A 47,648-nucleotide genomic window follows, 5' to 3' on the forward strand; every position below is an offset into this window, starting at 1 on the left:
CACTTGAATTTTGAATCCAGCCACACTCACGCCGTAACAGCATATAGCCTGAGAATATGAAAAATGGCGGCCCGTTTCCGGTGCCGCCATTCTTGTATCAAGAGGTTATCATTTCAAATTCTGCTCAGGCCCTGGCAGCAATTTCCGACAACCGGCGCATTAGGCGTTTGACGCCATCCAGCCGGTCCATCGGGCCATCCCAGCCCGCGATATAAACAATTTTATGATCCGGCCGCAAACGCGCTACGCCAACCTGTTGCTGAATAAAACCGATTAAACCGGCAGGGTTCGGGAATTCGTTATTGTGAAGCGTGATAACCGCACCCTTGGGCCCGGCATCCAGTTTTTCGACATTGGCACTGCGGCACCATAGTTTGATGGTTACAACGTCCAACAGGTTTTCAACTTCCTTGGGCAGTTTGCCAAACCGGTCAATCATTTCCGCACCGAACTGGTCCACTTCCTCGCGCGTGCGCAATTCAGACAATCGGCGGTACAGGCCCAGTCGCACGCCAAGATCAGGAACAAAACGGTCCGGAATCAAAACAGGCATCCCGATATTGATTTGCGGAACAAACCCGGCATCAGCGGCATCATCGATTTCGCCTTTGGCCTCGGCCACGGCTTCCTCGATCATTTGCTGATAAAGTTCAATCCCGACTTCCTTGATATGGCCGGATTGCTCTTCACCCAGAAGGTTACCGGCCCCGCGAATATCAAGGTCATGTGATGCCAGGTTAAACCCGGCCCCCAGACTATCCAGCGTTTGCATCACTTCAAGGCGTTTCATCGCCGTCGCCGTCAGCTTTTTACCGTTGGGCAGGGTTAAATAGGCATAGGCGCGCTGTTTTGAACGGCCAATACGCCCGCGTAACTGATAAAGCTGCGCCAGCCCAAACATGTCTGCACGGTGCAAAATCATGGTATTGGCATTGGGAACATCAATACCCGATTCAATGATGTTGGTTGCCAGCAACAAATCAAATTTGCGTTCCACAAAATCCGTCATGACCTGTTCAAGGTCGCGTGCGCCCATTTGCCCATGCGCCACATCAAACTTGATTTCAGGAACCAGTGTTTCAAGCTCCTTTGCCACCCGGCCAATGTCAGACACACGCGGGCAAACATAAAAAATTTGTCCGCCACGGTGACGTTCGCGCAAAATCGCTTCGCGCACCACAACCGGGTCATAAGGGGTGATGTATGTTCGCACCGCCAAACGGTCGACCGGTGGTGTTGCAATGATCGACAGTTCCTTCACCCCGGTCAGGGCCAGTTGCAAAGTACGCGGGATAGGCGTAGCGGTTAAAGTCAGCACATGCACATCGGTTTTAAGTTCTTTAAGGCGTTCCTTGTGCTTGACGCCAAAATGCTGTTCTTCATCAACAATCAGTAAGCCAAGGTCATTAAATTTAACGCCCTGCCCTAATAATGCATGAGTGCCACAAACAATATCAACATGGCCGCTTTCAAGATTGTCTTTCACCAGCTTGGCATTTTTACCGGTTACCAGGCGTGAAAGCTGTTCAACCCGGACAGGTAAATCGTTAAATCGTTCCTTGAAATTCAGGTAGTGCTGGCGGCACAACAAAGTGGTTGGAGCAACAATGGCAACCTGTTTTCCCGACATGACAGCGGCAAATGCAGCGCGCAAGGCAACCTCGGTTTTCCCAAAACCCACATCACCGCATACCAAACGGTCCATTGGCTTGCCTGCCGCCAGATCACCAAGCGTATCGTGAATGGCACGGGCCTGGTCTTCGGTCTCGGTAAAAGGAAACCGCGCGCAGAATTCGTCGTAAGTGCCTTCGGGCACGGTCAAGGCTTCGCCCTTGCGCAAATGGCGGGCAGCAGCAACCTTGATCAGCTTGTCGGCCATATCGCGAATACGTTCGCGCAGCTTGGCCTTGCGGGCCTGCCATGCGGCACCACCAAGACGATCCAGGATCGATAATCCTTCGTCGGATCCATAACGCGATAAAACTTCGATATTTTCTACCGGAACAAACAGCTTGTCACCGCCATCATATTCCAGTTGCAGGCAATCATGCGGGGCGCCACCGGCGGTTACCGTCATTAAGCCCAGATAGCGGCCAATACCGTGTTCGATGTGAACTACAAGGTCGCCTTCGGCTATTTCCGATGCTTCACGCAAAAAGTTTTCAGCCTTGCGGCGGCGACCGCCAGGGCGGCTCATGCGGTCGCCCAGAATATCCTGCTCGGTTAAAAACCACAGGCCTTCGCGACGAAAACCATGCTCAATATCAAGGATGACGACGGCGCAATGCTCCGAAGTCAGATCATCGGTGATATCTTCCCAGCATTCGGCAGTAACAACCTTGCCAACCCCGTGTTCACGCAAAAGCGACACCATGCGGTCGCGCGATCCATCGGAATAGGATGCAATAACAACCTTGTTCTGTTTGCCCCGCTGGGCCGAAATAAAATCACGCAATTCGTCATACAGGTTAACGTCGGCACGGGCGCGAATATCGCCAAAATCGCGGCCCTTGCGTGCGCCCATATCAAAAACGCCCCGTTCGGCATTTTCTTCTTCAACGTAGGGCGATAGATCCAGCACCAGCCGCCCGGCAAGGTTACGTTCAAATTCGGCGTGGTCGAGATAAAGCCGTTCTGGCGGAACAGGTTTATAAACACTATCGCCCGAAAGACCGCCGCCTTTAATATTTTGACGGGCCTGAAAATAATCATCGATCATTTCCAGGCGATTATCAATCGCCTCGCCCACCTGATGATCCAGGCTGATAATTGCATCGGGCAAGTAGGTGAAAATGGTATCCAGACCGTCATGAAACAAAGGTAACCAATGCTCCATGCCGCCATATTTCAGGCCGGCACTAATTGATTCATATAATGGATCAGTTTGTGAAACATTGCCAAATAATTCGCGATATTTGCTGCGAAAAAGCGAAATTGTGTCAGCGTCGAGAAATATCTCGCCGACAGGTAACAGCGATATTTCACCGATGCGACCTACTGTGCGTTGGCTTTCGACATCAAATCGGCGAATGCTTTCAATTTCATCACCGAAAAAATCCAGCCGGACCGGCTCCTTCATGCCTGGCGCAAAAATATCAACGATATCGCCACGGACAGCATAATCGCCCGGTTCCATTACCTGTTCGGCACGGCCATAGCCCATGCGTTCAAAATAGGCGGTTAGATCAGCGCGGGAATAATCCTGCCCGGTTTTCAAGGTTAGCTTGCCACGCTGCATTACCTCGACCATCGGCACACGCTGCATCACGGCAGCGGCCGTTGTCAGTACAATGCGCCCGAACTCTCCGACCCGTTGGCTGGGGTCGGCCAGGACAGACAGGGTTTCAACCCGGCGTGCGGTAACATCGGCCACGGGCGAAACACGGTCATATGGCAGGCAATCCCACGCAGGAAATGACAGGACTTCAACTTCGCCAGCAAAAAAATGCAAGGCTTCGGCCATTTGCGCCATGCGTTTATCATCGCGCGCAATATGCAATATGGTGCCTTTGTCCTTTGCTGCATCCATAACTTCGCGCAGCAAAAGCGCATCGTAACCTTCCGGCACCCCACCCAGCCGGGTATGATTGGTGCGTGTGACGATATCTGTAATATTATTCAATGTCTTATTTGGCGTTGCTAAGTTCGTTAATCATGGCCAGAACATCGGTGTCATAGGCTGCTGGCGCTTTTTCCTTGCCGGTGGCCCATTTGAAAAAATCAGCTTCCGGCACATCAACGATCAGGGATTCGAAGTCATCAAGTTGACGTTCTGTCAGGGTTGCCAAATGGGCATCCATAAAACGGCCAACCAGAATGTCGTTTTCCTTGGTCCCGCGATGGGCACCGCGAAATTGCAATTTTTTACGCCGCAATTCCAGTGCATTGTCATGGTCAGTCATGGGCCGTATTCTCCTGTCACTGTTTGCGCGCATGTCCAGATATGGCACAATGTCGCTTTCCGGCAATGGCCTAGGGTCAAGGCCTAGCGTTGTAAGGCAATTTGCCAAATTGGTCCATGCTGTGAAGGGCCGGATTTGCGACTGTGGCCCAACTCGATGGTTGCGGACGTGAAAATATGCTGTATACCGAACAGAAACAAGTATTTGTTCTTCTAATGTTCCATTTTTTGAGTTTTAAGTATAAAGCCTATGCGCCCGGAAATCCTGTTCCCGCTTTTTGCTGAAATAGACAGCTTGCCAGGTATTGGCCCGCGGTTAAAGCCGCTCGTCGAACGGTTGATTGGCGGCGTGCATCTGGTGGATTTATTGTGGCACCTGCCCTCCGGCCTGATCGATCGGCGATTTTCGCCGCCCCTGACGGAAACTGTTGATGGCGCGATTGTTACGCTGGACGTTTTTGTTGAACGCCATGAACCATCGCCTGACCGCAGGCGTCCCTATCGCATCATTTGTCGCACCGACGACGGTTTTGTCACGCTGGTGTTTTTTAATGCGCGGGGAAAATACCTTAACGAGGTTTTGCCCGAAGGCGAAAAACGGATCATTTCCGGCAAGATCGACCACTACCGCGGGGAATACCAGATCACCCACCCCGACCGGATCGGCACCGAAGCCGAGCGTGACGCTATCCAGACGGTCGAGCCGGTTTATCCAATGTCTGCCGGGGTCACCGGAAAAACCCTGACCAAAGCTATTCAAAGCGCGCTGGGCCACGTTCCCGATTTGCCGGAATGGCACGACCCCGCCTTGCAAAAGCGCCATGGCTGGCCCGATTTTAAAACGGCGCTGTTTCAGGTTCATAAACCTGAAGAAGACCGCGACCTGTTACCCGACCATGCAGCCCGCAGCCGCTTGGCCTATGATGAATTACTGGCTAATCAACTGGCACTGACCCTGATCCGGGCGAAAATGAAAAAGCTGGGCGGTCGGTCTATTGCGGGTGATGGCAGGTTGCGCCAATTGCTTGGTAAAATGTTGCCTTTTGCGCTAACCGGCGCACAGCAACGTTCCCTTAAAGAAATTAACGACGATATGGCCAGCACAGGCCGTATGTTGCGGCTTTTGCAAGGCGATGTTGGCTCGGGTAAAACGGTCGTGGCCTTGATGGCGATGTTAAATGCCGTTGAAACCGGGCGGCAAGCTGCCCTGATGGCACCAACCGAAATTCTGGCCCGGCAGCATTTTGAAACCATTGCCCCCATGCTCGAACAGATCGGGGTGACCTGCACCTTGCTGACCGGGCGGGATAAAGGTAAGGCCCGGCAGAAAATTCTTGATGGTTTGGCAAGCGGTGAATTTGCCGTTGCGGTTGGCACGCACGCCCTGTTCCAGGAAAGTGTTGCCTTTCACGACCTGGCCTTTGCCGTAGTGGATGAACAGCACCGGTTTGGCGTGCATCAACGCCTGATGCTGGCAGCAAAAGGCACAGCCGTGGATGTGCTGGTGATGACGGCAACCCCCATACCACGCACCCTGACCCTGACGGCATTTGGGGACATGGAAGTCTCCCGGCTAGATGAAAAGCCGCCCGGGCGCCTGCCGGTTGATACCCGTGTGCTACCAATTGACAAGGTAGAAGAAGTAACCGCAGGCATTGGACGTGCCATGCGCCAGGGCGCAAAGATTTACTGGGTTTGCCCGCTGGTAGAAGATTCCGAAATCGTTGATTTGCAAGCCGCCGAGGAGCGACATCGCATTCTGGTCGACCAGTATGGTGAAGGCCGCGTTGGCCTGATACATGGCAAAATGAAAGGCAAGGACAAGGATATCGTCATGGACAGATTTGCTCATGGCGATTTGTCGATCCTTGTTGCCACAACCGTGATTGAGGTGGGCGTAAATGTGCCCGAAGCCACGATTATGGTAATTGAGCATGCCGAACGTTTTGGTCTTGCGCAGTTACACCAGCTCCGCGGTCGCATTGGTCGTGGTGCCGGGGCGTCGACCTGTTTGTTGCTCTATGGTGCGCCGCTGGGCGAAATATCCAGGGCACGACTTAAAATCATGCGGGAAACTGAAGACGGCTTTATCATTGCCGAGGAAGATTTACGCTTGCGGGGTGCCGGAGAAGTATTGGGAACCCGGCAAAGCGGCCTTCAGGCCTATCGCCTCGCCAGCCTGGATTTACATGGCGATTTATTGGCTATTGCGCGCGATGATGCCCGGCTGATTGTTGATCGTGACCCCGATTTGCAAAGCCCACGCGGCCAATCATTACGCTTTTTGTTATACCTGTTTGAGCGCGACGAAGCTGTGCGGTATTTCCGCTCCGGCTAATGCCAACTTTCGGTAAACCCGACGCCCAACCCCTTGCCTTATGGGGTGATTGCGGTCAATGAGGTTTGAATTAAGTATATTTGCGTTCCTAATTGAAATGCCCATTGGCTAAAAGAAAGCAGGACAGGAACATAATGTCCTGCCCTGTTTTGTTTGATCACAGCAACGCCGAATAACCTTAGGCGTTTTCTGTTTTGTCTGCGCTTGCCCCGTTCGTGCTTTGCGTACTATCCGGACTATCGTTCGCGACTTCATGACGTGTCACAAGTATCGGCGCATTTTCCTTTTCGCGCAAAACATCCAGATCTTCATAGGTTCGTGCCGAAACCACCGGCTTTTCCTGCAAATCTTTGGGACGGCGGTCAACCGGCGTTACGATACCACCCGACATGACCATTTTAATGGCCTCTTCCACAGTCATATCAAGGACAACAACGTCCCGCTTGGGAACAAAAAGCAGAAATCCCGATGTCGGGTTTGGTGTGGTCGGCAAAAACACATTGATAACCTGATCTTCGGTCAGATTTTGAACTTCGCCTTTGGTTTCACCGGTAATAAAGCCAATTGCCCACATGCCGCGCCGCGGATATTCGATCAACACAGCCTGACGAAAAGCATTGGACTGATTTGCCAGCACGGTTTCCAGAATTTGCTTGATTGCACCGTAAATGCTACGCACTGCAGGAATACGACCGAGAATACGTTCGTAGACCTTGATCAGGGCGCGTCCGGCGAAATTGGTGGTAAGCCAGCCAACCAGTGTAATGGCAATGACAATTACCAGCAGACCAAAACCGGGAATCCCGTAACTTTGATAAGCCTCGGGCAAGTATATTTCCGGGTTATATTTTGCCGGAATTAACGGCATTACCGAGCCGTCGACAAATTCGATAAACCACCACGCCAGGCCAAAGGTAATTGCCAGTGGCGCGCTAACCAGAACCCCGGTTAAAAAATAGGTCCGCAACCGGCCAATAACACCCAAAGACGGAAGTGGCGGGGTTGGCGAAGTATTATTGGCATCGGGAGCATCATCACGCTTGGCGTTCATTTATCACCTTTGATAGGTTGTAGTGCGATAACACACTGCAAATATGTCTTTAAAGTTTGCCCGAAAAAATATGGCATTGCTGCGACAGCACTTCCCCGATAACACGCAGGTCGCAGCCTGCCTGTTTGGAATAGTGATAACAGCAAGCGCTTTTGCAGTGCAACCAAACAAACAGAAACCAACGAAAAGGAGCCGTTTTGCAGGTCTGGATTGTTGAATATATTTATGACGACGCGGGTGCTGTGCGCATCAACACAACCAATGTGCGGGCGGAAAATTATGAAACCGCCCGAAAATATGCGGCAGAGAATGCGCCAGCGGCAGATTTTGTTATGTCTCTGCACCCGCAATCAGACGAACAGTTTTTGGGGCGCACAGTTATTCAGGCGCATGAAATGACTGGAAAAATCGTAAGCGATTTGCCTGACCCCGACCTTGAAGATGAAGATGATGGCTCCGAATAAATGACAAACCCCGGGGACCGGCATAACCCCACCCGGCCTTTAATCGGCGTTGGGGGTGTAGTTTGGCATCAAAACAAGGTTTTATTGATACGGCGGGGTAAACCGCCAAAAGCCGGAGAATGGAGCCTGCCAGGTGGCGCGCAGGAACTGGGGGAAACCGTAGTCGAAACCCTGATTCGCGAAGTGTTTGAAGAAACGTCAATTCGCATCAACAATATTGAATTTCTTGAAATTGTGGATTTGATTGTTCAGGGCGAAGAGCATGGCAAGCCCCGTTATCATTATACACTGATTGATTTTAGTGCCGATGCGGCACAGCAATCAACCCGCCCCACGCCCGGTGATGATGCGATTGACTCCATATGGGCAGACCCCGATGCCCTTGAAACATATGGATTATGGGAAAAAACCATTGAAGTGATCAGAAAATCACAACAGCAACGCATGGCCCGCCTTTCCGATTGAGCCAAACTTCAGGTACAAAAAAGGGCGGCATCGTAATGCCACCCTTGATATACGCCTGATCCATCAGATTAGATAATTGCTATCAAGCAGCCTGATGTTGGGTCAGAACAGATTCCTGTAACTTCTTGAATGCACGGGCTTCAAGCTGGCGGACGCGTTCACGGCTGACGCCAAAACGTTCACCAAGTTTTTCAAGTGTGATCGGATCATCGCTTAAAAAACGTGCCAGAATAATTTCGCGTTCCCGGTCCGGCAGCTCACCCAGGGCATTTTTCAGCATGCCATTGTGCAAATTGCGTTCTTCTGAATCCGCAACCAGTGCTTCAGGCGATGGTGAATCCGAGGCCAGCGTATCAAGATATTCCATGCCTTCATCTTTGGGCATGGGCGTGTTTAACGAAAAATCACGTGCCGCCAGACGACGGTTCATGTCCAGCGCTTCCTTGTCGGTCACGCCAAGGCGTTCTGCAACCTGACCCGCCTGTTCCGGGGTCAATTCGCCATTGTCATAGATATTAAGCTGTTTCTTGGCCTTGCGCAGGCTGAAGAAAAGTTTCTTTTGCGCTGCCATCGTGCCAAGTTTGACCATTGACCAGCTGTGAAGGATATATTCCGTCACGGCGGCACGGATCCACCACATCGCATAAGTTGACAGGCGAAAGCCTTTTTCAGGGTCAAATTTTTGTACCGCGCGCATCAGGCCGGTGTTCCCTTCGGCAACCAGATCGGTTATCGGCAAGCCGTAACCGCGATAGCCAAAGGCAATTTTGGCAACAAGGCGCAAATGGCTGGTCACCATTTTGTGGGCGGCGTCGGTGTCTTCATGTTCGACATAACGCCGTGCCAGCATGTATTCCTCGTCAGCAGTCAGCATCGGGAATTTCCATACCTGGCGAAGATATCCAGAAAAGCCGTCATCCTGGGGAACGGCAGGTAATTTAAGGGTACTCATGGTTTTGTCCTCCTGAGAGGTCAACGCAAACCGGTTTCGTCACATTGGGACGGGTCAGTACCGGCAATTATTACGCAAACCTCAATCATGTGTAATTGAAACACTTCACAGGCAGAAATGGCTAAACATGCAACAACAGCATAACGGGGCCATTTCGAAAAAGCCTATGGAAGAGGACGCCTGATGCAAAACTGGGTATTCATGATGTGTCTCATCCTTACTTTGAAGCAAATCGACATTACGTCCGCCAAAACCTGGCCGGACTTAAATCCGGCGGTGCCTAATGGGCCCCCACCCGCTTTCTGAAAGTTAATATATCTAATCCCGAGTAAATTCGTCAAGATAAAAACGCACATCCCGACTTATGGATTAGGACCAAATATCAACCTTCTATCGATTATACCCCACTAAAAAAGTCAGGTATAATCATTTCCCGCAAAGTCACGGTAGAAACGATATAAGGCGAAAAAAAGGCAATTTGCTTTCTGACGCAATCACTCTATGTTCACAACGCTGTGAAGCCCTTTCTGTTCCATGATTTTTGTCCTTCTTCGGCCCCCAGATACGGACGCTGTTTGCCATGTCAAATTCGACCAGCATCGCTGTAACATCGACCACTGCCTGCCCGTGTGGCACCGGGCAAACCTATGGCAAATGTTGCCAGCCATTTCATGCGGGAAGCAAGCTTCCTGCGACAGCGGTTCAACTGATGCGGTCGCGCTATTGTGCTTTTGCCCTGGGTCTGGGCCAATACCTGGCAGAAACCGTGCCCGAAGAAAAAGCCCATGAATTTGCGGTCAGGACAGTTTCGCGGCAAAAATGCCGCTGGACCAACCTTGAAATCGTCAAGACAGAAGCCGGCGGATTATTTGAAAACACCGGTTACGTTGAATTCATTGCCAGCTTTACCGAAAATGGCCGCCGCGAAACATTGCACGAGAATTCCCGTTTCTTGCGCCACAACGGAAAATGGCTTTATGTCGATGGGGAAATGCTTCCGTAAGGTGATCAGCCTGTTCTGGCTGGGGTATGCATGGGGCAGTCATAAAAATTTCATGGCATCCCTTGCCGATATGTGCAATACGGCGCCACACCTAGCGAACTGTTGAAGATATTGGCACAATTGATCTTGTGCACCATTTTAACCTGACAATTTGATCCCATATTATTCATGCAAATAAAAGCCGGTTGCCCTCATATATGGCGGGCTGGCATTTTAATTCTTTTTCAAGGGCACCTGAATGAAACGTTTAATCACCCTTTTGCGGCACGGTGAAACTGTCACCTACGACGCCAGGGGCGATTTTTGCCGTCCGTTAACCGAAGAGGGCAAATTAAACGTTCAGCGTATCGGTGCTTTTCTGGATAAAAAGAACCTGCACCCCGATAAAATAATTGCGTCGCCCGCAGAACGCACAGTTCATTCGGCTGAAAAACTGCACAAAACCCTGTATCCTGGCATCAAGCCCGATATTACGACGAATGCAGATTTTTATAATGCCACGGCATCAACCCTGCTTGCCGCGTTAACAGCCCTTGATCCTGAAACAAGGCATGTTCTGATTGTGGGGCACAATCCTGGTATCAGCGCCCTGCCCGCCCTTGTTGCCGGGGCTGACTTGCGTAAAAAACGTCTGTTTCCATCAATGAAACCTGCATCGATGATCATGATTGAAGTTTCGGGAAAATGGTCCGGCCTGTCGCCAGAATCGGGACGAATTGTCGAAATGATTGATGCGGCCGACGTTGCACAGGAATTTGCCTGGCCCGACCGTAACGGGACCGAAACACGAAAACGGCCAGCCTATTTTTATCATCAGTCGTCCGTTATTCCTTTTCGGGTCATGCCTGATCACAGCCCCGATGCCGATATCGATATTCTGATGACGTTATCGAGCAGTGGCAAACATCTGGTTATCCCGAAGGGAGCAATTGACCCTGGTTTAACTGCAATTGAAAGCGCGGTTAAAGAAGCACGTGAAGAAGCAGGATGCATTGGCACGGTGCACGAACCTGCGGTCGGATCCTATCATTACCAAAAATGGGGCGCGCGTTGTAATGTTGAGGTCTTTGCAATGCAGGTGACGGATTTATTACCTGATACGGAATGGGAGGAATCCCATCGTGGTCGCAAATGGATTGCCCTGAACGACGCCATTGAAACCGTAAAGGAAGAAGGCCTGCGAAAGATCTTACAGGTGTTCAGAGATCAAAAAAGCCGGTTTGTAAACATTCCTGATTAATTCGGAATTTCCCAACCATTGTTATGCTTTGTCCCGGCTCGATAGAGAACGAAAAACCACCATCAAGCCCCTGTTCGATAAAGATCCTGCAACAGTACGAAGATGCAATTCGGGCTATCGGATTGCTGACAGTTCCAAAGAACATTGAACGGCCCAACGATGAAAAGGTCGCACCAGCTGTTGTTCAACATCAAGTGATGGCATCCACAGAAACTCGTGGTCCAGATCAATCTGGGCGACGGTTTTTTGCAAAATTTCAGCGATGTAAAATACCCCGCGTTTAAGGCGGTATTTGCCCTTGGCGCGGTTATTGACATACTGGGTCGCGATACCGATTTGCGAAATAATCCGAATGCCACACCCTGTTTCTTCAATTGCCTCGCGGTTAAGGGCAACCTTGCCTGTTTCACCCCGTTCCACACCACCCCCGATCAGCATAATACCCTTGGGTGTTTTAACCACACCGAGGCGCCCCTTGCCGTCAGGAATAACCGCATAGGCACAATCCTGAATATCATAGAATTTGCCCGGCTCGGGGCTGCCAAAAATTGGGCCGATCAAATATGTTTCTCCGTAGCAAGGATATAGGCAGGTTTGTGGGTAGACGTCACAAAATGAACTGTCTGAATTTTCATATCAACAAGTTCCCAGTTTGTAACGATAAAAAAAGGCAGCACCATAACGGTACTGCCTGTGTCTTGTTTATTTGCAATCGCAAGGGGTATTGGTTAACCCAGCATTTGCCTCAGAAAGGAATATCATCGTCCAGATCAGGGGCGCCACCTGGGGCAGAGCCGCCACCACTGCTGCGCGAGGATGAATTACCCCAGCCGGCATCGCCGCCACCGTCATTGCCGTAACCGCCGCTATCGCCGCCGCCATAGCCGCCACCTGATGATGAACCGCCGCCACTGCCACCACCGTCACCGCGACCATCAAGCATTGTTAGCGCGCTGTTAAAGCCTTCCAGGACGATTTCTGTGGTGTAGTTATCCTTGCCGTCCTGGCCCTGCCATTTGCGGGTACGCAGAACGCCTTCGATGTACAATTTGCTGCCTTTTTTAACAAAGCGCTCAACAACATCGGCCAGGCCTTCGTTAAAAACAACAATCCGGTGCCATTCGGTTCGCTCGCGGCGTTCACCGGACTGGCGATCCCGCCACTGTTCGGAGGTCGCGATGCTGAAATTGGCAATTTTTTTGCCTGCCTGGGTAAAACGGATTTCCGGGTCGCGGCCCAGATTACCAACGAGAATGACTTTATTGACACTGCCTGCCATCGGTTATCTTCCAAAGTTCGTTGTTAGTTTGCGATTCCGTTCCAGAACCGGCGAATAAATCTTGGCGATCAGCGCGCAAAAACCTGCGCCATTATAGCTTCAAGTGCGGTTTGATCAATCTCGTCGAAGGACCCGGTTTCTACACTGTCTACATCGAAAACCGCGATCAGTTTTCCGGACGGGTCAAGCACAGGTACCACGACTTCCGAATTGGAACGACTGTCACAGGCAATATGCCCTGGAAAGGCATGTACGTCGTCAACCACACAGCTTTTCAAGGTTGAGGCAACAGTGCCACAAACCCCTCGGCCAAACGGAATGCGCAGGCATCCAAGTGTTCCTTGATACGGACCAACCACCAATTCATTTTGTTTGATTGGATCAACGATATAGAACCCGGTCCAGAAATAATAGTCGAACTTTTCGGCCAGAACACAGCTTACTGTCGCCATCAATGCCGTCACATTGGCTTCGCCTTCGGTAATGCTGGCCAGTTCTTTCATGGCATCCGCATAAAGCGCGCTTTTCTGATCAGAGTTCAAGGTCGTTCTCCTGTCTTGCTCAGGCATGGAACTACCGTTTCAGCATGGCAGAAACAAGGACAAAATCGTATTTTCCCTAAAGCAGCACATGCGCAGCCCTATGGCTTAAAAGAAAACCACCCGTGATCTGCACGGGTGGTTTACATGGCAATACAACAAACAGTGCTGGTTAAATGCGCCGCCCACTGGCCTGATCAAACAAGTGAATTTGTGAAGGGTTTGAATATAGGGTCAGTTCATCACCGGCAGCATATGTATGGGTACCTTGCATTCGCAGGGTAATAGCTTCGTTTTTGCTGCCAAATGTCAGATATACAAGCGTTTCAGCCCCAAGACTTTCGGTAATGCGAACCTTTGCAGCAATGCTGCTTTCGGTTGGCGTGGTAATGGAAAGATGTTCCGGACGCACACCGACAACAACATCGCGATTTTCCGCAACATTATGGTCAAGCGCGAGGCGGGTACCGTCTGTCAGGACGACGTGGCTACGATCATTTGACACGCGACCATCAAGGAAATTCATTGATGGTGATCCAATGAAACCTGCGACAAAACGGGTGGCCGGTGTGTTGTAAATATCAATCGGCGAACCGATTTGTTCGGCCACCCCGCCATTCATCACAATTAGCCGATCGGCCAATGTCATGGCTTCGACCTGATCATGGGTAACATAAACCGATGTAGTACCAAGGCGTTGTTGCAGGTTTTTAATTTCCAGTCGCATGTCGACACGTAATTTGGCATCAAGGTTTGATAAAGGTTCATCAAACAAAAATGCCTTTGGTTCGCGCACAATTGCCCGTCCCATCGCAACACGCTGGCGCTGCCCACCCGATAATTGCCGGGGTTTGCGATCCAGTAATTCTGTTAGCTGCAAAATGGTGCCTGCTTCGCGTACGCGGCGATCAATTTCGTCCTTGTTATAACCCCGGTTTTTAAGGCCATAGGCCATATTGGCATAGTTCGACATATGCGGATAAAGCGCATAGTTCTGAAACACCATGGCAATATCGCGATCAGCCGGGGCCACGGTGTTTACAACCCGGTCGCCGATTGAAATTTCACCATCCGAAATGGTTTCAAGCCCGGCAATCATGCGCAGCAAGGTTGACTTGCCACACCCCGACGGCCCGACCAGAACAGCAAACTCACCGTCGGAAATTTCAAGATTAATACCGTGAATTGCCTTGTAGCCATTGGCGTAGGTTTTTTCGACCTGCTTTAGATTTAACGTTGCCATCTTGTTATCCTGTCGTCACCGGGACTGATATGTTTTGTTTAAAAGTTTGGTTTAGTCTTTTGAAATAAATATCATTTTTCAGTTTCAACCAGCCCCCGGACAAACATGCGCTGGAATATCACCACCACCAGAACCGGCGGAATGGAAGCCATGATCGTTAAGGCAAAAGCCTTGGGAAATTGCGGAATTTGCCCGCCTTCATAAAGCGAATTGTAAACCTGCTTAATGCCGATCACGATGGTATAAAGCTGATCATCGGTGGTCATCAAAAGCGGCCATAGATACTGGTTCCAGCCAACCACAAACATGATGATAAAGATCGCCGCGATCATGGTGACGGACAGCGGCACCAGAATGTCGATGAAAAACCGCCACGGCCCTGCCCCGTCCAGACGGGCCGCTTCAAGCAATTCGTCAGGCACTGAACGATAGAACTGACGAAAGAAAAATGTGCCGGTGGCCGATGCAATAAGCGGCAAAATCAAACCGGTATAGCTGTTAAGCAGGCCGAGTTTTGCAACCACTTCGTAAGACGGTACAATGCGAACCTCAAGCGGCAGCAACAAGGTGGCGAAAATTACCCAAAATAACGGCATCGCCAGGCGAAAGCGGAAATAGACGATAGCATAGGCCGCCATCATGGAAATAATGACCTTGCCAATGGCAAAACCCAGCCCCAGAACCATGCTGTTAAACAGCATTTGCAGCGCAGTGACCCGGCCTTTGGTCGCACTTTGGTCAAACAGGATTTTGCCGTAATTTTCGAAAAAATGCCCACCGGGCAAAAATTGCAACCCGTTTTGAAATAGAAATTCCCGTGTATGGGTCGAGGACGCAAAGGCAATCCAGACCGGCATGATCATGAAAAGCGAGCCTAAAATCAGGATCACATGGTTGGTCAGGGACCGCCATTTTGACTGATACATAACGATACCCCCTGTTAATAGTGAACTTTGCGTTCAATGAAGCGGAACTGGAACACGGTCAAAACGCTGACCATGATCATCAACAGTACAGATTGCGCTGAGCTGCCCCCCATATCCGCCCCCAGGAAACCATCCACGTAAACCTTGTAAACAAGCGTTGCCGTTGCCCCGCCCGGTGCACCCTTTGTTGACACATCGATAATCCCGAAAGTTTCAAAGAAGGCGTAGGTCAGATTAATGACCATCAGGAAAAATGTGGTAGGTGCCAAAAGCGGAAACGTAATGGTCCAGAAACGGCGTTCGGGACTTTTGCAGTCCAGCGTTGCCGCCTCGGTGACTGACTTTGGAATGCCTTGGAGACCCGACAAAAAGAATATGAAATTGACGCTAACCTGTTTCCACACCGCAATCAGCACCACGACAAAGGTGGCGTCATTGCCGTTCTGAATATGGTTAAAATCCAGACCCATCTTGTTAAACAGGATGTAAAGGTCGCCCATCAACGGGTTAAACAGCATGATGCCCAAAAGACCGGCGACCGGTGGCGCAACCGCATAGCCCCACATCAACAAGGTTTTGTAAACCTTGGCCCCCCGAATAACTTCGTCGGCGCGTACTGCTAAAAATAACGAAATCGCAATTGATAAAACAGCAACCAGCGTCGAGAAAACAACGGTAAAACCGGCCGATTTCAACCAGCTGGGGCTGGATAAAACATCTTCAAAATTTCGAAACCAGACAAATTGCGAAGACATGCCAAAGGCGTCTTCCAGCAAAAAGGACTGGTGGACCGCCTGGGCGGCCGGCCAAAGAAAAAATATGGCAATAATTATGATTTGAGGTGCCACAAAAAGATAGGGTACCGGGCTATGCCCGAATTGAACGCGTTTCATAACGGATCCCGGCCTGACGCAAACAGGAAAACAAAAAAACAGGGCGGCTATAAAATGCCGCCCTGCCCCGCAGGATAAATTAGTTGCTATAGGTATCGTGAAAACGACCCAGCAGCTTGTTACCTTCGGTTTCGATCACGTCAAAAGCCTGATCAATGGTTTCTTCGCCATTCATCATTTTGTCGACTTCGTTATAGATCACTTCGCGGATCTGAACGTAGAAGCCAAGACGATAACCTTTGGTCCATTCGCCGCCTTCTTCGGAAAGCTGCTGAATGCCAACTTCGGCATCCGGGCTTTCTTTATAATACCCGTCCTTTTTGGCCAGTTCATAAGCAGCCGTGGTGATCGGAACGTAACCGGTTTCCTTGTGCCAGTAATACTGGGTTTCCGGTTTGGTCAGGAATTCAAAGAATTCAGCAACGCCTTTATTTTCTTTATCGGAATGACCCGAGAACGCAAACAGGGATGCACCACCGATAAAGGTGCTTTTCGGGGCATCGCCAACACCTTTCCAGTAAGGAAGGGTGGATGTACCAAAATCAAAGGTCGCACTTTTTCGCAAACCACCGAACGAGCCCGACGAGCCCAGCCACATCGCCGCTTTCTGCTGAAGGAAGGCATCCTGGTTTGCACCCCAGGCGCGACCGTAATAACCAAAATAACCCTCGTCTTTCCATTCCTTCATTTTTTTCCAATGATTTTTCAGGTCATCATTGTTGTAAAGGATTTTGACGTCGGTGCTGTCGTAACCGTTATTGGCGGTTGCCATCTGAAGGTTATGACGGGACATGAAGTTTTCAAAAAAGATCCAGGGGCTATGCGATTCAGCAAAGCCTTCGTAACCGGCAGCCTTGAGCTTCGGGGCTATTTCTTCAAATTCCTGCCAGGTTTTCGGCGGGTTTTGGATGCCTGCTTTGGCAAGCGCGTCTTTATTGAAATACAGAAGCGGGGTCGAGCTGTTGAACGGCATGCCGATCATTTTACCCTTGGAATCCGCATAGAAATATCGAACACCGGGGATGTAATCATTGATGTCAAATTTCGAGCCATATTTTTCCAGCAAGTCCTGCACCGGATAAACAGCACCCTTGGCATTGATAATGGTGGCAGCACCGGCATCAAAGATCTGAATGATGTTGGGCTGGTTTTTCGCGCGAAATGCTGCGATGCCAGCTGTCATTGTATCTTCGTAGCCACCCTTGTTGATCGGAACGACCTTAAATTCGGACTGGCTCTTGTTAAAATCGTCGGCAATATGGTTAACAACATCACCAAGGGCGCCGTCCATTGCGTGCCACCAGGTAATTTCGGTTGCTGCACTGGCAGTATTTGCCATTGCAAGCAACGCCGCAGCCGCCATCAGCGTTTTGCGAAACATGATTCCGTAATCTCCCAAATAAAAAAATCGCTCGCTTTGGCTGCCCTGTTCGCAGCCCAAACAACACGCATGTTTATCCAATGCGATGGCAATTCACTCAAATGACAGTTTTCGGAAACTTCTATTTAGGACAAAAATAAGGTTCATTTCTACAGCAAAAGTCACAATTTATTTTCATATGAACAATAAAAAAGGTCGAATCAATTTTAAAATTGAACGTCAACTGCTTAAATTTAATGATTGAAAAATGTCATCAATCTGAAATATCAGTAAATATGCCGTGTTTAGAAAATAAAGGGCAATATTCATACTCAAAGGTTGAATTAAATTTTTTAATTATAAATAAAAGCGGTTTTCAATCGAATCGACAAATGAAAACCACTGAACCTTTTTGCTTGTTCAACCACTCGTACGTCGTAAAGATTTTGGCTGAAATTGCACCATTTAAAGTGCAAGAGAAAACGCCTTGATGGTATGATAAAGACAAGGTTGCGCCAGACCAAAAAGACGAAGGGTGTTAACCGGTTCTGGTTAACACCCTTTGACATTTGCATTTGATTAATTGGCTTGAAACAACGCATCGGAAAGCCAATTACCACAATGCCTATTTGGAACTACGGTCTCGCTGGGCAAAAACCGATATCAAGGCAAGGCCACCTGAAACCACCATTAACAAAAGTGACAGGGCGTTTAGCGCCGGGGTCGATCCCTGTTTTAAACGGTCAAACATCGCAATTGTCAAAGGGGCATCCGACCCCACCAACATCAGGGTGGTGTTGAAATTTTCAAATGACATCAGAAACGAAACAATCGCAGCCCCGATCAGGGCCGGTTTCAAATAGGGAATGGTGATGGTGCGAATGGCGTCCGCCCGGCTTGCGCCAAGGTTAAGGGCCGCTTCCTCCAGCGTAATGTCAAATTTGCGCAGGCGAGCGGATATCACCAGAGTCGTGATTGTGGTGATGAAAGCAAACTGGCCAATTATAACCAGAAACAGACCGGGTCGTAAAAAGTCCAGATCCCAACCAATCGCTTCTTCAACACCATTGGCAATGGCGTTGGAAAACACCAGAATCGAAATCCCTAAAATCACACCGGGAATAACCAGCGGTGAAATAGCCAGCATATACAGCAGGTTTTTGCCCGGAAAGCGGGCGCGCTCGAACAAAAATGCATTACAGGTGCCAACGGTGACCGATAACAGCGTCACCCATACCGCAACAAAGGCCGATGTGCCGATACTCCGCAACAACGCGCTATCGTGGAAAATACCAATATAGGGCGCCGTATCACCAAAAAACCACGCCAGCGTCGCACCTTCCCACGGCATTGAGGGAAACAGGCTATCGTTAAAGGCAAACACACCCACAACCACCAACGGCGCGGCCAGATAGACAAAAAACAACGTTACATAGGCACCATAAATGCCCTTGGCATAACGCGACTGCGGAATGGAAGGTATCATAATGGCCCCCTAGCCGACGGTATCGGATAATGTTTGGCGGCTAAGCTTTAATCCCAACCAAACAATTAGCGACGACAACACCAGCAATAAAAACCCGAAAGCCGACCCTGATTCCCAGTTAAACCGGGTAATGAACTGGGTATAGATTTGTTCGGTAAACCACAGGCTGCTTTTGCCGCCCAGAAGGTTTGGCGTCAGATAATTGCCAAGTGTCAGCATGAAAACAACAATACAGCCTGATGCAATACCGGGCATGGCGTGGGGAATGACAATATCGCGGGTGACAGTAAAGGCGTTACCGCCCAGATCGTAACCGGCCTCGATCAGGCTGTCGTCCAGGCTATCAAGAACAGATACCAGCGGCACCACCATAAACAGCATTGATGTATAAACCAGCCCCACCATGATGGTGACATCGTTATACAGCATTTCGACGGGACCATCGACCAGCCCGGCCCACTGCAAGAAATGGCTGATAACGCCGCTTTCGCGCAGCAAAATCATCCAGCCAAAGGTACGCACCAGTTCGCTGACCCAGAACGGGATCAGGCACATCAGAAACAAAACGCTTTTGCCCCTGCCCCGCATCACCTTTGCAATATAATAGGAAATCGGAAAACCGATTACCAATGTCAGCGCGGTTGCCAAAATCGACATGGTCGCGGTACGGACATAGGTGTTCCAATAAAGTGGTTCGGTAAAAAACTCGATATAATTGGTAAAACTAAACGCATATTTGCCATACGAAATACGTTCGCGTAACGACACCATCAGCAAATCAAGATGTGGTAATATCACCAGCAATAGCAGCCACAGCAGCAATGGCGTCGCCATCAGCAACACGCCCAGTTTCAAGCCGCCACCAGCAACAGAACCCGATGCGTTCTTCATGCGACTGCCTCGCCGCTTGCATCTGCCTGGGCCGGTTTCGTATTCGGGAAGCATTTTGTCTGGCCAGCACTCCAGCTTAAATCCAGTTCATCGCCATTGCGCAATCCTGCGAACGCCCCGGTTTGCGGCAAGGCCACGTTCATTTCGTGTCCGGTTGTGGTTTCGCGTAACTGGACACTGCTGGCAGCGCCGTTAAATAACAGGTTTTCAACCCGTCCCTGCATTGCATTAAGACCTGATGTTGCGACGGGCCCCTGGCCCTTGGCCGCAATGGTGATGGCTTCGGGCCGAACAAAAACATCCATCCGCTGTCCCGCAACCAGGTCAGGGTTGGTGACTTGCGTGGGATCGGTATAAATAACACCACCACTATCAAGGCGAATAATTGCCTTGCCATCTGCAACAGTTTCAAACGTCCCTTGCCAGCGATTGCTTTCGCCGACAAACCCGGCAACGAATGGCGTGTCAGGCTGATAATACAGCTCCTGCGGGGTGCCAACCTGTTCAAACCGGCCCGCATTCATCACCGCAACCTGATCGGACATTACCAGGGCTTCAGACTGATCATGGGTAATATAAACAAAGGTGGTGCCAATTTCGTGCTGAAGCTGTTTTAGCTCGACTTTCATATGCTCGCGCAATTTCAAATCAAGTGCGCCTAGCGGTTCGTCAAGCAACAAAACAGCCGGTTCAAGTACAAGGCAACGCGCAATGGCGATACGTTGTTTCTGGCCACCCGATAGTTGGCTGATCTGTTTTTGCCCGGAATCGGGCAAACCTACACGGGCCAGGGTTTCAGCAACCTTTTTATCAATAGTGGCGCGGCCCACCCCGCGCCGACGCAATCCATAGGCAACGTTTTGTGCAACATTCATCATCGGGAACAGGGCCAGATGTTGAAACACCATATTGACCGGGCGCCGGTTAGGCGCAACACCCAGGACCGATTTTCCCTTAATCAGGATATCACCCGCCGTTGGTTCGATAAACCCTGCCAACATACGCAAAAGAGTTGTTTTACCGCAGCCGCTTGGCCCCAGAATGGAAAAAAAAGACCCTTGCGGAATGGTCAGTGAAACCTGATCCACAGCCGTAAACTGGCCAAATTTCTTAACAACATCGCGGCATTCCAAATCAAACTGGTCGGCCATGCTTACCCCGAACTTATCCTGGATATTATTAATTATATAGATACGAAATTGATCGTATATTTTTGTTTATAAACAAATATGGCACCTCCGAACATTATCGGAGATGCCATTTTTATCAAATGTTACTGGGCAGCTTTGACCCGGTCCAGTGCTTTACCTTCAAGGGTTTCCAGACCGGCAGGAACCGGCGGATACCATTTGATATTATCAAGGGCTTCCTGCGGGAAGCTGTTCTTGAACTGGGCTTTCAACTTGTCTTCAGCAAAATCATCAGCCCCTTTGGATGCCGTAAAGTTACCGGCACTTGCGGTAATTTTGGCCGCAATTTCCGGCTGCATGACAAAGTTGATCCATTTGTATGCCGCATCTTCATTTTCAGATTTGCGTGGCAGGGCAAAGGTATCAACCCAACCCAGCGCCCCTGATTTCGGTGCAACAAAGGTAATGTCGGCATTATCGTTGTTAAGCTTCCACCCGCCAGTATCCCATGCCATGGCAGCAACAACTTCACCCGAACGTACCAGGTTCAGCAGCGCATCGCCGCCTTCCCAATAGGTTTTCACATTCGGTTTGCACTCAATCAGTTTTTCCTGAACTTTATCAAGAATTTCCTGATATTTCGCCTCATCAGTATAAGCTGCAAACGGGTCCATGCCCATGGCAAAGGCAAAACCGATCAGGGTTGGGCGCTTCAGACGGTAGGAAACCTTGCCAGCAACGCTGTCATTGCAAAGATCGGTATAGTCCTTAACGTCGGCCGCCTTTTTGGTATCAACAACAAGACCGCTGGTGCCCCAGATATGCGGCAAGCCGTAAACCTTGCCATCAACCGTGGTGTTGGTTTTGGTCGCAGCCAGCATTGACGGAATAAACTGTGCTGCATCAACCTTGGACAGATCCATCGGTTTGTAGATACCATATTCCATCTGGGCACCGGCAATACGGTCCTGTGACGGTTGGGCAAGGTCAAAACCGCCGCCGCCGGTGGCACGCAATTTCGAAATCATGTCTTCATTGTTTGACAGGGTTACTTCGACATCAATGCCGGTTTCCTTTTCAAACATCTGGATAACGTCATCCGGGGCATAACCACCCCAGGTCAGCAAACGCAATTCTTCTGCCTGGGCAGTACCTGCCAGCATCATCACACCTGCCAGTGCAGAAACACCGAACATGGTTGCGCGCAGCGAACCGGTATTTTTAGACATTGTAACGAACCCCTTTGTTGACGAAATTCAAAATCTGCCACCAATCACAGCCCCCATAGCCCGCGCTATGGGGCACCGCCGAATGATATTATCAGCAAATTTTATGTTGAAACGAAACCAAAAAGACCAATTTCGTTTTCTATTGAACTTTTCGTTACAAGTTTCGCCATGTTTTGCCTCAAATCGCAAGTTAAAGTTCTGCAACAAAATTTGCGAAACAATGCGGGCGTTTCAGATATCCGCATACGAAAAAAGGGTGGCCCGCAAGACCACCCTTTAATCAGCAGATATCGTAACGGAAAGGTCCTATTCGTCGGCGCTATATTCGGCGGGGCAGTTTACCTTGGTAAAGGCTTTGCCGTTTTCGTCAAACAGGTGGGCAGCGCCGCCATCGGCAGCGGCAGTAACCTTTTCGCCAATTTTTACCCGGCTGTGGCCCGGTGCGCGCAAGGTTACCCGATCACCGTTGGGCAAGCCGACATATAGATATGTGGAGTCGCCCAGCTTTTCGACAACCTCTACCTCACCGGTAACCGGCAAATCGCCATCGCGGTTTAGTTCAAGATGTTCGGGCCGAATACCCAGTTCCACTTCCTTGCCCACCTGCCCGGCAGGAACAGCAAACGGCAAAATGGCCGTGCCGCCACCAGGCATTTCAACGGTGACAGTTTCGGCCCCGGTTGCCGTAATTTTTACCCGGGTAAAATTCATCGCAGGCGAGCCGATAAACCCGGCCACAAACCGGGTTTTAGGATGATGATAAAGCGTCATTGGCGAGCCAACCTGTTCTACCCTGCCCGCATTCATCACCACGATTTTATCCGCCAGCGTCATGGCTTCGATCTGGTCGTGCGTGACATAAACGATGGTGGATTTCAGTTTTTGATGCAGTTTGGCAATTTCGATCCGGGTTTGCACCCGCAAGGCGGCATCAAGGTTTGACAACGGTTCATCAAACAGAAAAACCTTTGGCTGGCGCACAATGGCACGACCAATGGCAACACGCTGGCGCTGCCCGCCAGAAAGTTCGGACGGACGACGGTCCAGCAGGTTGTCAAGCTGCAAGGTGGATGCGGCGGCACGAACCCGCTGATCAAGCGCGGATTTATCGGTTTTTGCCAGTTTGAGGCCAAAGGCCATGTTCTTGTAAACCGTCATATGCGGATACAGCGCATATGACTGAAACACCATGGCAATACCGCGATCCTTGGGGGTTTTGTTATTTACGATATCCCCGTCGATCATAAGGTCGCCGCCAGTAATATCTTCCAATCCTGCAATGATGCGCAGCAGGGTTGATTTGCCGCAGCCCGACGGGCCGACAAAAACAACAAACTCCCCGTCTTTCACATCCAGATCAATGCCATGCAGCACATCAACAGCGCCATAGCTCTTGCGGATCTGGTCCAGTTTCAAATCGGCCATTTTTTAAAGTGCTCCTGTAACCCGTAAATCACTTCACTGCGCCAGATGTCAGGCCGCGGATCAGTTGGCGGGAAAAAATCAGATAAAGGATCAGGATGGGAATGATTGCCAGGCTAAGCGACGCCAGAACCGCGTTCCAGTCTGTTACATATTGCCCGATAAACTGCTGCACACCGAGAGTGATGGTCTGCTTGCCATCGCCCGGTGCCAGGATCAACGGAAACCACAAGTCGTTCCAGATCGGGATCATGGTAAAGACCGCAACCGTTGCCACAGCCGGGCGTACCAGCGGCAGGATAATGGCAAAAAAGATCTTGAATTCACCCACCCCGTCACAACGGGCGGCTTCTTTCAAATCCTTGGGGATCTGATGCATGAATTCTGTCAAAATGAAAATAGCCAAAGGCAAGCCTTGCGCCACATAAACCAGCACCAGCGACGTCAACGTATTCACCAGCCCCAAATCGACCATCAGGCTAAGAATGGACACAGTACCAAGGCGAATTGGCACCATGATGCCAATGGCAAGATAAATTGCCAGTGCGGTATTGAGCGGAAATTTATATTCCGACAAGGCCCAGGCCGCCATTGCGGCCAGCAACAGCACAACAACAATCGTGACGACCGTTACCGAAATACTGTTGAAAAAATAGGTTCCGAAATCGGCTTTGTCCAAAACCTTCTCAAAACCCGACAGACTGAAGGTTTGAGTTGTTGGCAGGGCCATCGGTTCGCGAAAAATACCCTTGCGGGATTTAAAGGCATTAATCACGATCAAAAATACAGGATAAAGCGCAATCAGCGTATAGCTTAGCAAGACCGCGTGAACGATAACGGCGCGGGATGCATGATCCTTGCGAACATTTAAAGCCATGAATGCAGCCCCTTTTACAGTTGATAGCGCGACATGCGGCGCTGCACGACAAACAGGTAAAACAGCACACCGGCAAGGATGATCAGGAACATCAGGGATGCGATAGTCGCGCCCAGTGTTGGGCTGCCAAGCTGCAATTGATACCCAAAGAAGGTGCGGTAAAACAATGTGCCCATAATATCGCTGGAGAAATTAGGCCCGGCCAGCGCACCTTTTACGGCATAAACAAGGTCGAAAGCATTGAAATTACCAACAAATGTCAGGATCGACACCATGGCGACCGTGGGCAAAATCAAGGGCATTTTAATGTGCCAGAACACCTCGAAATGGGTGGCGCCATCAACAATGGCGGCATCAACCAGATCTTCGGGAATGGCAAGTAAAGCCGCGTAAATCAGCATCATGGGGATGCCAACCCATTGCCAGACGGAAATAAAGGCCAGGGTAATCAGCGCACTGCCTTCTTTACCCAGCCAGGGGCCAAACAGGGATTTCAGGCCAACAATATCAAGGATATCTGCACCGACCCCCCAAACCGGGCTTAGGATAAGTTGCCAGATAAACCCGACAATCACCACCGACAGCATGGTCGGCATAAAAATCAGCGTGCGATAGGTATTGCGAAATTTAAGACGAGGCAAACTTAGAACAGCGGCAAGGGCAATACCGATAGGGTTTTGCACCAGCATGTGAACCGCGAAAAATTTCATATTGTTCCAGAAACTGTTCCAGAACGTCGCAGCCCAGTCTGGATCGCTTAAAATTGTTCGGTAATTTTCCAGGCCAACAAATGTCAGATCGCCGCCGGATGGCGTCGTGTAAAAACTTAACCGGATCGAATCGATCAACGGATAAATCATAAACAGCGTATAAAGGATTGTTGCGGGTGCCAGAAAGGCAAATACAGGCAGTTTTGCCTTGCGCCAATCGGTCATGGGCCCTGAATGCGCCATACCATGTCCTGTCTGTCTGAAAAATATCTGATGGCGAGACGATAAAATAATCGCCGCCCGCCCGGGGGCGCTTTAACCGTCGCCCATATTACTTGCGATGTATGCCCCGAAGGGCGGACAGGCACAATTATGCGCCTGTCCAATCGTTTAACCGATCATTTCTGATGCGGTGCATACCATTTTTCCAGGCCGTCTTCGGCCTTTTTCGCCCCTTCTTCCGGGGTCAGCGTGCCATTGATCACCTGTGCGGAAATATTCCACAGTTCGTTTTCAAGGTTCGGCGTGCCACGTGAAAGGATCTGATAGGAGTTGCGAATGGTTGATTTGCATTTCTGGCGCCAGCTGACAAATTCCTGCGCGACCGGATCTTCAATGTCAATTTTCGCATTCGACAATGAGAAGAAGCCCGGCAGGGCATTTGAATAAAGCTGGGCGAAGTCCGGGCCGGTCATCCATTCAAGAAATACTTTCGCGTCTTCGGTATTCTTGGAATGTGCGTTCAGACCCATGCCAATATCGGTGTGGTCGCTGATATAGCAGGTATCGGAACCCGCCGGCGCAGGTGGCGGGAATGCGCCAAATTCAAAATCGGCCTGTTTGTTAAACAGCGAAATATCCCATGAACCGGCCGGGTAAATTGCAGCCCGCCCGAGCGAGAAAAGGTTCTGAGAATCAGAAGATGAAATGGCTTCAAAACCATCGGGCAGGTAATCTTTCCAGCGGGCCAATTCGGTGAAGGTATCGACATAAGGTTTGTCGGTGAATTTCTGGCTACCATCGATCAGGGCTTTACGGCCTTCTTCACCATTCCAGTGGTTCGGACCGATATTCTGGAAGCCCATGGTTGCGGCTTCCCACTGGTCAGCAGTACCCATTGCCATCGGAACATAGGCGCCATCTTCTTTGATCTTATCAAGAACCTGGAAGAATTCTTCGGTGGTTTTCGGAACTTCTACGCCAACTTCCTCAAAAGCTTCCTTGTTATAGATGAAGCCATGAATAACCGATGCCATCGGCACGCAGAAGGTGGTTGAACCGTCGTCGGTCTGCCAGGCGGATTTGGCGACATCAGAAAAATTATCCATGCCCGGAAGATCATTCAGCGATGCGAGATTGCCCTGCTTGTAAAGCTCAAGGGATGCGTCAAATGGGCGACATGTGATCAAATCACCAGCAGTCCCGCCTGCTAATTTTGCGTTCAACGCTGCATTGTATTCCGGTGGAGTAACAGAGGTGAATTTAACTTGGATATTCGGATGTTTTTTATTGAAAGCAGGGATGATTTGATCGTTCCAGATATCAACGTCGTCAGTACGCCAGCTTTCGATCACCAGGTCGCCGGCTTGTGCCATTAACGGAACCAGGGCGACACTTGCCGCCAAGGCACCCGCCAGCCCTTTTGCCAATAGTTTGTTCGACATTTATGCCTCCTCTGATCAATGTCGGTAGGCTGCCCGGTCCTTTATGAACCGGGTTCAACCCTTATATTCAAGCGCCGCCCGAAGATTTCCGTTTACGGACGCCAGAATTTCTTTTGCTTTTTGCAAAGTTTGGCCGCGCACCATTAAAACTGCGCAGCGAATATCAAAACCGGATTGTTCAAGTGCGCGTTGCGCAATGGCAGCATCGCATTTGGCAATATGGCGCACAATGCGAACCGCCCTGCCCTGCAATTTCGTGTTTTCTGCCCGCATACCGACCATAAGGTTGTCAAACAAACGCCCCAGACGGTTCATCACCAGCGTTGACAACATGTTAAGGGCTGCTTTTTGCGCTGTTCCAGCCCCCATACGGGTTGATCCTGCAACGACTTCGGGCGCGCTATCTAAAAATATGCCATGACAAGCATGGCTTAACAATGCACCGTCGCTATTATTACAAATGCCAATTGTCAATGCTCCGGCGTCATTCGCCGCCTGCACAGCACCTAGCGTAAAGGGAGTTGATCCACTGGCGGCAACAGCAATTAAAACATCCTGCTTGCCGATATTGTGTCGGTTGACTTCAAAAAGTGCAGCATCACAGTCGTCTTCCGCGGAATTAAAAACACCCGGTGCGCTATCAACACCTCCCGCAAGCAAAACAATGGTTCGGTCTTCGGGCCAGCCAAATGTACCCCCCAGTTCCTTGGCATCTTGCCATGCAACGGTGCCTGACGTCCCGGCGCCAGCATAGATCAGGCGGCCACCGCCAAGCAATCGATCAGCGATACCCGCTGCCGCGCGCGCCAAAGGTTCGATCATCGGACCAACAGATGCAACAGCCCGCATCTGACCTTCCCATAAAGCAGTCAGGAAATCGGCATCGGACCATTGGTCCAATCCTGCAAAGCGCATATCGAATTCTTCGGTGCTTAATGCCATTTCCCTGATCTCCCTTCCATAATTAAATACCATTGTGATACCAGACACGCAAGGCGTTAAATTATCCTCGCAACACCTCTTTCAACCCCATCCATATTTTTCATTATATATCAGTATATTGATTGGGTTTTTCATTCAATTTTCGTTTTTTATATACGTTTTTGCCCGCCATTTTACCGTCATATACGGCGAAAAAGTGGATCTATATTGGTATTGCAAATATAGATACCAGTCTGCTAGGATGACGCAAGTTAGGGATGGCAAACAATGAACAACTCACAATCAGAGAGACTTTATCTGGGGGTCGACGGCGGTGGAACGCGATGTCGGGTAAGACTGGTTAACAGTCATGGTATGGTTATGGGTGAAGCCACACGCGGCAGCGCCAACACCCGCCTTGGCCTGGAAAAGGTTTTTGCCGAGATAACCGATGCAGCCTATGATGCCCTTGATCAGGCATCCCTCCCACCAGAGAAAATTACTGAAATTCATGCCGGGCTGGGCCTGGCCGGATTAGCATTAACCCGTGAGCAAAAACGTGTTCGGGCCCATCCTCATCCGTTTGCCAGTGCCGTTTTTGAAACCGATGCCTATAGTGCGTGTCTGGGGGCACACAATGGCCATGACGGGGCTATTTTAATTGTCGGCACCGGAACATGCGGACAGGCCATTGTTGCAGATCGGCAACTTGCTGTTGCCGGTTGGGGGTTTGAAATATCCGACATTGGCAGTGGTGCGCGCATTGGCAAACACGCACTGGAAAAAACCCTTCTGGCACACGAAAAAATTGGTTCCGAATCGAACCTGACCCGCCAGTTGATGGCCCATTTCCACAATAGCCCTGAAGAAATGGTGTCCTTTGCCGAAACGGCCCGCCCCGCTGACTACGGACAATTTACCGTGTCCGTTTTTGATGCCTTTGATAATGACGATACCGTTGCCCGCGAAATCGTCGATCAGGCCTGTAATGCAAATGAACAAATATTACGTCAATTGTTGGCATTTGGCGCCCCGCGCCTGACTTTAATGGGCGGCATTGGCCAACGTATGGCCGGTTTGATGTCGGATGATATACAGAAAAAACTGGTGCCCGCATCAGGTGATGCCCTTGATGGAGCCATTTTAATGGCCAAACGCCAATATGAGGCCCTCCCATGATTGCACCTGATGATGTTTTAAAAAGCCTGCGTGCGCGCGACTTTGAAAATACCGGCCATGGCCCGCTTTACCGCCGCCTGCAAACTGCGATCAAGGCAATCATTGATGACGGTATTTTAAAAGTCGAAGATGCCCTGCCAAGCGAGCGGGACTTGGCAACAGAACTGGGAATTTCACGTGTTACCGTACGCAATGCAGTACGGTCCCTGGTGGAAGATGGTATTCTGGTGCAACGCCACGGCGCGGGCACATTTGTCGCCCCCCGGGTGGAACAGGCCCTGTCGCGGTTAACATCCTTTACCGAAGATATGACCACAAGGGGCATGCATCCCGGTGTCGTCTGGCTGGAAAAATCGGTGGGGTATGCAACACCGGAAGAAGCAATGGCCTTAAACCTGTCGCCCGGCAGCGAAGTGGCGCGGTTTCGGCGCTTGCGTACCGCCAATGATAAACCAATGGCGCTGGAATTTGCCGTCGTCCCCCGACAGTTTATTCCCGTGCCTGAAGAAGTCGACAAATCGCTTTATGATGCATTGGCAAAATACGGCAAAAAACCTGATCGTGCCTTGCAAAGGTTGCGCGCAGAGCTGTTTGATCACGATACGGCTCGCGCCCTTGGCGTACCCGAAGGAAGTGCAGCCCTTTATATCGAGCGCCGGTCGTTTCTGGCCAATGGTACCCCGGTTGAATTCACCCGATCACATTATCGCGGCGACAGTTACGATTTCATCGCCGAAATGCAGGTCGATGCGCGCTAGGCGCATCCAACGTTATAAGCTCATTGCAAACCAAGGAAATTAAACATGACTACACGCTGGACGCCTCAAACCCAGATGGGTCGCGAAACGGCTCAGGCGCCGTCTGTTGTAAAGGCTCAGCTTGCAGCCAATCATGAGGCGATTGCCCAATTGGCCGCCGAATTACGTGAAACGCCCCCCACCTTTGTCATGACATGTGGACGTGGCAGTTCGGACCATGCAACGCTTTATGCCAAATACCTGATCGAAAGCCAGCTTGGCATCCCGGTGGTGTCGGCGGCACCGTCCATTACCTCGATTTATGGCAAGACACTGGCCGTTAAAGGGGCTTTGTTTATTGCTGTTTCGCAGTCTGGCAAAAGCCCGGATCTGGTACAAAGTGCAGCAGCGGCAAAAAAAGCAGGTGCACGCACCGTTGCATTGGTAAATGTAACCGATTCTCCGCTCGCACAAACAGTGGATCACGTTATTCCGTTGCTGGCCGGTGCCGAAACCAGTGTCGCTGCGACAAAATCCTATATCGCGACACTATCGGCAATTGCCCAGATTGTGGCAGCATGGGTTAATGATGATGCTTTAAACAAAGGCCTTGATGCCCTGCCCGGTCAATTGGTCCGTGCCCTGGATAATGACTGGCTTGATGCGGCAGAGCCAATTGCAAAATCGCAAGGTTTATACGTTATTGGCCGCGGGCCGACCTTCGCCATTGCCCAGGAAGCAGCCCTTAAATTCAAGGAAACCAGCAGCCTGCATGCCGAAGCCTTTAGTGCTGCCGAAGTCAAACACGGCCCGATGGCCCTGGTCACAAGTGATTTTCCGATGCTGGTATTTTCACAGCAAGATGCCACGCGCGAAAGTGTAGAAGGATTTTTGGCTGAAATGCGCGCCAAAACCGACAACCTGTTTGCCGCCGAAACCGGGCATAGCAGCACCAAGGGCCATTTGCCGGTTGTTGAAGACATTCACCCGTTACTAGCCCCTATCGCCATGATCCAGACTTTCTATACGCTGGCTGAACATGTTGCGTTACTGCGCGGCTGCAACCCCGATGCCCCGCCGCATCTGTCCAAGGTAACGGAGACGCATTAATGCCGGTTCTTGCCATTATAAACGCCAAATTGTTTGACGGTGACCGTTTTCACGATGACAAGGCCGTCGTGATCGAGAACGGTAAAATCTTGGCTGTTAGCCATGCTGGCGATATTAGCGACACCACAAACACCTATGATGCCCAAGGCCATATTTTAGCCCCTGGCTTTATCGATGTGCAAGTGAACGGTGGCGGTGGTGTGTTATTAAACCATACCCCCACTGTTGAAGGCATTCGTGCGATTATGGCCGGTCATCGGCAATTTGGGACAACCGCCATGTTGCCAACCCTGATTACGGATACGCGCGCTAAAATGCTGGCGGCAATTGCGGCGGTTAAAGATGCAATTGCGCAAAACGTCCCCGGCATTGTCGGCATTCACCTTGAAGGCCCTTATCTGAACACCGAACGCAAAGGCGTTCATGATCCCAACATTATCCGCCCGATGGAAGATGATGCGATCGACGTGCTAAGCAGCCTGCCTAATGGTCGCATTGTGGTAACGATGGCCCCGGAAAAAGCCAAGGCAGGCACCATTGCCAAGCTGACCGAAAACAACGTTCTGGTTTGTGCTGGTCATACCGCAGGTACATATAATGATGTGCAAGCGGCAATTGGCGAAGGCTTGCGCGGCTTTACCCATCTTTTTAACGCCATGAGCCCGCTTAACCACCGGGAACCGGGCGTTGCCGGGGCCGCCATTGCCGATGAAAATACCTGGTGCGGACTGATTGCCGACGGGTTCCATGTCCATCCTGCTGCCATGCAAATTGCCGTGCGCGCCAAAAAAACCGGCAAAATTATGCTGGTGACAGATGCGATGCCGACAGTCGGCGCAAAGAACAAAAGTTTTGTTCTGGGTGGTGAGGAAATTATTGCCACCAATGGGCGTTGCGCGCTGGCCGATGGCACCTTGGCCGGGTCCGATCTTGATATGATGTCAGCGGTGAAAAACACGGTTGAAATGATTGGCACGGATCTGGCCGAAGCCCTGCGTATGGCATCGCTTTACCCGGCGGAATTTTTAAAGATGGGTAATCATAAAGGCCGGATCAAACCGGGTTTTGACGCCGATTTTGTTCTGTTTGACAGCGCATCATATACAGTAAAAAACACCTGGATTTCAGGGCAATAACGATCATTCGTTATATAAAACATTAAAAAGGAGGCACCTCATGACGTCGAAACCCGTACGCGTTCTTGTCGTCGGACTGGGCAATATGGGGATGTCCCATGCCAAGGCTTATCATGCCCTTGAGGGGTATGAAATTGTCGGGCTATGCACACGATCCCCCATTGCGGACGAATCCCTGCCTGATGGCTTTGCGCACTACCCGCAATTCACAGATTATGAAACAGCACTGACAAACACCAAACCCGATGCCGTTTCAATCAACACCTATACCGAAACCCATGCCAATTACGCCGTGGCCGCGTTTGAGGCCGGGGCGCATGTGTTTATTGAAAAACCACTGGCCGCCACGGTTGAAGATGCCGAGCGAGTGGTTGCCAGTGCGATGAAGAATAATCGCAAACTGGTGATCGGCTATATTCTGCGCCATCATCCGTCGTGGGAAAAGTTTGTCGAACTGGCACAAACATTGGGCAAGCCGCTGGTGATGCGTATGAATTTAAACCAGCAAAGCAGTGGTGAATTCTGGGAAACCCATAAGCGCCTGCTAAACAGTGTGTCGCCGATTGTTGATTGCGGCGTGCATTACCTTGACATGATGTGTCTGATGACGGGCGCCAAACCGGTTTCGGTTCATGCGATGGGCGTGCGCCTTTCACCCGACGTGGCCGAAGATATGTATAATTATGGCCAATTACAGGTGCGGTTCGATGACGGTTCGATTGGCTGGTATGAAGCGGGCTGGGGCCCGATGATCAGTGAAACGGCTTTTTTCGTTAAAGATGTGATCGGGCCGAAGGGTTCTGTCTCAATCACAGATGTAGAAGAAAAAGGCGCAGGATCGGCCGATATTGATACACACACCAAAACCAGTGCCTTAAAATTACATCATGCTGCCACAGATCATGACGGAAAATTTACACAATCGGACGAGATCATCAGAACAGATGACGAGCCCGATCATGATGCTTTGTGCCTGCGTGAACAGCAGTTTTTCCTAAAGTCTATAACGGAAAATCTTGACCTTACGCAGCATATGACGGATGCATTGGGCTCCTTACGGATCGCCCTTGCTGCGGATCAATCGGTTCGCACGGGGAATATTATAATGCTCTGACCCCCAGGAGGAGTACCCACATGCCTTCCGTTAAACCCGGTGTTGTTACCGGTGCTGCCTATCGCGAACTCGTTGCTGCTTGCAAGCAGGACGGGTACGCTCTACCCGCGGTTAATGTTACCTCGTCAAGCACATTGAACGCAGCCCTTGAAGCTGCTGCCAATGCCGGTTCTGACATTATCATTCAGCTATCGAATGGTGGTGCACAGTTCTTTGCCGGCAAGGGCATCAAGGATGCCAATGCTGCCCGTATTATTGGCGCCGTTTCCGCCGCCCGTCATGCTCAGCTTATGGCTGAATATTATGGCGTCGCCGTTGTTCTTCATACCGATCATGCCAACCGGAAATTCGTTCCGTGGGTCGATGGTATGCTGAGCTGGGGTGAAAAAGCGTACAAGGAAACCGGCAAGCCTTTGTTTAGCTCGCATATGCTTGATTTGTCAGAAGAACCACTGGAAGACAATCTGGCGACCTGCGAGGAATTTCTCAAACGTCTTTCTGCTGTCGATATGAGCCTGGAAATTGAACTGGGTGTTACCGGTGGCGAAGAAGACGGTATTGGCAAGGAACTTGATACGTCGCAAGACGATATTGACCCGCGCCTGTATACCCGACCAGAAGAAGTTGAAGAAGCCTATCGTCGTCTGAAGCCGCTGGGCCATTTTTCGGTTGCTGCGGCATTTGGCAACGTTCACGGCGTGTACAAACCCGGCAATGTGAAACTGCGCCCGGAAATTTTGCTGGAATCGCAGAAATACGTTGCCGAAAAACACGACCTTGACGGTTTCCCGCTTGATTTCGTTTTCCACGGTGGTTCCGGTTCGGAAAAAGAAAAAATCGAGGAAGCCGTGGGCTACGGCGTTTTCAAAATGAACATCGATACCGACACCCAGTTTGCCTATGCAACGGCAGTTGGCAAATATGTTGAAGAAAACGAACGCGCCTTTAAATACCAGGTCGATCCTGACAACGACACGCCCTACAAAAAGCAATACGACCCGCGTGTCTGGGTCCGCGAGGCTGAGCTTTCGATGGCCGCCCGTCTTGAAGAAGCCTTCAAGGATTTGGGAGCTACCGGCAAGTCAATCGCCAAAGGCTGATTACAAATATATTGTCACAAAACCCGTCAGAGAAATCTGGCGGGTTTTGTTTTTGCAGTGCAAAATTCACACGATCAGAACACATATCAGTCATGCTGACATATCCTGACAGGAACTGTCAGGGGCGCACTTGCGTATATAGACTGGCTCCTCTATACATTTCCCGAACAATTCAGGAACAAAGGCCGGATATGCTGACAAAAATTTCGGTTCGCGGTGCGAAAGAACACAATCTTCAAAACATTGATGTGGACCTGCCGCGCGATTCACTTGTGGTCATTACCGGCCTTTCAGGGTCAGGTAAAAGCTCGCTTGCATTTGACACCATCTATGCCGAAGGCCAGCGCCGCTATGTCGAAAGCCTGTCGGCCTATGCCCGTCAGTTCCTTGAAATGATGCAAAAGCCGGATGTCGAATATATCGATGGTCTGTCTCCTGCCATTTCGATTGAACAAAAAACCACCTCGCGCAATCCGCGCTCGACGGTGGGGACTGTGACCGAAATTTACGACTATATGCGCCTTCTTTGGGCGCGTGTCGGTATTCCCTATTCGCCTGCTACCGGCCTTCCCATTGTCAGCCAGACGGTTTCACAAATGGTGGACCGGGTGATGGAAATGGAAGAAGGCACAAGGCTTTATTTGCTGGCCCCCATCGTGCGTGGTCGCAAGGGGGAATATAAAAAGGAATTAAAAGACCTGCGCGCACGTGGCTTTCAGCGCGTAAAAATCGATGGTGAAATGTATGACATCGACGAGGCACCTGATCTTAACAAAAAGCTGAAACACGACATATCTGTTGTTGTAGATCGACTGGTTGTCAAAGACGGCATTCAAACGCGCCTGGCCGACAGTTTTGAAACCGCCCTTGAACTGACAGACGGTATTGTTTTTGCCGAAGATGCGCGAAGCGGTGACAGCACGTTGTTTTCCGCCAAATTCGCCTGCCCCGTTTCCGGTTTCACCATCGAGGAAATCGAACCACGGTTGTTTTCGTTTAACAATCCGTTTGGCGCCTGCCCGGTCTGCGATGGCCTTGGCACCCAAATGGAATTTGATCCGGAACTGGTGGTGCCTGATACCAGCAAAACGCTGGATGATGGTGCAGTGGCCCCGTGGGCCAGCGGAACGTCAAAATACTATTTGCAAACGTTACGCGCCATTGCCAGGCATTTTGGCTTTAAAACCAATGTTGCATGGGAAAAACTGCCCGCAACGGCACAAAAAATTATATTGCATGGCTCTGGCGATGAAGAAGTGACCGTGACCTATGATGACGGGTCGCGCAGCTATAAGGTAACCCGCCCGTTTGAAGGGGTTATCCCCAATATGTCGCGGCGCTGGCGCGAAACCGATAGTCAGTGGGCACGCGATGAACTTGCCAAATACCAGACAATTTCAAGCTGCGATGCCTGCCACGGCGACCGCCTGAAACCCGAGGCACTGGCCGTCAAGATTGACCATTGCACCATTTCCGAAATCACCGCCCTGTCAATTGGCAAAGCAGTGGACTGGTTTGCCGCCCTGGAACCAAAACTGAACGAAAAGCAGACAGAAATTGCCCGGCGTATTTTGCGCGAAATTAATGATCGTTTGCGGTTTTTGAGCGATGTTGGCCTGAACTACCTGTCAATGTCTCGAACATCGGGCACTTTATCGGGCGGGGAAAGCCAGCGTATTCGTCTGGCGTCGCAAATCGGTTCGGGTCTGACCGGCGTTTTATATGTACTTGATGAACCGTCCATCGGCTTGCACCAGCGTGACAATGACCGGTTGCTGGAAACCCTGAAACGCTTGCGTGACCTTGGCAATACCGTGCTGGTGGTCGAGCATGACGAAGATGCCATCCGTGCGGCCGATTATGTGGTTGATATGGGCCCGGGCGCAGGTATCCACGGGGGCCGTATTGTTGCCGAGGGGACCCCGGAAGAAATTCAGCAAAACCCCAACAGCCTTACCGGAAAATACCTGACCGGTATTGAACAGATTGCCGTGCCCGACAAACGCCGGGACGGCAGTGGCAAAGCCATTACCATTACCGGCGCGCGGGCCAATAACTTGCAAAACGTTAAAGTGGATTTTCCACTGGGCAAGTTTATCTGTGTGACGGGGGTATCAGGTGGTGGTAAATCCAGCCTGGTGATTGAAACGCTATATAAGGCGCTGGCAAAACGCATGCATAATGCGCGCAACCAGCCTGGCGCCCATGACAGCATTTCAGGCATCGAACATATCGATAAAATTATTGATATTGACCAAAGCCCGATTGGCCGTACCCCGCGGTCCAACCCGGTAACTTATACCGGTGCTTTTACCCCCATTCGCGAATGGTTTGCCCAGTTACCCGAAGCCAAAACACGCGGTTACAAGCCCGGTCGTTTTTCGTTTAACGTTAAAGGTGGCCGTTGCGAAGCCTGCCAGGGTGATGGCGTTATCAAAATTGAAATGCATTTTTTGCCCGATGTTTACGTTACCTGTGATCAATGCAAAGGCAAACGCTACAATCGGGAAACATTGGAAATATCCTTTAAAGGCAAATCAATATCAGACATTCTTGACATGACAGTTGAAGAAGGTGCCGATTTCTTCAAGGCCGTTCCCAGCATTCGTGACAAGATGGAAACCCTAAAACAAGTTGGGTTAAGTTACGTTCATTTGGGCCAGCAAGCCACCACCCTGTCGGGCGGTGAAGCGCAGCGCGTCAAACTTGCCAAGGAGCTTTCCAAACGGGCAACAGGGCGCACGATTTATATTCTGGATGAACCGACAACCGGCCTTCATTTCCACGATATTCGTAAATTGTTAGAAGTGCTGCATACCCTGGCCGATCAGGGCAACACGGTTGTTGTGATTGAACATAACCTTGATGTAATCAAAACGGCCGACTGGATTATTGACATTGGCCCCGAAGGGGGTGATGGCGGTGGTGAACTCGTGGGTGCCGGAACGCCTGAAGACATCATGAACAATGATCGCAGCTATACCGGAAAATACCTGAAGCGACATTTACGTATCGCTTAATTCAAAGGCCGCATCATGTGGATTTGGCATTATCAGACCCGATTGCCAAAGCACGGATGCGGCCCTCCAGGGTTTGTAAAATCGCTTTGACCAACCGTTCGCTAAAGCCTGCGACAAAGGCGATCAACAGCATTGTCGCCACTTGCTGGCCGGTATCGGCGGCCATATCGCTGTTGCCGATATCGTTTAAATCCCTGATCGCCTGTAGCTGATTAAGGGAATCGGGAACGATACCGGCGCGAATAACCAGCAATGCCAGAACGGCAAAAACAAACCCTAGAAATGGACGAAACAGAAATTTGAAAAATACGTCCAGCGGCGACAGATCGGTCCAGTTGTGGCTATCTCCCATATGCAACATCACACTAACCGTTGCACCCAATGCGCCAAAAACGCCTACAAAAAACACCAGGTCATAACTAAACCCGAACAACCGGCCGCCCCAGGAACTGATCAGCGTATCAATTAAAAAAAACGTCCCTAAAACGCCAACCAGAACAACAGGTGACATAACCAGCGCCACGCTGGCCGCCGATAGTTTGGCGACATCGCCCCCCGATACCAATGTCGTTATAAACCGGCTCATCGGGGTATTGTTTGGTACTATCAACGGTGACGGTGACGGTGACGGTGGCGATGCTGGTACGGTTTCCGATATTTGCTCGCCTGAAACAGGATCATGGTCCGAAGACGGCTTTGCAGTTGCGTCGTCCTGTTGTTTGTGCGGATCTGCTGCCTGGGTTGTGCGTGGCGGGGAGGTATCCATTCGGCCAAACTCCTGCGATGTCTGATGGGGTGCCAGTTGCAACAAACGACCGCTAATTGACGCAGAACACACCAAAATGTGATGTGAGTCCTTTTCACAAAGTTTTTTGGCAGCGACCGTGGGAAATTTTCAGCAATTGTCTTGAAATTTACGCCATTGCACCGCTATGTGTGGGGCAATCTTGGCATTATGCCATCACCTGTTTGACGGAGGTTCAGCTTGGATACGGTTACACCCGTTCATATCATTGGTGCCGGATTGGCCGGCAGCGAAGCGGCATGGCAATTGGCCGAAGCTGGCATCCCCGTGATCATTCACGAAATGCGCCCTTCCCGCCCGACCGATGCGCACCACACCGACAAGTGCGCCGAACTGGTTTGTTCCAATTCGTTCCGGTCCGATGACAAGGAATATAACGCAGTTGGCTTGATCCATGATGAAATGCGCCGTGCCAATTCAATAATCCTGCGCTGCGCCGATGAACACAAGGTTCCCGCCGGAGCAGCATTGGCCGTCGATCGCGAAGGTTTTTCGCAAGCGGTTACCGACGCGCTTTCCAATCATCCGTTGATTACGCTGGAACGTGGCGAGATTGACGGTTTGCCGCCAATCGAATGGGGCAACACCATTATTGCCACCGGCCCGCTTACATCGGGACCGCTTGCCGCAGCAATCCGCGAAGCCACCGGCGAACAGTCACTGGCGTTTTTTGATGCCATTGCACCGATCCTGTATAAAGAAAGCATTGATTTCGACAAAGCGTGGTTTCAATCGCGTTATGACAAGGGTGATGGCAAGGACTATATCAATTGCCCGATGAACAAGGACGAATATAACGCGTTCATTGATGCCTTGCTGGCGGGTGAAAAAACCGAGTTCAAGGACTGGGAAAAAGACACGCCGTATTTTGATGGCTGCCTGCCAATTGAAGTAATGGCCGAACGGGGCCGTGAAACCCTGCGCCATGGCCCGATGAAACCGGTAGGCCTGACCAACCCGCATGATCCGCTGGTGAAGTCCTATGCCATTGTTCAATTGCGCCAGGATAACGCCCTGGGCACGCTCTACAACATGGTCGGATTTCAAACCAAGCTGAAATACGGTGCCCAGGTCGAGGTTTTTAAAACCATCCCTGGTTTGGAAAATGCCGATTTTGCCCGCCTTGGCGGCATTCATCGCAATACATTCATCAATTCCCCGCGTTTGCTGGACCCGACATTACGTCTTAAATCACGCCCTGACATTCGCTTCGCCGGGCAGATTACCGGGTGTGAAGGATATGTTGAAAGTGCAGCCGTCGGCCTGATGACCGGGCGCTTTACCGCCGCAGAAAAACTGGGCCGCGAATTACCCCTGCCCCCTGCCATAACCGCAATGGGCGCGTTACTGGGCCATATTACCGGCGGTGCAGATGAAAGTACATTCCAGCCAATGAACGTAAATTTCGGCCTGTTTCCCGAACTTGAATTAACCAAACGGGTTAAAGGGCGAGATCGCAAAAAACTCTACACCGACCGCGCCATTCCGGCTTTCGATGAATGGCTGACAAGCATCAATAATTGATGTCGTCCAATATCGGCTTTTATGTATCAAAACGCCCGGTCAGCAATGATCGGGCGTTTTTGTGGTTTTCTAATCGCGATACAGGTTAACCCGGGTTAATTCACCCGTTATTTCGCGAATGCTTTTGCCATTCCGGAAACGTTTAAAAACAAGATCCAGATTACCATCATCGTTTAGCGTACGTTCATAGACCTGCATTTCATAGCCGCCATCATCAAGAATATACATGGCATGCACAGTTAGCGTTTTGCCAACAATGCGCGCCCAGACAAATGGCTGCCCCTTTAACGGGTCATTGGGAACGCGTTTGCCAAACAGGCCGGTCCGCATGGCACTGCCATAAATTTCCGGTCGGTCTGTTTCAAAAAAATCGATGGAGATGGCGGCGGTTTTTTCGCGCCCGTCTGATTTATAAATGACGGTCGACCAGTCAATCGAAAACCCGCTGCCACTTTTCTTAATCGCAACATCAAGATCCCTGGCTTTAAGCTCGTTTTCGGCTTCAGAAATTGCAGTGCCATGATAGGTACCCAGAAAGGGATCAATCGACATCGCCGCTGCAGGGTGACGGCCCGGCCAAAATGCCACCAGAACAGCCAATGGAACAATGACTAAAAACGCGAGCTTCCTGATGATTTTCATTTTGTGACCCCACGGGCTTAAAACACCGGTTCAGGACCACAGTTAAGTCAGGAACCGGTTGACATGTAAAGATTTATAACCTTTTTGCCCATTGTAAAGACTGCGCTTTACCAATAACCGGAAAATGCCCTAAGCGTCAGGCGGAAGCTCGCGGGTCTGGCCAGACCGAACACAGCAGAAAATGGATCATAGTCAGCCTTTTTCAGCTTTTCCAAATAATTTTCAGCCAGTATTACAGGCAATGCTGCGGCGATTGCCGACTTTGGCAATGCAGAACGCATTTTTCGTGCATCCCTAATTTTCATAGCCGCATGTTCAGCCAGGTGTTTGGTCATCGCGCGAACAGCATCGGTCCGGCGAAATTCAAAGATATCTCCGGTCGACACACCAAACTGTTCCATAACATCATTTGGAACATATTGGCGTTTTGCGCGCCCATGGAAAACCATCGCCCGCAAAATGCCTACCATGCCATATGCGTTTCCGGCCCGTCTGGCAGCCTCGTTCGCATCATTTTTGCTATCCTCACGATGCCCCAAAAGTACTCCTACTGCAGCCTGGCTTAATAAGCCCGATGTCTGATCGATATAATGGTCAAGGGCTGCAAGGTTATCCGGGGCAGTGTCAAACAAATCGAATTCACGGGCATCAATCATGGCTTCCAGAGCCGGCCGATCCAACTTGTTATTGCCGATCATCTGTGCCAACGGTTCGACAACTTCATGCTTTCGCACATCACCGTTCTCAATGCCAGAAAGTGCGTCGCGCCACCATTGCAACCGGATCTGACCCAGCATGGCCTCGCTGACCATTTCGCGGGTTTTTGAAATTTCCTGATTAAAGGCATAAAGCGTGAACAGGTCTTCGCGATGTTCCGGTGCCGCAAAAAGCCCACACAGGAAACGGTCACGATCATTACGACGGACATATTCGGCACAATAGGAAAGGTCTGGAGTATTGGTCATTGGTTTGTTTTACCTGCCGGTCATAATATGCGCGGACAGGATATTATCCCATCTTTTCGGGCGTTTTCCGGGGCTGTTGTGCTTTATCATTATCAGAATGTTCCGATGCCTGCGACATTGCCATCTCGGGCATGGTCTCCACATATATCGACTGGGACGGGAATGCAAATGAAGCGCCTTCTTCTTCGATAATTCGTTTAAAAGCGATGATATGCCGATTGCGAATATCACGCCACTCCAGCCAGTCGGTCGTCAGTGTAAAGTAGTACAAATCGATATTGATGGAACTACTGCCAAAATCGGCAAGATGCACCATCTGCGGTACATCCTCCTGCGCGACATCGTCATCGTTTTTCAGAAATGCGCGCAACCGCTCAATGATTTTTTCGATCTGATCGGCACTGGTACGATATTCAACCCCAATCACCATTTTGATCCGGCGATGGGTCATACGGGTCCAGTTAATGACCGGCGAATTAACAATTTCCGCGTTGGGCATCACCACCATTGCTTTGGAAAACGTTCGTACCTTTGTCGCACGCAGACCAACAAATTCGACCACGCCTTCAAAATGCGGTGTTTCGATCCAGTCCCCGCGTTTGAAAAGTTTATCGGCAAAGATGGTTAGCCCACCAAACACATTGGCAACAGAATCCTTGGCCGCAAGGGCAACCGCCATACCAGCCAGCCCAAGACCACCCAAAAACGCCGAAACATCAATTCCCCAATCTTCCAAAAGGGCGACACCAGCCAAAACCACAATTAATGTTCTGACGCAACGAATGAAAAACTGGCGCAAATCATCGGCCAGGCCAGCCCCGAAACGCCCGGCAAATGTATTAAAGCCCAACGCAAGTGGTTCAATGATCCGGTAAAAAGCCCAAAAAATTGTCGCGATAACAATAACGCGCAGAACATTGAAAATTGCTGCGTCAGCCTGGTCGGAAAAATCCATCACTTCGACGGAAAAATAAACACCCAGGACCACAACAAAGACCTGAACAGGTGTCTGTATCGCGTTGAAAATCATTGCCATTGTTTGATGACGGTGATGGTTGGCCAGTTTGCCAAGCCCCCCGACCACACCGTGTGCCAGAACCTTACGCATCACGACAAACAATATCAAAATAACAAGCGCGATAATGGCGCGCCCGATTTCGCCGCCACCAACCATGTCGGCCCATTTGGCAAAGTGATCAACAACCCTGTCGTTCAGGTTTTCAACGCTTGAAATGATTTCTTCCATACTATTACATGCGACATCTTGGCCCGAATATTGTCGCAGTTCCCCCACCCTGTTCAAAAATTTCCCGTTACTACATCACGCAACAGCACCTTGATTGTTCCCGGAATTAACAAACAAACCGAAACAGTTGACGGGTTCTTAAACAGATAATATGGCGCAAAAGCTATAATGTGAGTGCGGCACAATGTCTCTTGGGCTGCCGAGACCAAAGCATTAAGCTAAGCCATCGACGCTTGGTAGCCTCACTCAAGGCAACACTAACATTTGACCTTAAACAGCTATTAATGCCGCTGCCACGCGCCGTTCTTCCGATTGCAGAACATTAAATGTCCGGCAGGCTGCACCTGTATCCATCGGCTCAATAACAATCCCGTGCGGGCGCAAGGCATTTCGCCATGCTGTTTTAACTGGCTGCATTCGTGCGCCCATTCCCAGCAGCAAAATATCAATTTCGCCGGCACGCGCAATGACCTCGGCAAATGCATTTTCATCTACGCTGTCGATTTCGGTGTGGGGCCATGCGAGAACTTCGGTCGAAAATAGTAAAATAGAGCCTTCGGCCTTTTCCATACCAAAACGAAACAGCCCGTCGCCATAACTGGTAACAATTTTTCGGCCCGATGCGACCATCGGTGTGATGTCCAATGTCATGATTGACCTCGCTGCAGTGATGTTATCTGGCGCCAGAACGGCGATGTCGATTGCCAGGCTGGCATTAAAAAGGCCGGGTCGTTTTCGCACGATCCCGGCCTTCTTGTAAATGATTGACGCTAGCAGATACCGTCTAATCCGATTTTAAAGCGCACCGGCTTCTTCGGTTGTTGCTTCGTCGCCTTCAGGAATTTTCCGGCGCAATTTCAAAACAACCAGCAACGGCGATGCCACGCAGATCGATGAATATGTCCCGATCACAATCCCGAAAATCAGGGCAAAGGTAAAGCCGCGAATGGCCTCGCCGCCAAATGCAAATAATGCAATCAGCGCCAGCAAGGTCGTAAACGAAGTCATTACCGTACGCGACAGGGTCGTATTGATCGACAGATCAAGAAGTTCGACCAGATCCATTTTGCGAAATTTACGCATAAATTCGCGAATACGGTCAAAAACCACCACCGTATCGTTGATCGAATACCCTGCCACCGTCAAAATTGCTGCCAATGTCGCCAAATCGAACTGAACGCCACTGATCACAAATAACCCGACGGTAATGATCACGTCGTGCAACAGCGCGACGACAGATGCCACGGCAAACTGCCATTCGAACCGTAACCAGATATAAAACATGATCAGCGCAAGCGAGATGACAACCGAGTAAATACCGGCTTCCTTGAGCTCATCCCCAACCTTGGGTCCGACAAGTTCCGAACGACGAATGCTGACCCCGTCGCCAAGCGCCTTGGTAACGGTTTCAAGTGCCGCCATCTGGGCCTTTTCGTCACCATCCTGACGCTGTAACTGGATTAGAACGTCGTCGGGTTCACCAAATTGCTGGATCGAAACATCGCCCAGCCCCAGGCTACCAAGATTATCGCGTAAACCCGAAATATCGGCAGGCCCATCGGTTTTGATTTCGAGCAGAATCCCGCCACGAAAGTCGATCCCGAAATTCAGACCTTTGGTGAAAAACAGAACACTGGAGATAACCACCAGTGAAATCGAAAAGATGTAGAAAAACTTCCGGAGCTTGAGGAACGGGATGTTCACTTCATCCGGAACAAGATGCAACGGTTTCATGTGCGATTTGCTCCCTTCCTCACAATACCAGCTCTGTCGGACGACGACGCTTCACCCAGAATGCCACGATCAAACGCGTCACCCAGATTGCCGCGAACATCGACGTGATAATCCCGATTGCCAATGTCACCGCAAACCCCTTGATCGGGCCTGATCCAAAGCTGAACAGAACCAAAGCGGCAATAAGGGTGGTGATGTTGGCATCAAGAATTGTCGACATAGCACTACGATAACCGGCATCAATCGAATTGATAATCGATCGGCCGATTTTTCGTTCTTCCCGGATACGTTCAAAAATAAGAACGTTGGCGTCAACCGCCATCCCGACTGTCAGAACGATACCGGCGATGCCCGGCAAAGTCAGCGTTGCCTGAAGGATCGACATGATCGCCAAAATCAGAACCAGGTTCACGATTAGGGCAAGATTGGCAAAAATACCAAACAGGCCATAACTGATTGCCATGAAGACAACAACAAAGACCATGCCGAGAATGGCGGCAATTTCGCCCGAATCAATTGAATCCTGACCAAGGCCCGGCCCGACAGAACGTTCTTCAAGAATTTTCATTGGGGCTGGCAACGCACCTGCGCGCAGCAACAATGAAAGATCATTGGCTTCCTGAACACCGAACTGACCGGTGATGATCCCGCTGCCACCCATGATCGGTTCATTGATCCGGGGGGCTGAAATCACTTTGCCATCCAGCACAATCGCCAGACGACGACCGGTATTTTTGCTGGTGACGTCACCAAACCTAGCACCACCTGCCGCATCAAAGCGAAACGATACCACCGGGCGACCATCATTAAAGGTCGGCTGGCTATCGATCAGGTTGTCACCAGAAACGACAACACGGCGATCAACCAGATATTCTTCGGGTTCACCGGGCGATGCGTTATCGGCACCGGGCATAATGACAGCGCCGGGCGGAATGCCGGTTGCCTTTGCCTGCTGGGGTGTTTTGGTTTCGTTAATCAGGTGAAAGTTCATTTTTGCTGTCCGACCCAGAATATCGCGCAACCGCGATGGATCATCCAGGCCAGGAACCTGCACAACGATACGATCTTCCCCTTGACGCTGGATTGACGGTTCCGTCGTCCCCAGTTCGTCAACACGACGACGCACAACTTCCAGCGACTGGCTGATGGCGCGGTCGATCATTTCACGACGCGTCTTTTCGTTGTAGGTCAACATGATGTGGTTGCCTTCACCGCCAACAATAGTCAGCGGGTCCAGCTTTGCCAGCATGGATCGGGCTTTTTCGACATCATCGTCATTAACGATGGTAACCGATGCGCCATCAGCCGAGCCGCGCAATCCACGATAACGCAGACGTTGCTCGCGCAGGGCATCGCGCATGTTTTCAGTCAGTGAGTCGTAACGTTCCCGAATAACGGAATCGACGCCCACTTCCAAAAGCATGTGCGAACCGCCGCGCAGATCAAGGCCAAGGCTGATCTGCTTGCCGGGCATCCAGCTTGCTTCTGTCGGAAATGTGCCCTTGGGAAAGAAGTTTGGCGCGGCATATATCACGCCCAAAGCACACACCAGGAGCACCAGTGCTGCTTTCCATTTGGTAAAATAAAGCATGTGTCCTTTAACCAGAGATGTCTGGGGAACATTGCGACATCGGGCTCAGGGCTTAATCAGGAAAAAAGGAAGGACTTGCCCGGCCGACCGCCAGAAATAACAGTAATTAGCAGAAAGGCGGAACCGGGAGGTTCCGCCTGTACGCCGTGATAGAAATCAGTCTTTTTTGACTTCTTCAATTTTCTTGTCGTCGGTCTTTTCGTCGGCATCAGAACCGCCCTTGGCAGGTTCGGTACGCGACAGAACATTCGAGATCATGCCACGTGCGACTTTAACTTTCACACCATCAGCAATCTCAACCGAAACTTCATCGTCCGAGACAACCTTAACAACGGTCCCGATGATCCCGCCAGCAGTCACGACTTTATCACCGCGACGAACCGCGGCCAGCATTGCTTTGTGTTCTTTCGCTTTCTTCTGCTGCGGACGAATGAGCAGAAAATAGAAAACCACAAAAATCAGGATCAGCGGCAGAAAGCTGGTCAGCATATCTGCTCCGCCAGCAGCGCCACCAGCACCCTGAGCAAAAGCCGGTGAAATCAACATTAGGAACTCCTAACCTAAAACGGAAAAACTAATCAACTGCCGGAATATAACGGTGTCGTTCGCCGTTGCAAGAAAGATCGCGCAATTTTGCCCCAAACTTCCCCTTGCACGCCTTATATTCTCCATACCATTGCCCATTAGCAGTTGAATAGCGCGGGTTTGACTGGGTTTGTGATCGGATTCACAGTTATCTCCCCCTTTGCAATAGGCTATTCTCGGTCAACAATGCTGTGGTAGGGTTTGCTCATAAAAGGTGGCTTTGACCACCATCAAAAATGAAACCGTCCATGAGGCCCCGATGACCGATACCCTTGCCGATTTATTGCCAACCTTAAACCGCATTGCCGATGCCCTTGACCGAATGGCGCCACCTGTCCGCCAGAAAAACGACCCTGCCGCCGCAGATGCCTTTGTCTGGCATGCCGAAACAGGTTATTTAACCCCGATCAAACAGGTCAACCGGGTCGATATCGGGCTGTTACAGGGGATCGATCAACAAAAAACGATCCTGTATAATAACACCAAACGATTTGCCAATGGCCTGCCAGCCAATAACGCCTTGCTATGGGGGGCCCGTGGCACGGGTAAAAGTTCAATCGTCAAGGCGATGCACGCCCTGATCAACCAGGAAAACCCGTCATCACTGGCATTGGTTGAAATTCACCGCGAAGACATCCCGACCCTGCCCGTTTTGCTGAAAATCCTTCAGGAAAGCGCGCGCAAGACAATTCTGTTTTGCGACGATCTGTCGTTCGACCTTCAGGACGAATCATACAAGTCATTAAAAGCTGTGCTGGATGGCGGGATTGAAGGCCGTCCTGATAACGTTATTTTTTATGCCACATCGAACCGGCGCCATTTGATGGCCCGCGATATGATTGAAAATGAACGTTCAACGGCCATTAACCCGTCCGAGGCCGTTGAGGAAAAAGTATCTCTGTCTGACCGCTTCGGATTATGGCTGGGCTTTCACAATATTTCGCAAGATGTCTATTTCGAGATTATCGCGGGTTACGCTGACGAATTTGGTTTGGACATGCCCAAAGAAGACCTGTTTGCCCGTGCCAAGGAATGGACTGTAACACGAGGAAGTCGATCAGGACGAGTCGCTTGGCAATTCATTCAGGAAATTGCCGGAGAGCAGGGAAAACATATTTCCTGACGGCAAAATTACACTGCCATTCCAATACAAAAACGGCCTGAAATTTTATCAGG

At 50.5% G+C, this 47,648-nt stretch carries 42 protein-coding genes; 14 read left to right on the forward strand and 28 right to left on the reverse strand.

The features are described 5' to 3' along the window. Positions 1–124 precede the first annotated feature (124 nt). On the reverse strand, positions 125–3,622 hold the full coding sequence (mfd, locus tag THS27_RS19705) for a transcription-repair coupling factor (protein ID WP_139835676.1): 3,498 nt from the start codon (positions 3,620–3,622) through the stop codon (positions 125–127). A 4-nt stretch (positions 3,623–3,626) separates the two neighbouring features. Beyond that, positions 3,627–3,902 carry a succinate dehydrogenase assembly factor 2 gene (locus THS27_RS19710; protein WP_085593779.1) on the reverse strand — a complete coding sequence of 92 codons (276 nt, stop codon included), beginning with the start codon at positions 3,900–3,902 and terminating at the stop codon, positions 3,627–3,629. 249 nt (positions 3,903–4,151) lie between these two features. Here THS27_RS19710 and recG point away from each other — a divergent pair, with 249 nt between their 5' ends. Then, positions 4,152–6,239: an ATP-dependent DNA helicase RecG gene (gene recG, locus THS27_RS19715; protein ID WP_085593780.1), complete on the forward strand. Its 2,088-nt coding sequence runs from the start codon at positions 4,152–4,154 to the stop codon at positions 6,237–6,239. Positions 6,240–6,417: 178 nt separating this feature from the next. On the opposite strand, the gene THS27_RS19720 is transcribed toward recG, so the two are convergent. After that, positions 6,418–7,290, reverse strand: a complete 873-nt coding sequence (locus THS27_RS19720) for a DUF502 domain-containing protein (RefSeq protein ID WP_085593781.1) — start codon at positions 7,288–7,290, stop codon at positions 6,418–6,420. 197 nt (positions 7,291–7,487) lie between these two features. Between THS27_RS19720 and THS27_RS19725 the strand changes: the two genes are divergently transcribed. Both THS27_RS19725 and THS27_RS19730 read left to right on the forward strand, forming a co-directional pair. Then, entirely contained in the window at positions 7,488–7,754 is a 267-nt protein-coding gene (locus THS27_RS19725; RefSeq protein WP_085593782.1) for a hypothetical protein, read from the forward strand. Next, a complete protein-coding gene (locus THS27_RS19730; RefSeq protein ID WP_085593783.1) occupies positions 7,755–8,219 on the forward strand; it encodes an NUDIX hydrolase in 465 nt (154 codons plus the stop codon). It begins immediately after the preceding gene. A gap of 82 nt (positions 8,220–8,301) precedes the next feature. Here THS27_RS19730 and rpoH read toward each other — a convergent pair whose 3' ends face one another. Further along, the gene (gene rpoH, locus THS27_RS19735; protein ID WP_085593784.1) at positions 8,302–9,171 is read right to left on the reverse strand and encodes an RNA polymerase sigma factor RpoH; all 870 of its coding nucleotides are present in this window, start codon (positions 9,169–9,171) and stop codon (positions 8,302–8,304) included. A gap of 580 nt (positions 9,172–9,751) precedes the next feature. Between rpoH and THS27_RS19740 the strand changes: the two genes are divergently transcribed. Beyond that, a complete protein-coding gene (locus tag THS27_RS19740) occupies positions 9,752–10,174 on the forward strand; it encodes a YchJ family protein (protein ID WP_085593785.1) in 423 nt (140 codons plus the stop codon). A gap of 238 nt (positions 10,175–10,412) precedes the next feature. Beyond that, on the forward strand, positions 10,413–11,414 hold the full coding sequence (locus THS27_RS19745; RefSeq protein WP_085593786.1) for a histidine phosphatase family protein: 1,002 nt from the start codon (positions 10,413–10,415) through the stop codon (positions 11,412–11,414). A gap of 114 nt (positions 11,415–11,528) precedes the next feature. Here the strand turns inward: THS27_RS19745 and THS27_RS19750 are convergent, their stop codons facing one another. The 16 genes from THS27_RS19750 to THS27_RS19830 all read right to left on the reverse strand — a co-directional run bounded on the left by THS27_RS19750 (position 11,529) and on the right by THS27_RS19830 (position 28,005). Continuing rightward, on the reverse strand, positions 11,529–11,975 hold the full coding sequence (locus tag THS27_RS19750; protein WP_085593787.1) for an NUDIX domain-containing protein: 447 nt from the start codon (positions 11,973–11,975) through the stop codon (positions 11,529–11,531). A gap of 184 nt (positions 11,976–12,159) precedes the next feature. After that, a complete protein-coding gene (gene ssb / locus THS27_RS19755; RefSeq protein WP_085593788.1) occupies positions 12,160–12,693 on the reverse strand; it encodes a single-stranded DNA-binding protein in 534 nt (177 codons plus the stop codon). Positions 12,694–12,761: 68 nt separating this feature from the next. Beyond that, the gene (locus THS27_RS19760; protein ID WP_210402953.1) at positions 12,762–13,235 is read right to left on the reverse strand and encodes a GAF domain-containing protein; all 474 of its coding nucleotides are present in this window, start codon (positions 13,233–13,235) and stop codon (positions 12,762–12,764) included. Between the two features lie 169 nt (positions 13,236–13,404). Then, complete coding sequence (locus tag THS27_RS19765) at positions 13,405–14,475, reverse strand: sn-glycerol-3-phosphate import ATP-binding protein UgpC (RefSeq protein WP_085593790.1); 1,071 nt, start codon at positions 14,473–14,475, stop codon at positions 13,405–13,407. Between the two features lie 71 nt (positions 14,476–14,546). Beyond that, the gene (ugpE, locus tag THS27_RS19770; protein ID WP_085593791.1) at positions 14,547–15,401 is read right to left on the reverse strand and encodes a sn-glycerol-3-phosphate ABC transporter permease UgpE; all 855 of its coding nucleotides are present in this window, start codon (positions 15,399–15,401) and stop codon (positions 14,547–14,549) included. Positions 15,402–15,415: 14 nt separating this feature from the next. Continuing rightward, positions 15,416–16,294 carry an ABC transporter permease subunit gene (locus tag THS27_RS19775; RefSeq protein WP_085593792.1) on the reverse strand — a complete coding sequence of 293 codons (879 nt, stop codon included), beginning with the start codon at positions 16,292–16,294 and terminating at the stop codon, positions 15,416–15,418. Positions 16,295–16,373: 79 nt separating this feature from the next. After that, positions 16,374–17,675, reverse strand: a complete 1,302-nt coding sequence (ugpB, locus tag THS27_RS19780) for a sn-glycerol-3-phosphate ABC transporter substrate-binding protein UgpB (protein ID WP_085593793.1) — start codon at positions 17,673–17,675, stop codon at positions 16,374–16,376. A gap of 604 nt (positions 17,676–18,279) precedes the next feature. Beyond that, entirely contained in the window at positions 18,280–19,140 is an 861-nt protein-coding gene (locus THS27_RS19785; RefSeq protein ID WP_085593794.1) for an ABC transporter permease, read from the reverse strand. A 9-nt stretch (positions 19,141–19,149) separates the two neighbouring features. Continuing rightward, the gene (locus THS27_RS19790; RefSeq protein ID WP_085593795.1) at positions 19,150–20,031 is read right to left on the reverse strand and encodes an ABC transporter permease; all 882 of its coding nucleotides are present in this window, start codon (positions 20,029–20,031) and stop codon (positions 19,150–19,152) included. Beyond that, a complete protein-coding gene (locus THS27_RS19795; RefSeq protein WP_085593796.1) occupies positions 20,028–21,182 on the reverse strand; it encodes an ABC transporter ATP-binding protein in 1,155 nt (384 codons plus the stop codon). The genes THS27_RS19790 and THS27_RS19795 overlap by 4 nt, the downstream gene beginning before the upstream one ends. 122 nt (positions 21,183–21,304) lie before the next feature. After that, a complete protein-coding gene (locus THS27_RS19800) occupies positions 21,305–22,390 on the reverse strand; it encodes an extracellular solute-binding protein (protein WP_085593797.1) in 1,086 nt (361 codons plus the stop codon). 306 nt (positions 22,391–22,696) lie between these two features. Further along, positions 22,697–23,815, reverse strand: a complete 1,119-nt coding sequence (locus THS27_RS19810; protein ID WP_085593799.1) for an ABC transporter ATP-binding protein — start codon at positions 23,813–23,815, stop codon at positions 22,697–22,699. 28 nt (positions 23,816–23,843) lie between these two features. Beyond that, entirely contained in the window at positions 23,844–24,689 is an 846-nt protein-coding gene (locus THS27_RS19815) for a carbohydrate ABC transporter permease (RefSeq protein WP_085593800.1), read from the reverse strand. Between the two features lie 14 nt (positions 24,690–24,703). Further along, the gene (locus THS27_RS19820) at positions 24,704–25,642 is read right to left on the reverse strand and encodes a carbohydrate ABC transporter permease (protein ID WP_139835677.1); all 939 of its coding nucleotides are present in this window, start codon (positions 25,640–25,642) and stop codon (positions 24,704–24,706) included. Between the two features lie 155 nt (positions 25,643–25,797). Next, positions 25,798–27,063 carry an ABC transporter substrate-binding protein gene (locus THS27_RS19825; RefSeq protein ID WP_085593801.1) on the reverse strand — a complete coding sequence of 422 codons (1,266 nt, stop codon included), beginning with the start codon at positions 27,061–27,063 and terminating at the stop codon, positions 25,798–25,800. A 54-nt stretch (positions 27,064–27,117) separates the two neighbouring features. Then, positions 27,118–28,005, reverse strand: coding sequence for an N-acetylmuramic acid 6-phosphate etherase (locus tag THS27_RS19830; protein WP_085593802.1), 888 nt, complete (start codon positions 28,003–28,005; stop codon positions 27,118–27,120). A gap of 267 nt (positions 28,006–28,272) precedes the next feature. Between THS27_RS19830 and THS27_RS19835 the strand changes: the two genes are divergently transcribed. The 7 genes from THS27_RS19835 (at position 28,273) to uvrA (ending at position 37,380) form a co-directional block, all read left to right on the forward strand. After that, positions 28,273–29,163 carry a BadF/BadG/BcrA/BcrD ATPase family protein gene (locus THS27_RS19835; protein WP_085593803.1) on the forward strand — a complete coding sequence of 297 codons (891 nt, stop codon included), beginning with the start codon at positions 28,273–28,275 and terminating at the stop codon, positions 29,161–29,163. Beyond that, positions 29,160–29,921 (forward strand): GntR family transcriptional regulator, encoded by a 762-nt coding sequence (locus tag THS27_RS19840; protein WP_085593804.1) that lies wholly within the window; start codon positions 29,160–29,162, stop codon positions 29,919–29,921. The genes THS27_RS19835 and THS27_RS19840 overlap by 4 nt, the downstream gene beginning before the upstream one ends. Before the next feature lie 45 nt (positions 29,922–29,966). Continuing rightward, positions 29,967–31,010, forward strand: coding sequence for an SIS domain-containing protein (locus THS27_RS19845; RefSeq protein ID WP_085593805.1), 1,044 nt, complete (start codon positions 29,967–29,969; stop codon positions 31,008–31,010). Continuing rightward, positions 31,010–32,146, forward strand: coding sequence for an N-acetylglucosamine-6-phosphate deacetylase (gene nagA / locus THS27_RS19850; RefSeq protein ID WP_085593806.1), 1,137 nt, complete (start codon positions 31,010–31,012; stop codon positions 32,144–32,146). Before THS27_RS19845 ends, nagA begins: the two co-directional genes overlap by 1 nt. Before the next feature lie 40 nt (positions 32,147–32,186). Continuing rightward, on the forward strand, positions 32,187–33,260 hold the full coding sequence (locus THS27_RS19855; protein ID WP_085593807.1) for a Gfo/Idh/MocA family protein: 1,074 nt from the start codon (positions 32,187–32,189) through the stop codon (positions 33,258–33,260). A gap of 20 nt (positions 33,261–33,280) precedes the next feature. Further along, a complete protein-coding gene (gene fbaA, locus THS27_RS19860) occupies positions 33,281–34,360 on the forward strand; it encodes a class II fructose-bisphosphate aldolase (protein ID WP_085593808.1) in 1,080 nt (359 codons plus the stop codon). Positions 34,361–34,551: 191 nt separating this feature from the next. Next, complete coding sequence (gene uvrA / locus THS27_RS19865) at positions 34,552–37,380, forward strand: excinuclease ABC subunit UvrA (RefSeq protein WP_085593809.1); 2,829 nt, start codon at positions 34,552–34,554, stop codon at positions 37,378–37,380. A gap of 13 nt (positions 37,381–37,393) precedes the next feature. Here the strand turns inward: uvrA and THS27_RS19870 are convergent, their stop codons facing one another. Beyond that, entirely contained in the window at positions 37,394–38,146 is a 753-nt protein-coding gene (locus THS27_RS19870; RefSeq protein WP_085593810.1) for a hypothetical protein, read from the reverse strand. Between the two features lie 219 nt (positions 38,147–38,365). On the opposite strand from THS27_RS19870, the gene trmFO reads away from it, so the two are divergent. Further along, a complete protein-coding gene (trmFO, locus tag THS27_RS19875; protein ID WP_085593811.1) occupies positions 38,366–39,709 on the forward strand; it encodes a methylenetetrahydrofolate--tRNA-(uracil(54)-C(5))-methyltransferase (FADH(2)-oxidizing) TrmFO in 1,344 nt (447 codons plus the stop codon). 69 nt (positions 39,710–39,778) lie between these two features. Here the strand turns inward: trmFO and THS27_RS19880 are convergent, their stop codons facing one another. The 7 genes from THS27_RS19880 to yajC form a co-directional block, all read right to left on the reverse strand. Continuing rightward, the gene (locus tag THS27_RS19880) at positions 39,779–40,351 is read right to left on the reverse strand and encodes a hypothetical protein (protein ID WP_085593812.1); all 573 of its coding nucleotides are present in this window, start codon (positions 40,349–40,351) and stop codon (positions 39,779–39,781) included. 107 nt (positions 40,352–40,458) lie between these two features. Then, a complete protein-coding gene (locus THS27_RS19885; RefSeq protein WP_085593813.1) occupies positions 40,459–41,316 on the reverse strand; it encodes a phytoene/squalene synthase family protein in 858 nt (285 codons plus the stop codon). Positions 41,317–41,359: 43 nt separating this feature from the next. After that, positions 41,360–42,562: a mechanosensitive ion channel family protein gene (locus THS27_RS19890; RefSeq protein WP_085593814.1), complete on the reverse strand. Its 1,203-nt coding sequence runs from the start codon at positions 42,560–42,562 to the stop codon at positions 41,360–41,362. Between the two features lie 270 nt (positions 42,563–42,832). Then, positions 42,833–43,303 carry an Mth938-like domain-containing protein gene (locus THS27_RS19895; RefSeq protein WP_246833042.1) on the reverse strand — a complete coding sequence of 157 codons (471 nt, stop codon included), beginning with the start codon at positions 43,301–43,303 and terminating at the stop codon, positions 42,833–42,835. A 54-nt stretch (positions 43,304–43,357) separates the two neighbouring features. Then, a complete protein-coding gene (gene secF / locus THS27_RS19900; protein ID WP_085593815.1) occupies positions 43,358–44,296 on the reverse strand; it encodes a protein translocase subunit SecF in 939 nt (312 codons plus the stop codon). Positions 44,297–44,315: 19 nt separating this feature from the next. After that, positions 44,316–45,887, reverse strand: a complete 1,572-nt coding sequence (gene secD / locus THS27_RS19905) for a protein translocase subunit SecD (protein ID WP_085593816.1) — start codon at positions 45,885–45,887, stop codon at positions 44,316–44,318. A 156-nt stretch (positions 45,888–46,043) separates the two neighbouring features. Then, entirely contained in the window at positions 46,044–46,433 is a 390-nt protein-coding gene (gene yajC / locus THS27_RS19910) for a preprotein translocase subunit YajC (protein ID WP_085593817.1), read from the reverse strand. A gap of 298 nt (positions 46,434–46,731) precedes the next feature. Here yajC and THS27_RS19915 point away from each other — a divergent pair, with 298 nt between their 5' ends. Continuing rightward, entirely contained in the window at positions 46,732–47,595 is an 864-nt protein-coding gene (locus THS27_RS19915) for an ATP-binding protein (RefSeq protein WP_085593821.1), read from the forward strand. Positions 47,596–47,648: the final 53 nt, after the last annotated feature.

The organism is Thalassospira sp. MCCC 1A01428, assembly GCF_002115825.1.
In the GTDB taxonomy this organism is placed as follows: Bacteria; Pseudomonadota; Alphaproteobacteria; order Rhodospirillales; family Thalassospiraceae; genus Thalassospira.

Excerpts from the sequence above, each read along its gene's own strand:
- THS27_RS19710 (WP_085593779.1), bottom strand. The coding sequence starts at position 3,902 with ATGACTGACCATGACAATGCACTGGAATTGCGGCGTAAAAAATTGCAA.
- recG (WP_085593780.1), top strand. The coding sequence starts at position 4,152 with ATGCGCCCGGAAATCCTGTTCCCGCTTTTTGCTGAAATAGACAGCTTG.
- THS27_RS19720 (WP_085593781.1), bottom strand. The coding sequence starts at position 7,290 with ATGAACGCCAAGCGTGATGATGCTCCCGATGCCAATAATACTTCGCCA.
- THS27_RS19730 (WP_085593783.1), top strand. The coding sequence starts at position 7,755 with ATGACAAACCCCGGGGACCGGCATAACCCCACCCGGCCTTTAATCGGC.
- rpoH (WP_085593784.1), bottom strand. The coding sequence starts at position 9,171 with ATGAGTACCCTTAAATTACCTGCCGTTCCCCAGGATGACGGCTTTTCT.
- THS27_RS19740 (WP_085593785.1), top strand. The coding sequence starts at position 9,752 with ATGTCAAATTCGACCAGCATCGCTGTAACATCGACCACTGCCTGCCCG.
- THS27_RS19745 (WP_085593786.1), top strand. The coding sequence starts at position 10,413 with ATGAAACGTTTAATCACCCTTTTGCGGCACGGTGAAACTGTCACCTAC.
- ssb (WP_085593788.1), bottom strand. The coding sequence starts at position 12,693 with ATGGCAGGCAGTGTCAATAAAGTCATTCTCGTTGGTAATCTGGGCCGC.
- THS27_RS19765 (WP_085593790.1), bottom strand. The coding sequence starts at position 14,475 with ATGGCAACGTTAAATCTAAAGCAGGTCGAAAAAACCTACGCCAATGGC.
- ugpE (WP_085593791.1), bottom strand. The coding sequence starts at position 15,401 with ATGTATCAGTCAAAATGGCGGTCCCTGACCAACCATGTGATCCTGATT.
- THS27_RS19775 (WP_085593792.1), bottom strand. The coding sequence starts at position 16,294 with ATGAAACGCGTTCAATTCGGGCATAGCCCGGTACCCTATCTTTTTGTG.
- ugpB (WP_085593793.1), bottom strand. The coding sequence starts at position 17,675 with ATGTTTCGCAAAACGCTGATGGCGGCTGCGGCGTTGCTTGCAATGGCA.
- THS27_RS19785 (WP_085593794.1), bottom strand. The coding sequence starts at position 19,140 with ATGATACCTTCCATTCCGCAGTCGCGTTATGCCAAGGGCATTTATGGT.
- THS27_RS19790 (WP_085593795.1), bottom strand. The coding sequence starts at position 20,031 with ATGAAGAACGCATCGGGTTCTGTTGCTGGTGGCGGCTTGAAACTGGGC.
- THS27_RS19795 (WP_085593796.1), bottom strand. The coding sequence starts at position 21,182 with ATGGCCGACCAGTTTGATTTGGAATGCCGCGATGTTGTTAAGAAATTT.
- THS27_RS19800 (WP_085593797.1), bottom strand. The coding sequence starts at position 22,390 with ATGTCTAAAAATACCGGTTCGCTGCGCGCAACCATGTTCGGTGTTTCT.
- THS27_RS19810 (WP_085593799.1), bottom strand. The coding sequence starts at position 23,815 with ATGGCCGATTTGAAACTGGACCAGATCCGCAAGAGCTATGGCGCTGTT.
- THS27_RS19815 (WP_085593800.1), bottom strand. The coding sequence starts at position 24,689 with ATGGCTTTAAATGTTCGCAAGGATCATGCATCCCGCGCCGTTATCGTT.
- THS27_RS19820 (WP_139835677.1), bottom strand. The coding sequence starts at position 25,642 with ATGGCGCATTCAGGGCCCATGACCGATTGGCGCAAGGCAAAACTGCCT.
- THS27_RS19825 (WP_085593801.1), bottom strand. The coding sequence starts at position 27,063 with ATGTCGAACAAACTATTGGCAAAAGGGCTGGCGGGTGCCTTGGCGGCA.
- THS27_RS19830 (WP_085593802.1), bottom strand. The coding sequence starts at position 28,005 with ATGGCATTAAGCACCGAAGAATTCGATATGCGCTTTGCAGGATTGGAC.
- THS27_RS19835 (WP_085593803.1), top strand. The coding sequence starts at position 28,273 with ATGAACAACTCACAATCAGAGAGACTTTATCTGGGGGTCGACGGCGGT.
- THS27_RS19840 (WP_085593804.1), top strand. The coding sequence starts at position 29,160 with ATGATTGCACCTGATGATGTTTTAAAAAGCCTGCGTGCGCGCGACTTT.
- THS27_RS19845 (WP_085593805.1), top strand. The coding sequence starts at position 29,967 with ATGACTACACGCTGGACGCCTCAAACCCAGATGGGTCGCGAAACGGCT.
- nagA (WP_085593806.1), top strand. The coding sequence starts at position 31,010 with ATGCCGGTTCTTGCCATTATAAACGCCAAATTGTTTGACGGTGACCGT.
- THS27_RS19855 (WP_085593807.1), top strand. The coding sequence starts at position 32,187 with ATGACGTCGAAACCCGTACGCGTTCTTGTCGTCGGACTGGGCAATATG.
- fbaA (WP_085593808.1), top strand. The coding sequence starts at position 33,281 with ATGCCTTCCGTTAAACCCGGTGTTGTTACCGGTGCTGCCTATCGCGAA.
- uvrA (WP_085593809.1), top strand. The coding sequence starts at position 34,552 with ATGCTGACAAAAATTTCGGTTCGCGGTGCGAAAGAACACAATCTTCAA.
- THS27_RS19870 (WP_085593810.1), bottom strand. The coding sequence starts at position 38,146 with ATGGATACCTCCCCGCCACGCACAACCCAGGCAGCAGATCCGCACAAA.
- THS27_RS19880 (WP_085593812.1), bottom strand. The coding sequence starts at position 40,351 with ATGAAAATCATCAGGAAGCTCGCGTTTTTAGTCATTGTTCCATTGGCT.
- THS27_RS19885 (WP_085593813.1), bottom strand. The coding sequence starts at position 41,316 with ATGACCAATACTCCAGACCTTTCCTATTGTGCCGAATATGTCCGTCGT.
- THS27_RS19890 (WP_085593814.1), bottom strand. The coding sequence starts at position 42,562 with ATGGAAGAAATCATTTCAAGCGTTGAAAACCTGAACGACAGGGTTGTT.
- secF (WP_085593815.1), bottom strand. The coding sequence starts at position 44,296 with ATGAAACCGTTGCATCTTGTTCCGGATGAAGTGAACATCCCGTTCCTC.
- secD (WP_085593816.1), bottom strand. The coding sequence starts at position 45,887 with ATGCTTTATTTTACCAAATGGAAAGCAGCACTGGTGCTCCTGGTGTGT.
- yajC (WP_085593817.1), bottom strand. The coding sequence starts at position 46,433 with ATGTTGATTTCACCGGCTTTTGCTCAGGGTGCTGGTGGCGCTGCTGGC.
- THS27_RS19915 (WP_085593821.1), top strand. The coding sequence starts at position 46,732 with ATGACCGATACCCTTGCCGATTTATTGCCAACCTTAAACCGCATTGCC.